Consider the following 57,671-nt stretch of genomic DNA (forward strand, 5'->3'; position numbering starts at 1 on the left):
GCCGGCGGCGTCGAGGCACGCCGCGAAGTGCAACCGCCGCCTGCAGGACAGGCGCGACGCCATGTCGCAGGCGGGAAAGAGGCCCTGCGTGGCGAACTGCGCGACGGCCCGCGAGATGGCCTGCTGGGTCTGGGCGATAGCGCTCATGGTCCGGTAGCGCCCGCGGCGAGATAGGAGTCCGACCCCGGGGCGCGCCGCGCTCGAGGCCGTTGGGAGGCCATTCCAGTTCCTTTTTCTGGGCAGCGGGGGACCGCCACGCCCGCCACGAGACTGCGATGAAGCCGGAGGCCCCCAGCCGTAGCAACGAAATGCGGTTCCGACCCGCGGATATTAGAGTGCCGAACGTGCGTCGAGCAGACACGCCCTCAAGCGGCGCGTCCCCCGGGTGAAGATAGGTCGTCCCCGCCCCCCGCGGTAGCTCCCCGGGGGGCGGGGACGTTTTGCCACTTGACAATGTTCAACTCATATTAAAAAGCCGCGCCGCGACCAGATTCTCACCCATGTCGCGGCGCGCTTGATAGTCAACAGATTATTGTACCGCACGCTCGTGCTTTTTTATGCAGTTTGAATCCGGTGCGGCGGCTTGGGCGACCTTGGACAGCCGAGCTATTCCGAAGCGCGCCCCAAAACAAGGCTGGAATCGGGCGCGCTCCCTAGTCGGCCAGCTTCTCCACCTTGTCCAGTGCGGCGGAAAGCTTCTTCTTCGCCTCTTCCTTCGCCTTGAGCGCCTCCTGCCTGGCCTTCTCGGCCTCGGCGGCGCGCTTTTCCTCCTCGGGATCCGGGACGATGAGCTCGGCGGCGTCGGTCTCCACCATGGCGATAGCGTGGTCCGGGCACACCTCCGCGCACAGGCCGCAGCCCACGCAGTAGGTGGATTCCAGCGTAAACCGGCCGGCGCCCTTGAGGTCGCACGCAAAGGTGGGGCACATCGCCACGCACTCCCCGCACATGGTGCACTTGGAGAAATCGCACTCGGGACGCGTCACGCGAACGTTCTCGGCGAGCTCCGGATGCGCCTGCAGCGTGGAGAGCAGCAGCTGGTTCCTCTGCATAAGGATGCGGCGGCGCTTCTGCGTGTTGGTGCCGCACGCCTTGTTGAGAGTGCGCTCCAGATTGGTGATCTGCTGCGAATGCGCCTTTAGGCGCTGGCTTACCGACGCCAGGGCTGCCGTGGCGGGGTTGAGCTTGGAGACGGCCAGGCCCGTGGTGCGCATGATGTTGTCCATGAACTCCTTGCGCTCGTACTCGCGGCGCTTAGCGCACTTGAGGTCCTTGGCCTCGACCTCAAGGCCCATGCCGACGCCGCTCCATTCCTCTGCCGTGGCGATAGCCTCTCCCAGCATCTCCTCGCCGGTGGTGTTGCGGCAGTTGGTGCAGATATCCAGCGGCAGGTACACGCTCACGTTGGGGTAGTCCGCCAGCACGGAGAACCACACCTCGGGCGTAACATCGCCCACGCACGCCAACACCACCTCGTTCTCACGGGGCAGGCGGCGCAGGGCGCGCGTGCAGGTAACGTAGGCCGTCTCGTGCGCGGCTGCCGCGGCGGCGATGGCATCGTAGAGCTTCTTGGGCTGGATGCGCGGCGACACAAACGCCTCCGTGGGGCACGCCGCGGCGCACAGGCCGCATTTACGGCAGGTGTCCATGATCTCGATGCCGCCGTCCTCGATATCGATCGCCTCGACCGGGCAGGCGTCCAGGCACTTGGTGCACGAGCTCTTGTCGTACTTGCACACCATGCACGGAATGGTGTTGGCGCGCGGACGCTCCTTGTAGTCCGCCGGGTTCCAATGCGGCGCATCGGGCGAAGCGGCGCCCATCAGCGCATCGGTCACCCCGCCCAGTGGGTCTTTAAGGGCTCCAAGCCCCTTGCTGATATCGATAAGGTCGTCAAACAGGTCGTGATTCTGCGCCATGGCGCTTTCCCTCCCCTGAGCACATGCTAGTAGCGTATCCGCCCCGCGCAAGGCGTTCGCGCAGAGCAAGGTATTAGTGTAGAGCACTCTTGCCCAACGCGATGCCGGCATGGCGTGAAGGCATGGATTCTCTGGACGATGATGGGCCGCGTCGACGTCACCGGTTGCGCAGACGCTACCCAAACGAAAAAGGCCCCGGAGGGCCTCCTTGAAGCACGCTTCGCCGCGCTGGCGCCGGGCGTACTTGGAAGCCCTTCCGGGGCCTTGGGTTCGACTTGCATCGATAGCGGTCGCTAGCCCTCGACAAGGTAGGTGCGCAGAGCGTCGAGTCCCATGCCGTCGATGCCGAGCTCCGCCATGGAGCGACCGCCCTCCCAGCAATCGCTCTCGAGCAGCACGCCGCCCAAGCTCACCAGGGAGTCCATCACGGGCGTGGGCACGCCGATGAGGCGGGCGAGCTTTGCCCATGTCGCGATGCCGTAGGGGATGTCCTCGGAGTAGTAGCGGTTCTGAAGGTTCGCGGGGCCGGTGATCTTGGCGAAGTTGGGGTCTCCGGCGATCGCCTCCTTGATTGAATCGGTCTCGACCGCGCCGCCGATGCCGTGCGCCGCGATGTCGGAGGAGTAGCCCATGGCGTCGAGCAGCGCGATGCGCTCGGCGTCGATCGCCTCGGTGAGACGGGCGACGCAATCGGTGAATCCCTCGGTGTAGAAGTGGAAATCGCCCTTAGCATATTCGATGCGACCGGCGTTTAGGATGCAGCCCGGAACATGGATGATGGGATTCAGGCTGGACAGGCCGCATGCGACGACGCTCTCCACGGCCTCGATGCCGGGGAAGACGCCATCGAGCGCCGCGATAACCTCATCGGTGCGGGAGGCGGGCATGACGCCGACCTTCAGCGGGTCGAAGCGGCTCATCACAAGGGATTTGCCCTGGCCGAGCAAGCGCGTGGCATACGGCAGGGTGTGGGTCTCCGCCACGCAGACGTCCTTTACGCCGTGCTCCTTGAACGCCTTCCAGAACATGAGCGAACCAAAGGTGCCCGGCAGCACGACTACGATCTGACCGGGCGCGACGACCTCTGCGAGCTTAGCGGCATATGCAGCGTGCGCGAAGGCGGGCACCGCGACCAGGATCACGTGCACGCCCTCGATGGCGGCGGCAAGGTCGCTCGTGACCATGGCGAGCTTTGCCGTACCGGTGCCCGCGGCGCCGGAGAGCTCGATTTCTTGGGTGTCGAACACCTGCTGCATGTTGGAGGCGAAGCGCTCGTCCTCATACATGTTGACCTCGAAGCCCCTCAGTGCGAGATCGGCCGCAGCCGCATGCGCGCCGTTGCCGCCGCCCAAAACCGCGATCTTCGTCATAATCCAGATGCTCCTTTCCAACAAAAGGCGCGAGGCCCCAAATGCCCCGCGCCCATGAGACACACCTCGAGTCTACTCCTCCCAGCCGACGACGGCATGCGAATACGGCGGACGGGCGTATGCCTACATCGCGATTCGCGTGGAAGCGAACAGGCACACGGCCGCCAGCGCGAGGACGACGACAGACCCGGATACATCGGCGAGCACTTCGGCGACGCCGCGCCCGCGCCTCCAGTCCCCCATCACCTGGGCGCCGCGACGCCACACGCGCCACAGCAAGATCGCCATGGCGACGACGCCCACCATGCTTTGCAGCATCATCTCGGCGCAGAGCAGGACGATGAGGTTCGCCGCAGCGTAGCCCGCATCGCCCGCCACGTAATGCCGGCGGACCAAGCGCACCAGGTACGCGATGAACGGCTGCGCGCACGCGCTCAAGAAGCTCACCGTCATGGCGGGGTTGGTGGAGAACGCCTCTTGCAAGCCGTCGGCAGAAAGGCCCGTTCCCGACATGGAAAGCGAAACCACCGTGGCGACCAGGACAAGGCACAGAACAACTTGGACCATGGTGAAGATCCGCGCGGTCAGCTGCTCGCGACGCGACAGATTTTTCTCGTCCAAGGGCGCCAGATGCCAATCGCAGCCGCCCTTGCCCATGCGGCCATCCGCTGCGACTCCCCCGGCATCCGCAACCGCGGTGCGAGTGGGATCCATCTTGGTACCTGCAGCCGCCAATTGGGACTTCGTCTTCTTTGCCACGTCTATTTCCGCCTTTCGCGCTCGATTGCACACGGGGCGCGCCGCCGTCCCCCTTCTATACGGCAGCGCGCCCCCGCTGGTGGGTGCCGCAGCGGCACATGCGTCCGCCGCGGCCGTAAGGTTTTTGATTACTTGAGCTCGGGCCAGTAATCCTTGTTGGCCTCGATAAGGTCATCCAGAATCTGCTTTGCAACCTTGGCAGACGGGATGGTGGCAGAAAGCGACAGCGCCTGCCACAGCTTCTGGTAGCTGCCCTCGACCCAGGCCTGGACAACAAGCTTCTCAACGGAGACCTGCTGCTCGAGCATGCCCTTCTGCCACTGCGGGACCTTGCCCTGGCAGATCTTCTCGTAGCCGTTGGAGCCCACGATGCAGGGGACCTCGACCATGGCGGTCTCGTCGAAGTTGGAGACGGCTCCGTCGTTGGGGACGATGAGCAGGAAGCGCTCTCCGGTGTTCTCGGCAAGCGCGCACGCCAGGTCCACGATGTAGGTGGCGTGAGCGTCCGCCTCGAAGCCGGCGCCCTCGGCGGTACCGGTCTCGATCACCTTGCGGCAAGCGCCGAAGACCTTCTTCTCGCGGCCATCCATAACCTCGTTGGCGCGGGTGTAGTCGGGGTTAGAGGTCTCGACCACGTAGTCCGGGAAGGTGTAGTACTTGAGGTAGGTGTTGGGGATGGTCTCCGGATCGATCGCGTAAACGTCCTTCGCCTTGCCGAAGGTGTGGACCCAGGACTCGTCGATGTGCTGCTCCTGGCCCTCCTCGTGGCTGATGCCGTCCAGGTAGCCGTTCTTGGCCATGTGCTCCTTGATCTGGGGCATAAGGTCGTTGCCCTGCTTGTCGAAGATCTTGGTGAACCAGCCGTAGTGGTTCAGGCCGTAGTAGCTGTACTGCAGGTCGCGGTGGTCATTGAGTCCGCACATGACGGCCATCTTGTCCATAAGGTCGATGGGCATGTCGCAGATGTTGATGATCTTGGAGTTGGGGCGCAGCACGCGGCAGGCCTCGGCCACGATCGCCGCGGGGTTGGAGTAGTTGAGCATCCAGGCGTCCGGGGAGTACTTCTCCATGTAGTCGAGGATCTCGATGACGCCGCCGATGGAGCGCATGCCGTAGGCGATGCCGCCAGCGCCGCAGGTCTCCTGGCCCACGCAGCCGTACTTCAGCGGAATCTTCTCGTCCAGCTCGCGCATGGCGTACTTACCAACGCGGATGTGGGCGAGAACGAAGTCGATGCCGGTGAAGGCCTCCTCGGGGTCGGTGGTGTAGGAGAAGTCGAGCTCGGGAGCGTTCTCCTTGAAGTAGATCTCGCAGGCCTTGGCAACGATCTCCTGGCGCTCGGCGTCGTTGTCGTAGAAGATGACCTTGTCCACAGGGAAACGGTCGTGCTCTTTGAGCAGCATGAGGGCGATGCCAGGGGTGAAGGTGGAACCGCCGCCGGCGATGGTTACTGCGTAGCTGGACTTAGCCATGGTTGATCCCTCCTGGATCCGGCCGCAAGGTTTTTTGAAGGGGCGCCGCCGCGGCCATGTGCGGCGCCCGATTGATACCAAATACCGAGCAGATGCTGGTGCGCTGTCGCAGGGTAAATCCTTAGAGCAGGGCCTCGAAACGGTCGCGGACCTTGGGTACCTTGAGGCCGATGATGACCTGCATGCCCTTGCCGTTCTTGGCGATGCCGCTGGTGCCGATGCTCTTGAAATCGGGGTCGTCGGCAACCAGGGTCTCGTCCTTTACGTTGACGCGCAGACGGGTCACGCAGTTGGTCACGTCGACAATGTTGTCGGCGCCGCCCAAAAGCTCCAGGACCTCGGCGGCCATCACGGCATAGGGGTCGGACTCGTCCACCTTGGCGCCCTCACCAGAAGCGAGCTCGCCGTTCTTGGCAGCGCGGTACTCGGCCTTGCTGCGGAACTTGACCTGCTCGTCATCGTCCTCGCGACCAGGGGTCTTGAAGTCGAACTTGACGATAAGGAAACGGAAGACAACAAACCAGATGACGGTGAACACAAGGCCGACGACCAGGGCCATGGCGTACTGCTGCCAGTGGTTGGCCATAAGCGGAATGAAGTTCAGCGAGCTGATCTCGATAATGCCGCCGGCGAACACGCCCACGCAGCCAACCATGTTGATAGCCATGGCGAGCAGAGCGGCAAGCACGCAGTGGACGATGAAGAGCGGGGGCGCGATGAACAGGAAGGTGAACTCGATGGGCTCCGTCACGCCGCAGAAGACCGCCGTCAGGGTGATGGGAATGAGCAGCGACAGCAGCTCCTTTTTCTTCTCGGGCTTAGCCGTGACGAAGAAGGCGAGAGCGATTCCCGGGCAACCAAAGATCTTGGACCAGGTAGAGCAGGTGAAGGCCGCGTAGGGAGCGAGCTCTTTGAGGGAGTCGGTGGAAGCGGCGATCTGGGGCAGCGCGGTAGCGAAGGCGGTGTAGATGCCGCCATCGACAACGGCATTGTCGTAGTAGAACGGGCTGTACATAAGGTGATGCAAGCCAAACGGAATGAGCGCGCGCTCGAGGAAGGCGAACACGCCTACGCCCAACGTGCCGGTGGTGGCGACAAAGCCCTGGAAGGCGCGGATGCCGTCCTGAACATGGGGCCATCCAAGGCAGGCGACAAACGCTACGGGCAACATGACAAAGAAGGTGATGATGTAGACAAACGTGGAGCCCGCGAACACGCCCAGCCACTCGGGAAGCTCTACCTCGTAGAACTTGTTGTGGATGGCGATGATGATGCCGGAAACCGCCAGGGCGCCGATCATGCCCATGTCGAGCGTCTTGATGGAGGCGATCATGGCCAAGCCGGACGTGCCGCCAACCTCCGCGGCGAAGTCGACGCCAAAGAAGCCGCCCCACTGCGAAAGCATGGTGCTCACAAAGTACTGGAAGGTGAGGTAGCCCACAAGCGCTTCCATGCAGCAGCGAGCGTTCTGCTTGTTCGCAAGACCAATAGGCAACGATACCGCGAACAGCAACGGCAGCTGGTTAAAGACGGTCCAACCACCCTGAAGGATGACGTTCCATACGCCGTACCACATGGTTCCCGGCGCGGCGAGAGGTCCAAAGATGACCTCGGTGGTGAAGAGCGTGCCGAATCCGATCACAACGCCCGCAAACGCGAACAGCATGACCGGGGTGAACATCGCACCTCCAAACTTCTGAATCTTCTGCATCATGGCAGGAAATTCCTTTCCCCTCTTAATTCCCCTCTTGTGCGGAGCTACCGCCCCCACCCTTCGAACACCGCCGGCGCCATGCGGTCATACTTGTTCGTACAAGTGAGTGACTACATAATCAGATACTTGTACGAACAAGTCAACGCGCATTGGACGAGTTCCCGCGAACGGTAGAAATTGTGCCGTGAGCGTTTTTTACGCTGCCGCTCATGGCAATCTGGTCTGCACAACGCGAGGGGCTAGCATATTCGTACAAGTTGGTATATACGTTGTATTAATCAAACCGCTTCATAACCATTCGATCGAGGAACCATGGCCAAGTCCGTCTACCAGGAAATCTACCAAGACCTAAAAAAACGCATCGAAGCTGGAGACATCGCCTACGGCGCGTTTCTCCCCTCCGAAAACGAGCTCACCACCTCGTATTCCTGCTCGCGCAGCTCGGTGCGCCGCGCGCTGGCACAGCTTGCCGCAGACGGCTACGTGCAATCGCAGCAGGGCAAGGGCGTGCGCGTGATCCGCGACCCCTCTCTCGATGTGTCACACGGCTACGATGGTCTTGAAACGTTCAAAGAGATGGCGGCACGCCTGGGCTTCACCGCCAGCACCCGATGCCTTGCACTGGACCGAGTAACCGCAGACGAGGACTTGGCAAGGCTTACGGGCTTTCCCGTCGGCACCAAGCTCGTGAGGGCGCTGCGCTCCCGTCGCGCGAACGATCAAGTGGTATCGACCGATGAAAGCTATATTCCAGAATCAATTGCATCCAGCCTCACGCCGGAACTTGTAGAAAGCGGCATCTACAAGTACCTAGAAGGAGAGCTTGGACTAGGCATCGCCACAAGCAGGCGCATCATCACCGTGGAAGCGGCCACCCAGGCAGATCGGGACAATATCGACCTAGACGGCTTCAACGCCGTCGCCGTCATGCGCAGCCACACCTTTGATACCGAGGGGCTTATGCTCGAATACACCGAGACCCATCAGCGCCCCGAGTTCTTCTCAAACTACACAACGGTAACCAGAACTCAGCGCCCATAGTTACCGCCGCCCCTCAGATAACGTTACATCCTGTGCCCGGTGCCCTGAACACCCAATCTAACTGCATGTTTGTCCGCCATTATAGATTTTCCGATAGTTTCGTTAATGATTTTCCGACATTCCTATTCATGATTTTCCGACTTTAGCCCGCTTGCTTCAACGCGCTTGCATCTACCAACTTGGCCTTGCGCCTTTGGACGAGGATCGCCCGCGCAACATCCACGCACCCGCTCAGCGGCACTTCGTCCAAACGCAAAAAGGCCCCGGAGGGCACTCCCAAAGCAAGCGCTTTGGGGAACCCTCCGGGGCCTTAAAAGTCAGCGTGCGCCGGCAGATTAGTACATGCCGCCACCCTGGGCGCCAGCGGTAGCAGCCGCGATAGCGTCCTCAAGCTGGGTGTTCTTGGGAACGTCGGTAACGGTGGCCTCGGTGATGAGGATCAGGGAAGCCACGGAAGCGGCGTTCTGCAGGGTGGTGCGGGTGACCTTGACGGGGTCCAGGACGCCCATCTCGATCATGTTGCCCCACTCGCCGTTAGCGGAGTTGAGGCCCTCGCCAGCGGGCAGCTCAGAGACCTTGTCGACGATGACGGCGCCCTCGTAGCCAGCGTTCTTGGCGATGGTGGCGACAGGAGCAGTCAGGGCCTTCTTGATGATGTCGATACCAATCTGCTCCTCGGGGTCGGAGACCTCGATGTTGTTCAGCGCGGGCAGAGCGTCCATGAAGGCGACGCCGCCGCCGGCGACAATGCCCTCCTCAACTGCAGCGCGGGTAGCCTGCAGGGCGTCCTCGACGCGGTGCTTGATCTCCTTGAGCTCGGTCTCGGTAGCAGCACCAACCTTGATAACGGCGACGCCGCCGGAGAGCTTGGCCAGACGCTCCTGGAGCTTCTCGCGGTCGAACTCGGAATCGGTGTGCTCCATCTCGCCCTTGATAGCGGCGACGCGAGCAGCGATGTCCTCCTTGGAGCCAGCACCGTCGACGATGGTGGTGTTGTCCTTGGTGATGGTGACGGACTTGGCGGTACCCAGCATCTCAGCGGTGATGTCGGCTACCTTGATGCCCAGCTCGTCCAGAGCGGCCTGGCCGCCGGTGAGGATAGCGATGTCCTCGAGCATGCGCTTGCGGCGATCGCCGTAGCCGGGGGCCTTGACGGCGCAGACGTTCAGAGCGCCGCGGATCTTGTTGAGGACCAGGGTGGGCAGAGCCTCGCCGTCGATGTCCTCAGCGATGATGAGCAGGCCCTTGCCAGCGCGGGAGACAGCCTCGAGAACAGGCATGATGTCCTGAACGTTGGAGATCTTCTGGTCGGTGATGAGGATGTAGGGATCCTTCATCACGGCCTCCATGCGGTCGTTATCGGTAACAAAGTACGCGGAGACATAGCCCTTGTCGAACTGCATGCCCTCGACGGTGTCGATGGTGATATCGAAGGTCTGGGAATCCTCGACGGTGATGACGCCGTCCTTGCCCACAACGTCCATAGCGTCGGCGATCTTAGCGCCAACCTCGGGGTCGCCAGCGGAGATGGTACCAACGGAAGCGATCTGCTCCTTGGTCTCGACCGGCTTGGCCAGGCTCTTCATCTCAGCGACGGCGGCGTTGACGGCCTTGTCGATACCGCGGCGGATTGCCAGCGGGTTAGCGCCGGCGGCGACGTTCTTAAGACCGTCGTTCACGATGGCCTGGGCAAGCAGGGTCGCGGTGGTGGTGCCGTCACCCACGGTGTCGTTGGTCTTGGTGGCGACCTCCTTCACCAGCTGGGCGCCCATGTTCTCGATGTTGTCCTCGAGCTCGATCTCCTTAGCGACGGAAACGCCGTCGTTGGTGATGGTGGGAGCGCCAAAGGAACGCTGCAGGGCCACATAGCGGCCCTTGGGGCCCATGGTAACGGTAACGGCGTCGGCCAGGGTGTTGACGCCCTTGGCGAGCTTAGCGCGAGCGTCGGTGTCGAACGTAATGTTCTTTGCCATCTTAGATTCCTCCAATAAGGAAAACGTTCATCAAAAATGAATGCGGGAATGCATACGGGATGCGCAGACCTTAGATCCGCGTTTTTGGACGAGAAGTAGCTGAGAAGCTACTCGACCACGGCGTAGATGTCGTCGGCGCGCATGAGCAGGTAGGTCTCACCGTCGACCTTGACCTCGTTGCCACCGAACTTGCCGTAGATCACCACGTCGCCAACCTTGACGTCCATGGGCAGGCGCTCGCCGTTCTCGCCAACCTTGCCGGCGCCCACAGCGATGATCTCGCCGCGCTGCGGCTTCTCCTGGGCGTTGCTGGCGATGTACAGACCGGAAGCGGTCTTCTGCTCTGCTGCATCGGGCTTGACAAGAACGCGGTCACCAAGAGGCTTAAGCATGAGGTGTTCCTCCTAACTCGTCGCACGGTTTTATGTGCCATGCGAACCCTTACGATTTTTCGTACGCCCTGAATAGTACCCAGCAATTGGAAGTTATACAACGCCATAGCAAAAAATCTTATTAATTGGCACTTAGATTTCTTGAGCGCCAACAGGCACACAAGTCCCCTGCACCAGTAATGGACGCAAAATGTTGAGTCAACTGGGAATCCCCATCGAAATCGAGTCGAGTATCAAGTGGACTCTATGTTTCTAAACTCGACGCATATTGAATTGATATCAAGAGTAAGGGCAGTATCCTGCACCGCGCTATTCCGCTTTGGCGATAGGGATGGACTTGGCTATATCGCCGGGAGATGCCTTTTCCAATCCCGAAAAGAACTCAATCACCGGAACTTCCAAGCCGTCGGCAAGCTTGCAGAGCCACTCAACTGAAGGATTGTATTTTCCGCTTTCGAATTTATTCAAGGCAGATCTGTCAACGCCCGCTCGATCCGCCACGAACACCTGGGACTTACCCTTCTGTTCGCGAATCCTAGCGGCATTGATACCAATGACCCTGTAAATGGATATGTACGCATTGCCTGTCTTCATGACAGCAATCGTATTGACGAACAGATTCCATAATGAGGTTTATATTCCACAGAATAGATTTCGGAGTTAGACTGGTGTGGATTATATTCCACATCGGTTTCGGAGTTTGCTTTTATGGCCCGGCAAGTCAAATCTCGCCAGCGCGTGCAGGAGCACGGAGAGGTCTTCACAAACGAGCGCGAAGTCAACGCGATGCTCGACATGGTCAAGCAGGAGACCGAGCGAATCGAGTCCCGCTTTCTGGAGCCCGCCTGCGGCAACGGCAATTTCCTAGCTGAGGTGTTGCGGCGCAAGCTCGCCACAGTTAGCCAGCAATACAAGAAGAACCCCGATGATTACATGCGCTATGCCTTCGTGGCGGTAAGCAGCCTATACGGCGTCGACATTCTTGAAGACAACGCACAGGAATGCCGTGACCGCCTGTTCGAGATTGTCGAATCGGAAGCAAGACGAGCAATCAAAAACCCAGACGAAGCGTTCCTCGACGCAGTCCGCTACCTGCTCAACAAAAACGTTCTGTGCGGAGACGCCCTCACGCTCAAAGACTCCAACGGAAACCCCATCACTTTTGCCGAGTGGTCGCTTGTAACGGGCGACAAGGTGAAGCGACGCGACTTCTTGCTAAGCGAACTGCTGGACGGCAACACCAATATGGGCGAGACCCTATCCCTCTTTTCTTTTGACGAGGCAAATGAGGGCGGCATCCGAACGCATACGGACTGGGAGTACGACTCCGAAATCGATGCCTATATCCCCTCCGCGATAAAGGAATACCCCCTCACCAATTACTGGGAGGTGCAGCGCTATGAGTAGCCTGCTTGAAAGGGCGTACAACCCGGACGTTTTGACCTGCCTGGCAAACCTGAGCAATGACGAGGTCTTCACACCACCCGAGCTGGCAAACGATGTTCTGGATATGCTGCCACCCGAAATCTGGAGCGATCCTACCATCAAGATCCTGGATCCATGCTGCAAATCAGGCGTGTTCCTACGCGAGGCGGCAAAACGGTTCATCAAGGGACTGGAGCGCGAATATCCCAACCTGCAAGAGCGTGTCGACCACATCATGCACGAACAGCTCTTTGGCATCGCGATCACCGAACTCACAAGCTTGCTATCAAGGCGGAGCCTGTACTGCAGCAAATTCCCCAACGGGCGGTTCAGCGTCGTCGAATTCGACAGCTCCGAGGGAAACGTGAGGCAGCGAACCGTTCAGCACACATGGGCAAATGGGCGATGCAAATTCTGCGGGGCATCCAATGCCGAATACGACCGCGACGAAGCACTCGAAACCTATGCCTACGAATTCATCCACACCGACGATCCGGAAAGGATTCTGAATATGAAATTCGACGTGATCGTCGGAAACCCGCCGTACCAACTAAGTGATGGCGGCAACAGCGCATCGGCAATGCCCATTTATCAAAAGTTTGTCGAGCAGGCCAAAAAGCTATCACCCAGATTCCTAGCAATGATTATTCCTGCTAGATGGTTTGTGGGAGGCAGAGGCCTCGATTCATTCAGATCAGAAATGCTGAATGACCACCACATTCGAATCCTGCACGATTATCCAAATGCCTCAGATTGCTTTCCGGGCGTAGAGATCAAAGGCGGAGTCTGCTACTTCCTCCGCGAGCGCGATTCGGAGGGCCTCTGCACCATATTCTCCCACAATGGAAACGAAACAACCTCCTGCACGCGTCCGCTTCTTGAGCCCGGGATGAGCACCTTTATCCGAAGCACGACGCAAATCTCCGTACTCAACAAGGTAAAACAGCTTAATGAACAGCCAATGTCAGCACTATTGAATGCAGGACGATATTTTGGCTTCCATACCAGGATTGTCTGGAATGGCGATACGGGAACGCTTCAAACCGCTGACGGCGCGTCGAGCTACCCTGTTAGAAAAACTCAGACCGAAGACTATTGCATAAAAGTTTATGTAGCACACGGAACGTGTTGGATTCAGCCGAAAAATATCACGCGAAACCAACAAGCAATTGAATCATATAAAGTTCTGATTCCTCGAGCTGGAAATCCCAACAGCTCGATTCTCGGCAATCCAAAAATCAGCGAGCCCGGAAGCTGCAGTTCCAACACCTACAACGTTATTGTTCTTGGTGAAGACAGAGAAACAGCTGAAAACATCGTTACCTATCTCAAAACAAGATTCGTTAGATATCTAGTTGCGACACGAACATCCACTCAAGACATGGCGCCAAAATCATTCGAATTTGTCCCCTGCCAAGACTGGTCACGCCCCTGGAAGGACGAAGACCTCTTTGAGAAATATAACCTGTCTGGCAATGAGAGACAGACGGTTCTGGGCACCATTCCAGAAATGATTTAGGAGTCTATCATGGCAGCATCCCGCACCTTCTTCCCCTCTCGCCCGGAAATCTGCCCCTCCATCTACGCGTATCGCGACAAGAACCCGAACCACGCGAACTACCTCAAGGTCGGCTATACGGAGATAGACGTGGAGAAGCGCGTGGCGCAGCAATTCCCCGTCATTCAACCTGGCAAGGGCAAGCCGTATGAGATTGTCTTTGCCGAAAGCGCCATGCGCGCGGACGGCTCATCGTTCATGGACCACGCAGTACACAAGAAACTCGCCGCCAACGGCTTTGAGAACGTCGGTGGCGAGTGGTTCCGCTGCACAGCAGACGATGTGCGCAACGCCTGGCTCGCGGTTCGCGATCGCACTAGCTACGAACGCGAACGCACCGAAGACTTCTCCATGCGTCCCGAGCAGCTCGATGCCGTCAACAAGACCGAGGCGTACTTCCGCGCATGCGAGCAGCCAGGCAACCGCAATGCGCCCAAGTTCCTCTGGAACGCCAAGATGCGCTTTGGCAAAACCTTTGCCACCTACCAGCTCGCACGCCGTATGAACATGAAGCGCGTACTCGTGCTTACCTTCAAGCCCGCCGTCGAAGACGCATGGCGCGAGGACCTCGAGAGCCATATCGACTTCGAGGGCTGGCAGTTCGTCTCGCGCGACACCCTAACTTATGAGGAGTGCGATCCCGCGCGCCCCATCGTCTGCTTCGGTTCGTTCCAGGACTTCTTAGGTGTGGACCGCGCCACCGGTGCCATCAAGCCGCACAACGAGTGGGTTCATCTAGAGCATTGGGACCTTGTCGCCTTTGACGAATACCACTTTGGAGCATGGCGCGATAGCGCGCAGAAACTCTTCGCCGCATCAACGGACGAGGACGGCGTGGTCGAGTCTACAGAGAAGGAACTCGCTGCGGCGTCAAAGGGCAACAACATCGATGAGACGTGGCTGCCCATCCAATCGGATCGCTACCTCTACCTCTCCGGCACGCCCTTCCGCGCGCTCACCTCCGGCGAGTTCATCGAGGACCAGATTTTCAACTGGACCTACTCCGACGAACAGCAGGCCAAGCAGGACTGGGCGCGGTCGCACCCGTTTAAGCCGAACCCGTACGAAGCCCTACCCCGCATGGTCCTCATGACCTACAAGGTGCCCGATTCCATTACCCGCGTGGCACGCGCAGGAGAGTTCGATGAGTTCGACCTCAACGTGTTCTTCTCCGCAACCGGCGAAGGCGCCGAGGCCCAATTCAAGTACAAGGACTACGTCCAGAAGTGGCTCGACCTCATCCGCGGCGCATTCACTGAGACCACCACCGACGAGCTCAAAATGGGCGCCCGAAAACCCGTACTGCCCTTTAGCCACGCGGCCCTGCTTGCCAACCTCAACCACACATTGTGGTTTTTGCCCAACGTGGCGTCGTGCCATGCCATGGCGAACCTGCTGGCCGAGCAGCAGAACACCTTCTACCACAACTATCAGGTACTTGTTGCCGCCGGAACAAAGGCAGGCATAGGCCTCGATGCCGTAGAGCCCGTGCGTCGCGCCATGGGCAATCCGTTGAAATCGAAAACCATCACGCTCTCGTGCGGCAAACTCACCACCGGCGTCACCATCCGCCCGTGGACCGGCGTGTTCATGCTGCGCAACCTCAAGAGCCCCGAGACGTATTTCCAAACCGCCTTCCGCGTGCAAAGCCCTTGGACCGCCAAGGACGAGAACGGAAGCACACAGGTCATCAAGCAGGAGTGCTACGTGTTCGACTTCGCCCTCGACCGCGCTCTCGCAATGGTGTCCGACTACAGCTGCCAGCTCTCCGTGGATGAACCGAATCCCGAGAAGAAGGTCGCGGACTTCATCAAGTTCCTGCCCGTACTCGCCTACGACGGCAGCGCCATGCGCGAGGTGGATGCGGCGGACATCCTGGACATTGCCATGGCGGGAACCTCGGCAACCCTGCTGGCGCGCCGTTGGGAAAGCGCCCTTTTGGTCAACGTCGACAATGACACGCTGCGCCGCTTGCTTGAGAACGCCGAAGCCATGGAGGCGCTTGCCAACATCGAGGGTTTCCGCAGCCTCAACGATGACATCGAGACCATCATCAACAAGTCCGAGCACGTCAAGAAGGTCAAGAAAGAAGGCGGCGAGCTCAGCGCTAAGGAGAGCAAGGAGCTCACGCAAGAAGAAAGGGAATTCAAAAGCAAGCGCAAACAAATCCAAGAGAAGCTGATCAAATTCGCCACGCGCATCCCCGTATTCATGTACCTTACCGACTACCGCGAGCAAAGCCTTAAAGAAGTCATCACGCAGCTGGAGCCCGGCCTGTTCAAAAAGGTCACCGGCCTCTCGGTGAAGGACTTTGAGCTGCTGGTCTCGCTCGGTGTGTTCCGAGACTCCGTGATGAACGATGCGGTGTACAAGTTCCGTCGCTACGAAGACGCGAGCCTCTCCTATACCGGCATCGAGAAGCACAGCTACGATGCACGCGTAGGCCTGTTCGACACCTCCCTGACCAAAGAGGACTTCGCGGAGATGGCCCGTCAGGATACCCTGCTTGATGAAACCGGTCGAATGATACGGACAACCGGCGCCGTCGACACCTCTGGATCCGCCACTCCCCCAACAGATCCTGGTACAGTCGAATTCTCTTCGCAGCCCAGAACGGCTGCTGAAGCTAAAAGGACGAAAGCCCCGAGCGACGATGCATCTTTCAGCCCTACCGCCGTCGTGCCTTCGAAACGCGACTGGGTTGTAGAGTTCCTGGAAGAGCAAGAGCTCAAATATACAGACCTGCGCGGCGCGAACGGCGGTGAGCTTTGGGTCATCGGCGGCGGAGAGCTCGATAGCACAATGGAAAAGCTCTCCAAGCGTGGAGCGAAGTTTGAATTAACCTTCCGCGGCAACAGAGCAACAATGGGTCGCGCGGGATGGTGGCTCACTGGATACCCCGCGGAGCGAAGACTCGACTTACACGTTCCGACCGCTATAGCTGAGGCAAACCTCAACTCGCTGAAACCCGGAGATACGGTCTTTCATAAGGCGTTTGGCTACGGCGAAGTCATTAGCATCGATCGCGAACACGGCTCTATCGAGGTGACTCTTGGAGTTGACAAACGCGGCAACCCCAAAGCCCGTACGTTCCCGTTCCCCAATGCGTTTGAACAGGGCTTTTTATCCCTGTAAATTCAGATAGTTCAGAGGCCTCGCAAGTTCCCGTTGATAAGGCAACACCGTTCCATTCGGTGATACGCCCATACGGCGCGTCACCGAATGGATATAGAAGGCCACGCTGATGTTGGGCAGTCCAAAGACAGCACGTCGAACTGTAAACCTCCAGCCGAGGTTCAGTTGCTAGCTGGAGTAGGCGCCCTCGCCCGGCTGGTACTTCTCCAAAAGCGCCGCCTCGCGCAAGTCAGCGTAGGGCTGGTTGGCAAACTCCGTGCGACGAAGAGAAGCCTTCTCAACGCCCAGCTGCTCGAGCGCCTCCCCATACAGGGCGGCGCCCCGCTTAACCGCGGCGAGCCTCTGAGCAACATGGCCATCATGCTTGGACCGCATGCCCTCAGCCCTATGGTTCCCATCCTGGGCGCCCATTTGAGCAGCCTTGTTCTTGGAGCGCTCCGTCAAATCCATCAACTTGCTCACCCGCACGATAATATCGTATATTGCCTGTAGCATTACGGTATATCGTGCGGGAGGCATTGCATGGGCGGCAGATGGAGGTCCGGGCATGAATACGCTCTCGCCCATGCGCTCTCAACCGCCCGCCCTTAACAGCACGCCGACGCCGGCAGACAGCAGGTCCGATACCGGCGTGGGGTCCACCACCCCGCAGTACAGTGGAAACAAGCAGCTCAAGAGCCTGCTGGCATTCACCTGCAACTCCCCCATCGGCACGATAGCAGACTCGGAAGGTGCTACGAGGAGTACAACGCGAGGGGAATGAGGCGCAGCAAGACACTGAAGGCGATGACCAGGAAATGGCTCAAGGTTATCTACGCCATTATACGGGACACGTCCCCATGCTCGGCCTGTGCCACGGCGCGGACAACACGGCGGACGAGAAGGCGCCCGAACGGGCTATACCGAAAAACTCAAGTTTCTATGGTTAACAAAACCATAGAAACACCCCTTTCTCGAAGTTACCCGTAAAATCCAATAACAACCTTGCGAACATTACGGGCTACAGCTCCAGTATTTCCCGCTTAAATTCGTTGCGAATCTCTGGTGAACCTTCTGAATTAACCTCCCATCCTTTTTCCGAGTCATATACCAACTCATCAACGCTTTTGCCAAACTTCACCGTAAGCATCATCCAATTGCAAGCTTGTTTATCGATGCTCATCATCTGATCTCCAAAATCAAACAGCACCGCCTGGGGATAGGCAGTTTTGAACGTCAGCTTGCCATCCTCGTAGGAATCAACCGAATCCTGCGCCACCAGAACACGCTTTACGACCTTGCCGCACTCCACACGCATCTCCTCCCCCGAAAGTTCGCTCAAAGCGGCAACGCTGCCCAAGCCCTGCTCGATGGAAAGAAAGGCATCGTCATCATCAACCTCTCCATCGCCGGAATAGTCGATATCGTGCATGCTGGAAACGATATCAACTGCTCCGCCGCCAAAATAGAGCCGCACGCGTCCGAATGCCAATCCACTCGTAATGGGCACGTAGCCAATCGCTTCGAGGGCGCTACCCTTGACCCCGCAAAGCAGTTCGATCTCCTCGTTGCTAAAACGCATATCCATATCGATCATCATCGCTTCCCCTTTCTTGAGGGAACAAAGTGTATCTTCTGATCCGCGATACCCAAGACGCCATTGCAGGATAATTCAACCACCGGTGTTCCATCGGAAGTTGACGTCCACCGATACGTCACCCTGCCGCCATCGCGCATGATCCACATGAAACCTTTGTCGGGAAGCGGCCTAACGACAGAGGGGTTCGCCGCTGCCATAGCAGCAAACTCCGCGGCAGTGCGGCCAGGCGCTTCCGCGGCGATGTTGCGAATCTGCTCCTTCCGCGAAACGCCCTTAGTCCCAAAGTATCCTCTCTCATCCACCGGGAAATGCTTAACGAGCTCTTCCAGATTCTCCTCGAGTGATCTGCCCGCCCGCAAAGCCATTGTATCCCCCCTAGCCGATCCCATTGCGCACGCCCTTCTCGCGATAGTAACGAGCCGTTTCTCCCTCATATGAAATGATTTCGATACCGTCTTGACGCGCTTCATCAAACACACCGCTACGATCAGAACCTATCACCAAAACCCGCTTCGGCCTCACAATCTCTCGCATCGGACCAAAACCGTCCTCGAACACCTTCCTCGTCTCCCTGTTGCCAAAGCAGCCAATTGTTCCAACGGCAATCGTGCCTTCAGGCTCTACAGCAGAAAATGAAAAATCGTACGTGTTCTTAAGGCCCCAACGCAAAAATGGTACGCCTACGCACCCATTACGTTGCATCCATGCTCCAATAGCGCGACTGCGGCAAACGGCTTCAAGCTGCATATAACGTGGATAGGCCCAGAACATGCTGAAATCAGGAGCAATGCACCCCTTAAAACACTGAAGTCGAGGCAATTGATTCCAAGGATTGCGCCACAAGCTCATAAAACGAGCATCATGGATACAAAAGTGAACCCATTTATCGTGATCCACTTCCCTGTTTATTCGATCATAGGGAACCAACGAGGGCGGAATAGCGTCTACACAACACATAAGTGGCATATCCCATTCTCCATACGGCGTTGCCCCCGCATTAATGTCAGCGTTGAAAACGCCTCGGTAGGTTTCATAGTTCAAAATGAAACCCCTTCCTACTCAAGAAACGGGCCTATTCCCGCCTTGATTTCATAGTATGTCTAGCTATAATAACTAACTAGTTACAGTATCTAGTTAGAGAGGAATTCGATTGTGGGCCAAAATGGAATCCAGACGAGCGAAGAGGACCTCATTCACCAACCCGTCAAAGCAGAAATCACATTCAAGTTCGCGTCTGTACCCCTACCAGAAGAGGTTCCCGTATGCACTCTTCCTATATGGACGATGGGAGCAGGGACGCTGGAGTACTTTGATGAATTTGGATCTCGATCGAAAACCGTAGTAGAACCCCAAGACCTCGATACTTGCTGTTTCACGATGAATATGCAGCTTATTCAGGAGGGAACCCAACCCACGCACGTCCTCCCCAAAGGCTTCTACTGCAACGAGTTTCTCGACTTGAACCCCCTCGATATTCAAGATCTGCTCGCCTTCCAGAGAAAGTACGGACGCATCACCGGCGCACGCAAGCACAAGCCTGATGACAAGGATATGCACGCGGTCCTGCGCCCCGAGCCGGATGGAGATGTCTTCGCGGGCGCGCGCGAGCGCCGCCATGTGGATCAACTGGCGGGAATCAAGGCATCCCAGGCACTCTACGACGCCGTTCCAAACGAAGAATTCGTGGATGCCATCCTCATCAATCAGCTGAGCGCCGTCTCGTTTCGCGAGGCAATCGCGACGGTGCTCGACGCGCAAGCGGTCGTCCGCGACCTACTGCGAGTGCAGCGGGAGGACCTTGGACCAATGACGGTCCTAGAAGCCCTCAACGCCAAGGAGGCATCGGAATACCTATCCATAATCCTCGGAAAGGTGGTGCCCTTGATTCAGCTCGTGACGGACGGGGCGGAGCACAAGCGCTCCTACGGTCTGATCGACGGCGTCTTCATCCAGCTCGCGCGCGGATTGCTCAACAACAACGCCTACCGCACCTGCGCTAATCCAGAATGCAGGCGCACCTTCACTCCGCGCGAAATGAACCGCCGTCTCGACACGCAATACTGTTGCTCCGCGTGTCAAGAACGCGCCAAGCGTCTGCGGTATATGAACAAGCATTCGAAGTAGAAGCGCCAAGCAGCATGTTGCCCCGCCACATGAGCGGTTGCCATTGGGGCGGTGGTGCGGTGCAAGGCGCTCCTTCAGCAGCAGAATTGGAGACACCCGGTGCAATGCGCAGGGCTTTACGGCGCGGCGCTCGGCACCGACTTACGTAAAGGGGCCAGATAACGTAGATGATGGGCATAATAGCGCGAACCCTGACTCCAAGATACAAAACGGAGCAAGGGTTCGCATGTTCACAAGGAAGCAAATTGTTTCAGGTAGCTCAAGCGGACGGGAAGGCGGCGGCGCGCCAAGATGCCAGAGCGTCGGCACGCTGAGCCGCTCACGCACTTGTGCCATTTTTGGCCAGAAGCCTTTTCGCAACAACAGACGAGACGGCACAAACCGAAGCCACCCCAATCAACCCCTAGACTAAAAACGAGTCACCAACGCTCTAAGCTCCCGCCCAGCGCAACCAGCCCTCTCAATTTGACACTTAGCCCTAATTTGAAGCCCCCCCTACCGCTCGAACACCTGGCGTCCGCCCACGTAGGTAGCGAGCACCCGCACGGACTGGATCTCTTGCGGGTCGCATGCGGCGATGTCGCGATCGAGGACGATGAAATCTGCCAGCATACCCGGCGCGATCTGCCCCAACTCGTCCTCACGCCCCACCGCGGCGGCGCTGCCGGCGGTGTAGATGCGCACCGCGTCCGCGGCACTGATGCGCTCGCCGGGCAGCCAGCCGCCCGCAGGCTCATGCGTAAACGGATCTTGTCGCGTAACGGCCGTATAGAGTACATTCATGCTGGTCACGGGCGTGATGGGCGAGTCGGTGCCAAACGCCTGGTCCACGCCGCGCGCAAGGTAGGTAGCAAAGGGCCACATGATGCGGCTGCGCTCCGGGCCCAGATCGCGCTCCGGGCCGCCCGGATCCAGCGTGATGTGGCAGGGCTGCGAGGACGCGAGAACGCCCAGCTCGCGCAGGCGGTCGATGTCGCCGGGCAGCAGGTTCTCCAGATGCTCCAGCGTGTTTCGACCCTGCGTGGGCGCGCCAAAGCGGCGGCGAGCCTCTTCAAAGATGTCCAGCGCCTCATGGATGGCGCCATCGCCGATGGTATGAATGCGCACGGCGTGTCCGCGCTCGGCGGCAGCGAGCACCATGGCGCGCATCTTCTCCGCCGGCACGGTAAGGCGCCCGCGGTCGCCCGGGAAATGCGGGTTGGAATACGGGTCGGTAAGGTAGGCGGTGTGCTGGCTGGACACGCCGTCGAAGAACTGCTTGAAGCCCGGGGCTCGCAGAAGGGCGCTCTCGCGGTAGCGATCCTGCATGGCTTCCAGGCGGGACTGGTCGTCTAGCAGCGTGGGGAACAGGTGCGCGCGCAGGGTCAGCTGGTCGCGGGACTCCAGCGCCTCATATATATCCTCGCGAATAAAGTCCAGGCCCGGCAGCGGCATGAGCGACATGTCGCAGATGGACGTGATGCCCTGCTGCGCCATGCGCGCCATCTGGTCGGCGTAGACGTGCTCGATGCGCTCCGGCGAGATCCACTCGAGCATACGCGGCAGCAGCTGCATGGCCGCGGCCTCGCGAACAATGCCCGTGAGTTCGCCGTTTTGATCCTTATCGTAGGCGCCACCCTGTGGGGGCACGGAGTCGCGGGTGATGCCCACAAGCTCCAGCGCGCGCGAGTTGAGCCACATGGTGTGCCCGTCGCCGGAATACATGGCGCAGGGACGGTCGGGGAACGCCTCATCGAGCGAACGCTTGGTGGGCGGCAAGGGCGGATCCCAACGGTAATCGCGCCAGCCCTGGGTGATTACCCAGGCATCGTCCGGCAACGACGCCGCAAACGCCCTTGTCTTGGCCATCAGATCGGCCTCGCTTTTGCCCATGTCCATCAGCATGTAGGGCGAGCTTCCCAGCGCGGTATGGAAGAAATGCAGGTGCGCGTCATGAAAACCGGGGCACACCAGGGCATCGCCCAAATCCACCACCGGCGTGCCCGGGCCCGCCTCCGCCTGCACGCGATCGAACTCGTCCACATACGCGATGCGATCGGCCGCGACCGCGAACGCCAACGGGCGCGCGGATGCTACGCCGGGAGCAGAGGTGAACACGCGCTGCGAGCGCACGATGTAATCAGCCTTGAGAGCCATGCCAAGCCGCCTTACCAGAAGTAGTTCCAACTACGCCACATGGTAGCGCCACGCGCGTGCGCGAAGCACAGCATTTATGTGAGCGCGCGGGCGCTGCGCGGCGATTGGGCACGGGGCTCTGTGCTAGAGTTAGGGCAGCGTAATGCATGCGAAAGCTCAGGGGAAGGACATCAGCATGGCAAAGACCAAGGCGCAGCAGATCATGGATCACGAACACGTCCATACAGAGCAGGAAGTCACCCAGGCGATCCGGGACATCGCCGCGGAATTCGAGCCCTATATCATCCGCCAGCGCCGCCACTTCCATAAATATCCGGAGGCGAGCCTGCACGAGGTACGCACCACCTCGGACATCTGCGGGCAACTTGACGCCATGAACATCCCCTACGAGCGCCCGCTGGAAACCGGCGTGGTCGCCACCCTGCGCGGCACCGCCCCGGACGCCTATCGCGCAGACGGCACCCCGCGCCGCCGCCTGCTGCTGCGCGCGGACATCGACGCCCTGCCCGTGACCGAGCGCACCGACGTTGAATACGCGAGCGCCAACGAGGGTTACATGCACGCCTGCGGACACGACTGCCACATCGCCATGATGCTGGGCACCCTGCAGATCCTTCGCCATATGACCGATGACATCCATGGCGAGATCCGCATTGTCTTCCAACCCTCCGAAGAAAACGGCAAGGGCGCCAAGATGATGTGCAACCAGGGCGTCACCGAGGGCGTGGACGGGGCATTCGCCATGCACATTTGGAGCGAGGTGGACGCCGGCAAGATCTCCGTGGAGCCCGGTCCGCGCATGGCCAACACCGACTGGTTCCGCATCGACATCCACGGCACCTCCTGCCACGGGGCCATGCCCCAGCGCGGCGCCGACGCCGTTATGGCCGCAGCCGAGATTGTCAACGCGCTGCAGACCATCGTCTCGCGCGAGATCAGCCCCTACGAGCCCGCCGTGGTGACCGTGGGTGAGATCCACGGCGGCACCGCGCGCAACGTCATCGCTGGATCCGCCTACCTCACCGGCACCGTGCGCACCTACAGCGACACCGCGCACGAGATGATGCCCGAACTGATCAAGCGCATTGTCACCCACACCGCCATGGCGCTTGGCGCCGACGCCGAGCTCACCGACTACACCGTCGCCAACGTCAAGGTTGAGAACGAAGCCGCTTCCAGCGAACGCGCCCGCGCCGCGCTGGTCAAGGTACTGGGCGAGGGTGCCGTGGGACGCTACCGCGGCACCCTGTCCGGCGAGGACTTCTCCGCCTACCTGCAGCACGTGCCCGGTATGCTCGCCTTTGTGGGTTGCCGCAACCCGCAGATTGGCGCCACGTTCGCCCAGCACTCCTGCTTCTACAAGGTGGATGAAAGCGTGCTCGCCAAGGGCAGCATGCTCGCCGCCCAATACGCCGTTGATTTTCTTGCCGAAGAATAGGTGAAGATACGGATGGACACCCTCATTGTCTACGCCCACCCCTACGAGGGAAGTTTTTGCCACGCCATGCTCGAGGCGCACGCTCGGCGCCTTGAGCGCGAAGGCCTCTCGTATGAGATCGCCAATCTGTACGCCGACGGCTTCAACCCCGCGCTGAGCCGCGAGGAACTGGCCGTCTACAACCAAGGCGGCGTTTTGGATCCGCTGGTCAAACGCTACCAGCAGCAGGTGCTTTCTGCACGCCGCCTCATTTTGATCTGCCCTATTTGGTGGAACGACATACCCGCCATGCTGCGCGGCTGGTTCGATAAGGTCATGCTTATTGGCAGCGCTTGGACCACCAACGAGAACGGCAATCTGATAGGCAAGCTGGACAATATCGAGCGCGTCGACGTCTACACCACCTCCGCCAGCCCCACATCGCATACCCGTGACGAGTTGGGCAACGCTATCGAGGGTGCGCTGATCGATGGCACGCTGTGGCAGCTGGGTATCGCCGGGCGCATCCAGCAGGGCAAGCCCGGGCTGATCGAAGCGGGTTGCGCCGCCTGGCACAACCTGGGATCGGTCGACTCCATATCCAATGAAGAACGGTCCGCCTGGCTGCATGCCATCGAGTTTCCTCAGGGATAGATGACCTGACAATAGGCCCCAAGGGAGAACCCCCGGGATGCGCGCTTCGCGATGCATCCCGGGGGTTCTCCCTTGGGGCTATTATCTTGCTGTATCCAACCGTGCCCACTTGGGATGGCAGTTGAACCGCTTCAGGCGGGTAAAAAGGAGCATGTATAACGCTTGGAGCAGTGCGGGCGGGTCCAGAGGCTCCCATTTGACTCTTATCTTCCCGCTTGGTCGCATCTAGTTGGAAACACCAACGCGTATTATGTTCGGTATATATCTTCCGTTGCCGAATCATTCCAGCCTTTTGCGGCCGGAAAAGCGGTCCGTTACCCGCCTCGTGGCACTCATTGACCATCCCGAACGGACACGATGTTCGAGTTTTCCAAAATCGCCGATTTTCATGCAATTCGTAATAACATTGCCGATTTATTTCATAGGCCATGGCGGGTTTCTTTTTGAACACCGCTCATTTCTATATATCAACCGTTTATGACGATATTACACATATCCATTATCATATGTTGACTACTTGGTCGCATACCGCTTGTCCCCTATTGGCGGCCTGTCACACATCTGCAAATAAACTACCGCCCGAATTCGATAAAATGTTATTGAAAATCATTTGTAAACTTACGATTTTTATCGCACTCACGATTAAGCGAGGCAACGCATGAACCCCACCGTCCAGAGCTATGTACCGTTTGTCGACTTTCTCGAAGCCGTTCTTGGTAAAAACAGCGAAATCGTCCTGCACGACTTCTCTGATCCCGACCATTCCGTGGTTGATATTCGCAACGGCGATGTATCTGGACGAAAAATCGGATCGCCGGCTACCGACCTTGCCCTGAAAATCCTCAACGAGTCCGCTCGCGGCAACGACCAATATGCCGACCGGCACCATATCACCGAATACGTCAGCCATAGCTCCAGCATGAAGCAGCTTCGCTCCGCTTCGTACCTTATCCGCGAGAACGGCTTGATCGTGGGGATGCTCTGCGTCAACACAGACGTCGGCCCCTTCAACCAGCTCGCCGCCGTGGCGCATCAACTCTCCGGGTTCTACACGCCCACACAGCGCCCCGCAAGCGACGACGGCGATTCTCACGCCCTTGAAGTCGAGAGCCTCACCGACTCTACCCAAGACCTTATCGTCAGCGCTATCTCGCGCATCACCACGCCGCGCGGCATCTCCCCCGACAAGCTGAGCCAGAGCGATCGCGTGGAAATCATCCGCAATCTCAACAACAACGGCATGTTCCTGCTAAAGGGAGCCGTCGCCACCGTTGCGGAAGTTATGGGCGTATCCGAGCCCAGCGTCTATCGATACCTGCAAAAGGTCAAAAAAGAACTCTAGCCCCAAAGTTCGCCGCGTTCATGAGATCCACACGGCGGGCGGCTCGGGAAACGATTGCAATAAAAGGGCGCCGTTCCGAACCATCGTGATTCGGAACGGCGCCTTTGCATGCCATGTTCGTCCACGGCAGTCACACCATGGGCGCCAAACACAAGATTCCCGAGCCCCTCGTTGATTGTCCTATAGGGCGGCAACGACCTCGATCTCGACAAGGCCGCCAGCGGGCAGGGCACCCACCTGAACGGCGCTGCGCGCGGGATACGGCTCGGTGAACTTGGAAGCGTAGACCTCGTTCACGGCAGCGAAGTCGGCGATATCCGCCAGGAATACAGTGGTCTTCACAACGTTGTCGAACGTCGCGCCGGCAGCGGCAAGCAATGCCTCGATATTCTTAAGCGACTGCTGTGCCTGGGCGACAACGCCGCCCTCCGCAAGCTTGCCGGTCTGGGGATCGAGACCGAGCTGACCGGAAAGGAACACCATTTCACCGGTCTTGATGCCGGCGGAATAGGGGCCCAGGGCCGCGGGGGCGTCAGGAGAGGAAACAACGATTTTGCTCATGCGATACTCCTTTGATTATCTGTTTGCGAAAGTCAGTGCGCACGGGCGAAGCAGGAGGCACAGTTAGCTCCTCCCCTGCGCACTGGTTTCGACTTCGATGGTATAAGAGAGGCGCCCTATTTGCAATACTTTTATTATCAGGAACAATTATTTATTACCCGTTTATTACGGTCGGAATCGGCGGATCTCTTCATCCATAAATATGGGGCCGCCGTGCCCATAGTCCTCCCCGTGCGGCCGCCAGCTCCTCTCAACGTATAATTTGGCTGGTAAACAAGTAGGAAAGGCACGTCATGACAACAAGCTCGCCCGCATCGTCCGCATCGTCCGCTTCGCCCGCTTCGCGAGCGCCTCACCACGTTCCCGCTCCGGAACTGCTCGCCCCCGCGGGTGGGCCCGCGCCCTTCGCCGCCGCGCTCGCCGCCGGCGCCGATGCCATCTATTGCGGTATGGGCTCGTTCAATGCGCGTCGCAAAGCCGACAACTTCACCGATGAGACCTTCGAGGCCGCCTGCCGCGCCGCCCATCTGGCTGGCGCTCGCGTCTACGTTACGGTTAACATCGTTATCAAGGACGAGGAAATGGTCGACGCCCTCTCACTGGTCCGCCGTTGCGCCCAGCTTGGCGCCGATGCCTTCATCATCCAGGACTGGGGCCTGTTCCGCGAAATACGCCGCCTAATGCCCCAGCTTGAAACCCATATCTCTACTCAGGCTAATATTCATGATGCACGCGCGACCGCATGGTGCAGGGATGCGGGCGCCGACCGCGTCACCCTATCGCGCGAGCTCTCCGTTCCCGAAATCGCGACCATCTCTCAGGTTGGTATCGACTTAGAGGTCTTCGCCCATGGCGCCATCTGCTTCTGCTATTCGGGCGTGTGCCTGCTCTCCAGTTTCGCCCGTGCCGGCCGCTCGGCAAACCGCGGCATGTGCGCCCAGCCCTGCCGCCTCCCCTATGAATTGGTGGACGAGAAGGGCCGCGTGCTCTCCCCTGCCAATCGCGAGCGCCCTCTATGCCCGCGCGACACCAACACTTCCGCCATGCTTGGAGAGCTGCTTGACGCCGGCGCTTCCGCCCTCAAGCTTGAAGGGCGCATGAAAGCCCCGGATTATGTCTACTCCATCGTCGATGTCTATCGACGTCAGCTGGATGACGCCCTTGCAAGCCGCACCGCCAACGAAGCCGAGCGAGAGGCGCGCGTCCGCCAGCTCAAGCGCTGCTTCAATCGCGACTTCACCACCGAATACCAGCATGGCGCATCCGGCGATGAGATGATGAGCTACGAGCGCTCGAATAACCGCGGCCAGCTTGTTGGCGAGGTCATCGCCAGCCGCCCCACGGGTCGTGATGTCCGGGGATTGCATCCAGACGATCGACGTCGACGCGCAGCCATCGCCCGCATCCATCTCTTCGAGCCAGTCGACAAGGGCGATCTGCTCGAGCTTCGCCATGATGACGAGTTCGACCAATTTCTCACCACGCTCGCGCCCGTCGACGCCGTCGCCGGCGAAACCATCGATTGCGACATCGCTCGCGCCATGCCAGCCGGCAGCCGCGTCCGCGTAATCCGCAGCCAACGCGCTATCGACACCGCCAACGCTGCCCTCAAGCGCGATATCCTCCGCCATCGCCCCGTTAACGTCCACATCACCGCTCGCTTGGGCCAACCCTTCGCCGTCTCGCTCTCATGCGTCAACGACCCCTCGCTTGCGGCGTGCGCCACAGGCTTTATCGTCGAACCCGCGCGAACCCGTCCCGTCACCCGCGAAGACCTTATCGAGCACGTGGGTCGCATGGGCGCCTCACCCTTCCAAGCCGCCTCGTTTACCGTCGACATGGACGAGGGCTGCGGCATGGGCTTCTCGTCCGTACACAAGGTACGCGCCACCGCCTGCAAGGCGCTGGAAGAGGCCATTCTCTCCCCTTACGCCGCTATTGCACGCGACCTTGACAACGTGGGCCCATTCCCCCAGGCAGCTCTCACCGCAACCTCCGTCGTAACCCCAGCTGCCGCCGAGGGCGCCCTCACCAAGCCGGAATCTTCTTCCACCCCTATCGCCGCTCAAGCCGGTTACGCTTCAACCAAGCCCTCCCTCTGCGTCGTCGTCACCACACCCCGCTTCGCCGCGCTCGCACGAGAGCTCGGCGCCGACGTCATCTACGTCACCACGGACTCGCTTGATGCTGCCAACATCTCGCCCTCCCAGGCTTCAGAGCTCGGTATCATTCCGCTTTTAGATGAAGTCTGCCGCGAAGGCGATCACAGCCGCATCGATCCATGGGTTCTCGAAGGGGCGACCGTTGCGTGCGGCAATATCTCAGAACTCGCCCTCGCCTCCCAACGAGGCGCTACGGCCCAGCTTCGCTCTTGCATCCCGGTGCACAACCTCGCCTGCGCAACCATGCTAGCGGAGGCCGGAGCCGCGCTGTTCTGGCTCTCCCCCGAACTCACCCTTACCGAGATCGAGCGCTTCTGCCCAAAGGCAGCAACCTCCCTCGCAACATCATTTGGCATTGAAGTTTTAGGAAAGCCGCGCGTTATGACCAGCGAGCACTGCATCCTTCAGGTCGCCGACGCCTGCATCCACAACTGCAGCTCCTGTCTTCTGCGCCGCAAACCGCTCTGGCTGCGCAACATCGATGGCAAGAAGCTGCCCGTAACAACCGACATCCACGGGCGCTCGCACCTGTATGATTCCTCGATGATCGATATCACGCCGCAGATTCCCCAGCTCCTCGCCGCCGGTGTCACCCACTTTATGGTTGACGCCACGCTTATGGACGAGGACGAGTTCAAACGCGCCATCTCTCACGCCCGCCGCGCGCTCGATGCCGCACTTGCAGGACGCACGCCTGGCAAACGCCTGCAAGGCACCTCTGCAGGCTGCTTGTTTGTCGGCGTAGATTAGGCTACAACTCTGTTGCGCAAATTAACGGGTTGACAAGTATGTTCCAATCTCCAAGATAGTACTGCTGATACGCATAAACCATTGGGATCAAAACGATTCATGCCCCTTGTACCTAATGGTACAAGGGGCATTACTTTTGCCAATCCAGTTCAAAACCGGCAACAATGCGCGCCGTCGCCCATAGCCGCCCATTTCCGACCCGGCACCACTTTGTAAACTCGATACCCAAACGTGCATCCCAACCGTTTTGCTCGCACGCTTGGGCACCCAGATTAGATTTGGGTGCCCAAGCGTTTCTATCAAAGTACGATTACGTTCATCGTGGCACCCGAAAAGAAGATGGATGCCCGTTTGAACATTCGCAGAGCATTCGAAATACACCCGGGCACCAAAATGAAAACTGGGCGCCAAAACGGATACAGCGAGAGAATCTTTTATTCGCATGGGAATCCAATGTCAGCTTCGAAGCCCAAACGTACAAACTGTTGAAGGCGCCAAATGACCCCTCACGTAAGTAGATGAAGTTGACTACAGGAACCATTAGCTAAACACGGGCAGCAAGACACGCGGGAAAATAAAAAGACCCCAGAGCCCTAAGGACTCCGGGGTCTATAAAGTGCTCAAAGCCTAAAACTTAGAACTTGTGGCCGCACTTCTTGCAGATGCGCAGCTTGGTCTTGTGGCCATCGAGCTCGCCGGCCTCGTGACCAACGCGAGTACGCTGACCACACTTGGGGCAAACGAGGTTTACGTTGGAGGCGTCGATCGCAGCCTCCTGCGAAACGATGCCACCCTGCTGGTTCTGCTGGTTGGGCTTGACGGCCTTCTTGACGATGGCGACGCCCTCGACAACGACCTTGCCCTCCTTGGGGAGCGCGCGCAGAACGATACCCTGCTTACCGCGATCCTTGCCGGAGAGCACCTCGACCTTGTCGCCCTTCTTAATGGACATAGACATAGTGGTCTCTCCCTAATCTTAGAGGGTCTCGGGTGCGAGCGAGACGATCTTCATGTACTTCTTGTCACGAAGCTCGCGAGCGACGGGCCCGAAGATACGGGTGCCGACCGGCGAACCATCGTTGTTGATGACGACGCAAGCGTTGTCATCAAAGCGGATGTAAGAACCGTCCTTACGACGGATCTCCTTAACGGTGCGAACGACGACGCACTTGACAACGTCCTTCTTCTTGACGTTGGCGCCAGGCGTGGCCTCCTGCACGGCTGCGACAAAAACGTCGCCGATTCCCGCATAGCGGCGCTTGGAACCGCCAAGCACCTTGATGCAGCGAACCTTGCGTGCGCCGGAGTTGTCGGCGACGTTCAGCATGGTTTGCATTTGAATCATGGTAGTTCCTCCGAACCTAAACCAGCGAGAGGTGCGCCTTCCTAAATGGCGCGAATAGCAACCGGATGGCGCACATCGCTGGGGGTATTACACGTCGTGCTTACTTGGCGCGCTCGATGATCTCGACGAGACGCCAACGCTTCATCTTCGACAGAGGACGGGTCTCCATAACCTTGACGGTATCGCCGAGACCAGCCGTGCACTCCTCGTCATGAACGTGCAGCTTCTTGGTGCTGGTCATCATCTTGCCGTACTTAGGATGACGCTTGCGCTCCGTGATCTGGACAACGATGGTCTTGTTGCCAGAGATGGAGACGACAACGCCCTGGCGGACCTTACGCGAATTGCGCGCAACAGTCGTTTCAGTCATGTTCTAGCTCCTGAAATCTACTCGGCGACAGCGGACTTCTCCGCTGCGATCTGGCGGGCGCGCTGCTCGGTAAGGATACGAGCGATATCCTTCTTCACGACGCCGACACGGGCGGTGTTGTCCAGCTGGCTCGTGGCCATCTGGAAGCGAAGGTTGAAGAGCTCGGCACGAGCCTCTTTCAGCTTCTCTGCAAGCTGCTCGTTCGAAAGCTCACGAATCTCTGCGGGCTTCATTTACTTATCCTCCCCGTTCTGCTGATCAGCGCGGGCAATGATCTTGGTCTTGATAGGCAGCTTGTGCTGGGCAAGACGAAGAGCCTCGCGAGCAATCTCCTCAGACACGCCGGCGATCTCGAACATAACGCGACCCGGCTTGACGACGGCCACCCACTCCTCGGGGTTACCCTTACCAGAACCCATGCGGGTCTCCGCAGGCTTCTTTGTGATGGGCTTATCCGGGAAGATGGTGATGTAGACCTTACCGCCACGCTTCATATAGCGGGTCATGGCGATACGAGCGGCCTCGATCTGACGGTTGGTGATCCAATGACGCTCGAGAGCCTGAATACCGAAATCACCAAAATGGAGCTGGGTGTTGCCCTTGGCCTGGCCCTTCATGGAGCCACGCTGCACCTTACGGTGAAGAATACGCTTAGGAGCAAGCACTACTGACCCCTCCTCTCGTTATTGCGACGACGAGGACGGGAAGAGCCCTCGAGAGCCGGGTTGGGAACAGGCTGGCCGGGAAGCTTCTCGCCCAGGTAGATCCAGACCTTGACACCGCAGGAACCCATGGTGGTGTGAGCGGTGGAGGTGCCATAGTCGATCTTGGCGCGCAGGGTGTGCAGAGGCACGCGACCCTCGCGGTACCACTCGCGACGACCCATCTCAGCACCGCCCAGACGACCGGAGCACTGGATACGGATGCCCTTGGCGCCAGCCTTCATAGCGGACTGAACGGCCTTGCGCATGGCACGACGGAAGGCAACGCGGCCCTCGAGCTGCTCGGCAATGGACTGGGCGACCAGGTTGGCGTCCAGCTCGGGACGCTTGATCTCGATAACGTCGACGGACAGCTGGCCCTTGGCCACGCCGGCGACCTTCTCGAGCTCGGTACGAAGGCCGTCGATCTCGGCGCCCTTCTTACCGATGACGATGCCCGGACGGGCGGTAAGGATGATGACCTTCACCTTGTCACCAGCGCGCTCGATCTCGACGCGGGAGACGGCGGCACGGGAGAGACGCTTGTTCAGGAACTTGCGGATCTCGAGGTCGTTACCGAGGGTCTCAGCGTAGTTCTTCTCAGCGAACCAGCGGGAGCGCCAGTTCTCGGTGATGCCAAGACGGAAACCAGTGGGGTAAACTTTCTGACCCATGACGCTTATGCCTCCTTTCGGGGAGCGACGATGATGGTGATGTGGCTGGTGCGCTTGAGGATGCGGGAAGCGGAGCCCTTAGCGCGGGGACGAATGCGCTTCAGGGTCGGACCCTCGTCGACATAAGCGGCCTTGATGACCAGGTTGTCGGCGCGCATGCCGTTGTTGTTCTCAGCGTTGGCGACAGCGGAACGCAGAACCTTCTCCACGTCGACAGCAACGTGACGATCGCAGAAATGCAGGATGTCGAAAGCCGCAGCGACGTTCTTGCCGCGGATCAAATCGACCACAAGACGAGCCTTGCCGGGGGAAACGCGCACGTACTTGGCGGTAGCGCGAACCTCGCGAGTCTCGGTATCGGTAGACTTAGTTGCCATTTACGTAGAACCCCCTACTTGGCCTTGTGACCACGGAACGTACGAGTCGGTGCGAACTCGCCCAGCTTATGACCAACCATGGACTCGGTGACGTACACCGGAACATGCTTGCGACCGTCATGGACGGCGATGGTGTGACCAACCATCTCGGGGAAGATGGTGGAGGCGCGGGACCAGGTCTTGACGACGTCCTTCTTGCCTGCCTCGTTCATCGCGGTGATACGCGAGAGGAGGCGAGTCTCCACGAACGGGCCCTTTTTGAGACTTCTGCTCATAAGTGCTTTCTCCTAAAACTCGGTATCTAACTACTTCTTGCGACGACGGATGATCAGGTCGTTGGAGACCTTCTTCTTCTTGCGGGTACGATAGCCCTTCGTCGGCTTACCCCAAGGAGTAACAGAGGGACGACCAGAGGTGTGGTTCTTGCCCTCGCCACCGCCGTGCGGGTGGTCAACCGGGTTCATGACAGTACCGCGGACGGTCGGACGAACGCCCATGTTGCGCTTACGACCGGCCTTGCCGATGACGATGTTGGAGTGCTCGGCGTTGCCGACCTCGCCAACGGTCGCGCGGCAGGTCACGAGGATGCGGCGCATCTCGGAGGAAGGCATACGGACGATGGCGTACTTGCCCTCCTTACCCATGAGCTGGCAAGCGGTACCAGCGGAACGGGCGATAGCAGCGCCCTTGCCAGGCTGGAACTCGATCGCGTGGATCAGGGTACCAACGGGGATCTCGGAAAGCGGCATGGCGTTGCCGGGCTTGATGTCGGCGCCAGCGCCGGACACGACGGTATCGCCAACCTTGAGGCCCTTGGGAGCCAGGATGTAGCGCTTCTCGCCGTCCACGTAGTGGAGCAGAGCGATGCGAGCAGAGCGGTTAGGATCGTACTCGATCGTGGCAACCTTGGCGGGCACGCCGTCCTTGTTGCGCTTGAAGTCGATGCGACGATACTGACGCTTGTGGCCGCCGCCCTGGTGACGGACGGTGATGTGACCATGATTGTTACGGCCAGCCTTCTTGGACAGGGGCTCGAGAAGAGACTTCTCGGGAGTGGTGCAGGTGATCTCGGCAAAGTCCGAAATCGTCTGCCAGCGCCTGCCTGCGCTGGTCGGCTTAAGATGCTTTACAGCCATTAATCTATCCCTTTCATATCAATCCGCTCGCCACCGCAAGCTGGGATCGCGGGTGCGGTGACACCGGATTTACCACGGTATCGGGCGTATCTACTTTTAAGACCCGATACACCATTCTCACGCCTCCCTTTCGGGAGGCCTGAGCATTAAAGAACCTGAGCTTAGGCCTGGTTGCCGAAGACCTCGATGGAGTCGCCCTCAGCCAGGGTGACGATGGCCTTTTTCCAGGAGCGGGTCTTGCCGGTGACATAGCGAACGCGCTTGTTCTTCGGCTTGACGGTCAGGGTGTTGACGCGGGTGACCTTGACGTTGAAGATCTCCTCAACAGCGTCCTTGATCTGATACTTGTTGGCGTCCTTAGCAACCTCGAACGTGTACTTGTTCTGCTCCATGTTGGAGAAAGCACGCTCGGAGACGACCGGACGGATGATCACGGAATGTGCGTCCATTAGGCGAGTACCTCCCCGAAGTGGGTCGCGACGTCAGCGGGCATCAGCAGGGCGCCGTTGTTAACGAGGTCATAGGTGTTGGCCTCGTTGGGCGTGATGATGAACGTCTTGGGAATGTTGCGGAAAGACAGGTAGGCATTGATGTCGTCCTCGCGCACGATGATCGTGAGGCGCTTGCCCTCAAGGCCGAGAGCCTTGAGCATTGCCACAGCAGCCTTGGTGGACGGCTTCTCAAAGCCATAGTCGTCGACGAGAACGAGCTCGTTGTCGCGAACCTTAGCGGAAAGCGCGGAACGCATAGCGAGCTTGACCTCTTTGTTGTTCATACGCTTAGCGTAGGAGCGGGGCTTCGGAGCGAAGACCACGCCGCCGTGACGCCACTGCGGGGAACGGGTCGAACCCTGACGGGCACGGCCGGTACCCTTCTGACGCCAAGGCTTCTTGCCGCCGCCGGAGACCTCGGAACGGGTCTTAGCGGACTGGGTGCCCTGACGCCAGCAGGCCTGCTGGCAGGTAACGATGTGGTGCATAACGTGGAGGTTCGGCTCGATGCCGTAAACCTCAGCAGCGAGCTCGGCCTCGGCGACCTTGGTGCCCTCGCTGTTCTTTACATCAAACTTAGACATGTGGGTGTTCTCCTTGGTATGACTCTGGGCTTAAAAAGGGTTTTGGGCCCTTAAGCCATACGGATGGCGACCAGACCATTCTTGGCACCGGGCACAGCGCCCTTGACCAGAATGAGGTTCTGCTCGGCATCGATGCGGACAACGGAAAGGTTCTTGACAGTCACGCGCTCATTGCCCATGTGGCCAGCCATCTTGACGCCCTTGAGAACGCGGGCGGGATAGGCGCACTGGCCGATGGAACCGGAGTGACGGTGGAAGTGAGAACCATGGGTCATCGGACCACGACGCTGACCCCAGCGCTTGATGCGGCCCTGGAAGCCCTTACCCTTGGACGTACCGATGACGTCGACCTTGGCGGTGTTCTCGAAATCAGCAACGGTAACGACGTCGCCCACCTTGTGCTCCTCGCCGTTCTCGACGCGGACCTCACGAAGGTAACGGACGGGCTCGACGCCAGCCTTAGCAAAGTGACCAGCCATGGGCTTGGTAACGTGCTTGGACTTGATGTCGCCAAAGCCGATCTGAACGGCGTTGTAGCCGTCGGTCGCCTCAGTTTTAACCTGCGAGACGGTGCAGGGGCCAGCCTGGATGACCGTGACGGGAACGATGTTGTCGTTCTCGTCCCAAACCTGGGTCATGCCAATCTTGCGGCCGAGAATCATGTTGATCATGCAAGATCTCCAACTCTCGGTGGTCTTGGGACACTGCGAACACCCCTTGTGTTCGCCCCTAGAGGACCACTACCAACTACAGTGCACGCCGGTTTGCATTCGCCTACCTGCTCTTTACCACGCAACCCTGATGTGGCTCAAACTTGCAGACAGAATCCTCCCTCAACGGGCACAGCTTGATTAGTATACACGTGCCCGCGCGTTTCCATAGCAGTTCATAAAGTCTTCACCTTGTCTGAACTGCAGCTTTACTGCGTCAAAGCGCTCCTCGCCTCTCGACAGAAGCAGGGAGCGCTCTTTTTTCTTGACAATGTTGGCCTGCCTATGCTTTGACCTCATAGACTTCACCTTTATGGCGCCATATTGCAGAGTCGATAAACGGATAACAGCCCGTATTTTTCGCCTAAAGCTTTTGGTTCACAATCGCAGTGTTGCTGAACGTCTCCGCTCGCGGATCGAACGCAAACTTGAGTACGCAACAATTGCCCAACGGCTGATCTTGGTCGCATTGGGCAAGATGCTCCCATGCCAGCTTGAACTGCAGGGTTGCAGACCCGTGCGAAACAGCCAACACATTGCATTGGTCTTCGCCACTTGCCTTTGCCGTAGCAACGGCATCACGCATCAACTGCATAAGCGCCCCGACCATGCGCGCTCTCAATTCGACGCTGCCCTCGCCCCCGTATGGCACGACTTCTTCGCGCGGATCCCACACGTTCAATGGAACATCGTCCACAGAGCCTTCTTCTAGCGAACCGTAGCTACGCTCAATAATGCCCGGACATTCCTGGACAAGCGGAACTTTGTGCCGGCCGTCACGGTACAGGCAGTCGCGGACCACATGCGCGGTGTCCATCGCGCGCTTGAGCGGCGAGCTGTAGATGGCACTAAATGCGATGTCTTGCGAAGCCATCCAGGCGCCCGCGCTCTTAGCCTGCAAGATACCCGCTGAGGTAAGCGGTGAATCGCAGCGGCCCTGCACCAATCTCTGAAGGTTGTAAAGCGTTTGCCCGTGACGGAGCAGGTATAGCGTATACAAGTGCGTTCTCCTTAGAACTTGGCGGCCTTTTCTAGATTGAGACGCGATCTTTCATGAAGCGCGCTACTGGCACGCGCTCACGTAATCATCGTCCACAGTAATCTTGGCAACAGCCTGCGGATATTCCTTAACCACACGGCGCGCGAGCTCAGACCTTAGCTCGTCTGAGGAGAGCTGCATGTCTTCCGGGCGCAGGCAATCGAAAATAACGTTGGTATGCGTTGGACCGGGCACCGTGCGCAAGTCATGGATCGAGAGGCGCGGGTCGATTTCTTTTGCGATCGCATCGATACGGTTGCGCATATCTGTCACCGCGGGGTCATCGGTCACGATGGGATCGTAATGCAGGGTTACGATAAGACCGTCGTCGTCCTTAAATGCTTGCTCGATGTTATCGAGGACGTCATGGCTGTCCATGGGGTTGGTCTCGGCGGCCATCTCCACGTGCGCGCTAGCGAATTGACGACCGGGACCATAGTCATGGACCATGAGATCATGGGTGCCCAGCACGCCGGGATAGCTCATGATTTTCGACCTGATGTGCGCCACAAGCTTGGGGTCCGGCGCCGAGCCAAGCAGCGGATCAACCGTGTCGCGAAGAAGCTCTACGCCGCTCCATGCGATATATGCCCCAACAGCGAGGCCCGCCCATGCATCGAGCTGGAGCGAGGTAACGCGTGCAACCACTGCTGAAAGAAGGACCGCACCGGTAGCGATGCAGTCGTTTGTTGAGTCTTGAGCGGTAGCGATAAGGGTTTCCGAGTCGATTTTGTTACCCAAAGAGCGGTTGAACGCAGCCATCCAGCACTTAACGAGGATAGACAGGGTTAGAACCGCCACCAACGCCAATGAGAATTCAACCTGCGTAGGATTGACGATCTTATCGATAGACGACTTGATAAGCTCAACTGCCACCAGCAGCACCAAGACGGCGACCGCAAGGCCCGACAAGTACTCATAACGACCATGGCCGTAGGGATGCTCGGGGTCCGCCGGGCGACTTGCAAGCTTGAAGCCCAGCACGCTCACGATGTTCGAAGAGGCGTCGGACAGGTTGTTGAGGGCATCGGCGACGATTGAAACTGACCCGCTCATTACGCCCACGGCGGCTTTTGCCGCGCACAGCAGAACATTTGCCACGATACACACCATGCCCGCCAGCGCGCCCACCCGTGCTCGGTCTCCACCTGCGCGCTTAATAATCCATTCGCCCATATGCATCCCCCCCCGCTCTTGCTTAGACATGACTTTCGATTGTATTCCTCTTTATACTCCGCAGTGCAACGCATCGACCATCTGTTGCGGATTCACACGGTGGCGTCGCGGCGCTTTACCGGATGCCCGGCAATGCAGCTATGCAATGGAACCGGCGGCCTTGGATGTGCGAGCGCAAAGGCAGGCACGCTTGTACGTTGCGGCTCCCAGCTTGCACCCGGAAGCCAGCGCGTGCGATAGGACATCATTCCTGCGCCCGCCTGGGACCCCAGCGGGGTTTTGGGTGCCGCGGCGTGCATGCATACGCTCCTGGCTATACGAACGGGCACCAATTCCTGATTTGGGGACCCTTGCGTACATGGCGACAAAACGGTTTTGTCCGTTGGGCCACCCGGCTTCAAGCTAGGCGCCCCAACGGACTTTACCCCAGGACTGAACATACGCAAGGGCACCTATACCGTCGATGGGTTCCCACCCGTAGCTATTAAGCCACCGCAAAGATACAAGTGGGCACCAAACATGAAATTAGATTCCCATCCGTAACTATGGAGCTGGCTCCATTGGTCCGTACGGCACCCAATTAGAAACTGGGGACCCAAACGGACAGCATCATTGCGCTCATGAAAAACCGATCTTCACATACCTAAGCCAAGCCCCTTCGAACGGCGCTGGAACATGAAGACTTTGATTCATTGAGAATCACGCGATGCGCACCGGATACCGATAACCAGGCAATCTAATCCGTTTACCGAATGATTAAACAGAACGTTGAAAACGGGAGAGCCGCCTACCAGCAGAAGAAAGATTACGTCGATATCAACCGATTATCCAGGCAATACGCATGTGCAAGCATAGTAGCCCACACTAACGCAAGGCAGCTTTGATGGGAGGGCGATATGCCGCGTTCGCTTGAGACCACACTTATAAAAAAGATTGCTGACGCATTCTCGAGCGGAAAGCTCTACACCCCCAAAACAGACTCCGAGCGCCAAGGGTTGAAGCGGCGCGTTCTCAAAGGGACGGTAGCGACACCCTATAAGGGCCTCTACGCACTTACGGAGCAATGGCTGGACATGGAGAAGCCGCAGCAATACAAGATGATTATCAAAACGCTCGCAGAGCTTTATCCCAACTGGGTTTTCTGCTCATTTTCAGCCGCCGTGCTGCACGGTCTCGAAGTTCCCTTTACAGAGATGAATCTGATTCACATCGCCGCGACTTGCAGCCGACGTACCAACGATTTGGTCTATCACCACATGAAGATCGATAGCCCTGAGAACGTGGACGGAGTGAAATGCGACTCCATAGACGGCACCGTATTAGAATGCGTCCGAAAAAGCGACTTTAGATACGCCCTGGCGGTGGCAGATTCATCGCTGCGCTTATTGAGGCGCAATGCAAAGGAAATGATTGAGAGGATAGAGACCAAATGTAAGGGCAGACACGGCATAGCCTACGTCAAAGAGGTCTTTGGCCATGCCAATAGCAGGGCTGAAAACGGCGGGGAATCATATGCGCGAGCAGTGATGATAGAGAACGGCGTTATGTTACCAAAGTTGCAGGTTGAACATTATGATCCAGTCACCAGGACAAAATACAGGGACGATTTTGAGTGGGAGCTCAAGACTGGAAACGTGGCTGGCGAGCTCGATGGTAGCAAAAAATATACCCTGATAGCCAAGAATCGAGGCGCAACAATCGAGCAGGTGCTTCTCGAAGAACGTCAACGCGAATCCAGGCTGAGAAACCAGGGGCTCAAGTTCGCGCGATTTACCTTTGACCAGATCCGGCAAGTCTCTTCTTTCATAGATATTCTCGATTCTTGCGGCATTCCAAGGATTGGAATAAATCCTCGTGCACCAAAGCCGCCGGCCAAGCGAAGAGAGATCGCATCTCGAACGTACAAACGAAAAAGCCAGAGACAAAGATAAGGACTGGGTCAAGGCGGATAAAACCCACCAAAAAAGCCCCCTGGCTTATAACCAGAGGGCTTAATGCAAGCTAGTCGTGTCTAAGGCAAGCTTAGAGCTTGATCTCGATGTCGACACCCGCGGGGAGGTCGAGACGCATCAGCGAATCGACGGTGCCGCTGGTGGGATCGAGAATGTCGATGAGGCGCTTGTGGGTGCGCATCTCGAACTGCTCACGAGAATCCTTGTCCTTGTGCGGGGAGCGGATAACCGTGTAAAGGTTGCGCTCGGTGGGCAGGGGAATGGGGCCGGAAACGCGAGCACCGGTCTTCTGGGCGGTCTCGACGATGAGCTTCGCGGACTGATCAACAACCTCGTGATCGTAGCCCTTGAGGCGGATCCTGATCTTCTGGCTAGACAACTTGAACCTCCAAATGGAATGCGAGGGCATCCTCGCTGGAATGTACTAACGGTGCGGATGAGCTTAGGCGTTGGTGCCGTTCTTGCTCATGACCTCGTCCATGATGGACTTGGGCGCCGGCTCGTAGGAGTCGAACTGCATCGTGTAGGATGCACGGCCCTGGGTCTGGGAGCGAAGGTCGGTAGCATAGCCGAACATCTCGCCCAGGGGCACCTTAGCGCGGATGACCTTGCTGCCAGCACGATCGTCCATGCCCTCGATCTTGCCACGGCGGCCGGACAGGTTGCCCATAACGTCGCCCATGTACTGCTCGGGGGTCTCGACCTCGACGAACATGTAAGGCTCGAGGAGGATGGGGTCGGACTTCTTGAGAGCATCCTTGATGGCCATGGAGCCAGCGATCTTGAATGCGGCCTCGGAGGAGTCGACCTCGTGGTAAGAGCCGTCGAATAGGGTGACCTTCACGTCGACAACCGGGTAGCCAGCGATGACACCGGTGTTCAGCGCCTCCTGGATGCCCTTGTCGATGGACGGGATGTAATCCTTGGGGACGACGCCGCCGACGATGGCGTTGACGAACTCGTAACCAAAGCCCTCTTCCATCTTCTCGAGCTTGATGACGGCGTGGCCGTACTGGCCGCGACCACCGGACTGACGGACAAACTTACCCTCAGCCTTCTCGACGTCATGACCGGGAGCCTCACGGTAGGCAACCTGGGGCTTACCAACGTTAGCCTCAACCTTGAACTCGCGGAGCAGGCGGTCGACGATGATCTCGAGGTGCAGCTCGCCCATGCCGGCGATGATGGTCTGGCCGGTCTCGTGGTTGGTGGACACCTGGAACGTGGGGTCCTCCTCGGCGAGCTTGGTCAGAGCGATGGACATCTTGTCCTGCTCGGCCTTGGTCTTGGGCTCGATAGCAATGTCGATAACGGGCTTAGCGAACTCGATCTGCTCGAGGATGAGCTCCTTGCCCTCCTCGCACAGGGTGTCACCGGTGGTGGTGTTCTTGAGGCCCACGGCAGCGAGGATGTCGCCAGCGGAAGCGCCATCGACGTCGACGCGGTCGTTAGCGTTCATCTCGAGGATGCGGCCAAAACGCTCGCGGCTGCCGGAAGTGGCGTTGGCGACGTAAGAACCGGCGTCCACGTGACCGGAGTACACGCGGAAGAAGGTGAGCTTACCAACAAAGGGATCGGTAGCGATCTTGAAGGCGAGCGCCGCGAACGGAGCGTCAGCGGAAGCCTCGCGGGTCTCGGTCTCACCGGTCTTGGGGTTGGTGCCCTCAACAGCAGGAACATCCAGCGGGCTGGGCAGGTAGTCGACAACAGCGTCGAGAAGCTCCTGAACGCCCTTGTTCTTGTAGGCGGAACCAACCAGAACGGGGTTGAGCTCGTTAGCAAGGGTGCCCTTGCGGATGGCGGACTTGAGCATGTCGACGGGGATCTCCTCGTCCTCAAGAACCATCATCATGAGCTCGTCATCGTAGTTCGCAGCGGCGTCGAGCAGCTCAGCGCGCTTCTCGGCGGCAACGTCGGCGAACTCAGCGGGGATCTCGTCCATGGGCTCGGGATAGGTCATGCCCTTATCGTCGGGCTTGAAGTCCCAAGCGGTCATGGTGACCAGATCGATAACGCCCCAGAACTGATCCTCTGCACCCATGGGAACCTGGATGGCCACGGCGTTAGCGTTGAGGCGATCCTTCATGGTCTGGATGGCGTTGAAGAAGTCTGCGCCCACGCGGTCATACTTGTTGATGAAGGCGATGCGGGGGACGTTGAAGTTGCGGGCCTGGCGCCAGACGGTCTCGGACTGCGGCTGAACGCCGGCGACGGCGTCGAACACGGCGACGGCACCGTCGAGAACGCGAAGGGAGCGCTCGACCTCAGCGGTGAAGTCAACGTGGCCCGGGGTGTCGATGATCTGGATGCGGTAGGACTTATCATCCTTGTGCCAGAAGCAAGTGGTAGCAGCGGACTGAATGGTAACGCCGCGCTCCTGCTCCTGAACCATCCAGTCCATGGTGGCAGCGCCCTCATGGGTCTCACCGATCTTGTGCTTCTTACCGGTGTAGTAAAGAATGCGCTCGGTAGTGGTGGTCTTGCCAGCATCGATGTGAGCCATGATGCCGATGTTGCGGGTCTCGGAAAGCTTGTACTTGGGCTTAGCCATGAGTCAGTTCCTTCCTTGGAATTACCAGCGGTAGTGAGAGAACGCGCGGTTGGCCTCGGCCATCTTGAAGACGTCCTCGCGCTTCTTCACGGAAGCACCAACGCCGTTGGAGGCATCGAGGATCTCGTTAGCGAGACGCTCGGCCATGGTCTTCTCCTTGCGAGCACGCGAGAAGTTGACGATCCAGCGGATGGCGAGCTGGGTGGAGCGACGGGAGTTGACCTCCATCGGCACCTGGTAGGTAGCGCCACCAACGCGCTTGGGCTTGACCTCGAGCGTGGGGCGGACGTTGTCCATGGCCTTCTTGAAGGTGGCAAGAGCGTCACCCTCGGACTTCTCGGCAACGATGTCGAATGCACCGTAGACGACGCGCTCGGCGGTAGCCTTCTTGCCGTCGAGAAGAACCTTGTTGATAAGCTGGGTCACGAGGCGGTTGTTGTACACGGAATCAGGCATGACCTCGCGGCGATTATTCTTTGCTGCACGACGCGGCATATGAAATCTCCTCTATTCGTTGGATCAGGTGTAGTAGCTACTTTGAGACTACTTCGGGCGCTTAGCGCCGTACTTGGAGCGGGACTGCTTACGGTTGTTCACCGGAGCGGAGTCGTAGGCGCCACGGATGACGTGATAACGAACACCGGGGAGGTCGCGAACACGGCCGCCGCGGATGAGGACGATGGAGTGCTCCTGGAGGTTGTGGCCCTCACCAGGAATGTATGCGGTGACCTCGATGCCGTTAACAAGACGGACACGGGCAACCTTACGAAGAGCCGAGTTCGGCTTCTTGGGGGAGGTGGTGAACACGCGGGTGCACACGCCGCGCTTCTGGGAGTTGTGCTGCAGAGCTGCGTTCTTGGACTTCTTGGGAACGGACTTACGGCCCTGGCGAACCAGCTGGTTGATAGTAGGCAAAACGTACTCCTTCTTCGTGATGATTCCAGCTTTATACTTAGTGCAACGGCTTGAATCGAGGCGTCAGCATCCGCCTACGAAACACGCGGTTCGCTACGTTACGCCTGTTGTGCTGCGGTGTCAACAGACCACGCCACCGGGCGTTTCCCTATTTGGCACATTTCACGCAGAATCTTCATAGATGGTCAAAGGAATGCGTTTTTCGTTAACCAACGAAGCCGTTAACGCTTCTTAGGGCCCTTCTTTGTTGGGCGCTTCTTTGCTTTTTTGGACGAGGAGGGGGCGCTCGTGTTCCCATCACGGTGCTTTACGCGGTAGAACCCCGCGCCCATCACCACCGCGACAACCAAGATGAGCATCCACATGAGTTGGCTTCCAAGAGAGGGAGCGACGGTTTCCATACCAAGCCTTTCCTTGCGCAGCCGGAAGACCACTCCCCCGGACGTATCAACGTGGAGCATTCTACCCAAGCGCCCGGCGCTGCCGCGCTCAGCGGGGCAGCGTATCCGCGAGCGGCCGCGCGTCATTCTGGGGAAGGCTCCGGTATGCGACGATTAACACCGCAATCTCTGTCACAAGCGTCAACCACTGATATTGGTCCGGCACCGCGCGGCGATCATGGCACCCGTTGTAACAACAAACGTGGCTGCAAGGTAAGTGACCACAATAACCAGTATAAGGACGAGGAAACCTTTGAGCGCCATTTGGACGTCGACCCCTTGCCTTGCCTTGCCTTGCCTTGATCTTGCAACTGCACGCCTCCCCCCCCACGCTCCCTATGCTGCATCTATGGACGAAAACGGGCGAGACAGATTATCTGCCTCGCCCGTATATAGCATTTTGAATGCAGGCGGCTAAGCCCGCTTCAAGTTATGCGAACCGGTCATCAAAGCCGGTGCGTAACGACTACTCCTCAAAGGAGTTGTGGCCGTTGGGGTCCTCGGGGCTATCGCCATCGTCCTGATCGACCAGCTGGTTGAGCAGCTCGTCGATAGAGGCCATATCCTCGTTGATGATGCCGCCGGATGCCTTGGACTTGTCCTCAGCGGGGGCGCCCAGCAGCTCCTCGTCCGAATCATAGTGATGACGCGGAGCAGAGGTGCCCAGCAGGATGTCGTCCGGGCCGTCCGGGCTGAAGACCATCTGCAGCAGCTGGGAGAGGTCCTCTTCATCAGCCATATCCTCGGTGTTATCAAGGATGTGAAGCAGGTTGTGGGCCTCCAGGCCGTCGCGCAGCTCCTCGATCGCCTTGGCGCCGATGCCATCGATGCGGAGCAGATCCTCCTCGGACTTGCCGACCAGGTCGCCAACGGTCTCGATGCCGACCTCGCTGAACTTGTTGGTCCAGCGCTGGGACACGCCAAGGTCGTCGAATAGGTACAGGCGGGCGTCCTCGGCGGAGATGGTGCGGCCATTGCGCGTGAAGGAACCGTCCCCCGGGTAATCGTCATAACCAACCCAGTCGAGCTGCTGCGGAAGCTGCTCGTCCAGCTCCTTGAGCTCGGCGGGCGCCCACTCGGGCAGCGCCTTGGAGCCGGGAGCGGTCGCGCCGCCAACGGTTGCGTAGCCGTCGGAGGTGCGATAGGTAAGGCTCGCCTCGGAATACGGCTTGAGGCCGGTGCCGACCGGGATCTTCTTGCCCACGATAACGTTGGACTTGAGGTCCAGCAGGTGGTCGACCTTGCCCTCGATAGCGGCCTCTGTGAGCACGCCCGCGGTACGGATGAACGACGCGGAGGACAGCCAGGAGTCGATGGACGCGGCAACCTTGAGGGTACCCAGGATCGCAGCCTCAGAGGTGGGCGGGGTGCCGCCGCGACGGGCGACGCGCTCGACCTCGTCCGCGAACTCATAGCGGTCGACGTACTGGCCCAGCAGGTAGCTGGAATCACCGGGGTTGGTGATCTGAACGCGACGCAGCATCTGACGTGCGATGACCTCGATGTGCTTGTCGTTCAAATCAACGCCCTGGCTGGTATAGACGTCCTTGACGTTCTCGACGAACGTGTGCATGGTGCTCTCGATATCGGTCAGCTTGCGCAGGTTGCGGAAGTTGACGAAGCCCTTGGTGATCTGGTCACCGGCGCGGACGGTGCAGCCGTCCTCGATACCGGGCATGAAGCGGACGGACGCGGGAACGCGCTTCTCCTCGAGCACACGGGTGTGATCGTCGGAGTCGGTCAAGGTCAGGACGTACTCGGACTTCTCCGGCTTGATGGAGAGGTGACCGGAGAACGGAGCCAGGTCGGCCTCGCGGCCCAGGATCTTCTCGTTGACGTTGCCGACGACGTCGAACATACGGCCAACGGTAGGCAGACCCTGCGTAATGTCGTCGACGCCTGCAACGCCACCGGAGTGAATGGTACGCATCGTAAGCTGCGTACCGGGCTCGCCGATGGACTGAGCCGCGATGATGCCGACGGCGGTGCCGATGGCGACGGGACGACGGGTAGAGAGGTCCCAGCCGTAGCACTTCTGGCATACGCCGTACTTGGAACGGCAGGTCAGCAGCGCACGCAGGGTGACCTTCTTGAGGCCGGCGTCAACCAGCTTCTGGATGTCGGAAACGCTCTCGATGTACTGGTCGCGCTCGAACAGGACGGTACCGTCGGCAGAAACGGCGTCCTCGGAGAAGCAGCGGCCAACCAGGTCGGCGTTCAGCGAGTCGGTGCCGGGGATGATGAGGTTGTAGGAGCAGCCCTCCTGCGTACCGCAGTCCTCCTCGCGGACGATAACGTCCTGAGCGACGTCGACCAGACGGCGGGTAAGGTAACCGGAGTCAGACGTGTGGGACGCGGTGTCGACCAGGCCCTTACGAGCGCCGTACGTGGAGATGAAGTACTCCAGGGGCAGCAGGCCCTCGCGGAAGTTCGCCTTAATGGGAAGGTCGATGGTCTCACCGGACATGTCCGCCATAAGGCCGCGCATGCCGCCGAGCTGACGCAGCTGGGTCTTGGAACCACGGGCGCCGGAGTCGGCCATCATGTAGATCGGGTTCTCCTCGTCGAACATGTCGAGCATGAGAGCGGCGACCTTGTCGGTAGCGGCGGTCCACTCATTAACTACCTCGGTGTGGCGCTCCATCTCGTTGATGAAGCCCTCCTCGAAGTACTCGTTAATGGAGTCGACGCGGTCCTGGGCCTCTGCCAGAATCTGGGGCTTCTCATCAGGGATGAGAGCGTCCCACAGAGAGATGGTGAGGCCGGCGCGGGTAGCGAAGTGGAAACCGGCGAACTTGATGGCGTCCAGGATGGGGCCGACCTCGGCCTGCGGATAGCGATCGCAGCAGGCGGCGACCAGCTTGCCCACATCGCCCTTGACCATCTTGTAGTTGATGAACTCGTAGTCCGCGGGCAGGCACTGGCGGTTGAAGATGATGCGGCCGATGGTGGTCTCGAAACGGCAGGTCTTGTTGCCCGTCACATCGTAGTCCACAAACTCGTTGCGATCGTTCTTCACACGGAAGTAGCTGTGCTCCTCGTCGAAGTAATTAGCCTCGGCCTCGGAGACGCGAACCTGGATCTTGGCCTGAAGGTCAACCTCGGTACGAGCATCATAGGCGTTGAGCGCATCGTCGAAGCTGGCGAACACGTGGCCCTCGCCAGGCAGGCCGTCGCGAGCCTGGGTGAGGTAGTACACGCCAATGATCATGTCCTGGGAAGGAACGTTGACCGGCTTGCCGGATGCGGGCGAGCGCAGGTTGTTCGCAGAGAGCATGAGCACGCGCGCCTCGGCCTGAGCCTGAAGCGACAGCGGCACGTGCACGGACATCTGGTCGCCGTCGAAGTCGGCGTTGAAGGGGGCGCAGACCAGCGGGTGCAGGTGGATTGCCTTGCCCTCGACCAGAACGGGCTCGAAAGCCTGAATGGAGAGGCGGTGCAGCGTAGGTGCACGGTTGAGCAGGACCAGACGGCCGTCGATGACCTCTTCCAGGATGTCCCAGACAAAGCTGGCACCGCGCTCGATCGCGCGCTTGGCGCCCTTGATGTTCTCGACCTTGCCAAGCTCGACCAGGCGCTTCATGACGAAGGGCTTGAAGAGCTCCAGCGCCATGGTCTTGGGCAGACCGCACTGGTGCAGCTTGAGCTTGGGGTCCGTAACGATTACGGAACGTCCGGAGTAGTCGACGCGCTTACCCAGCAGGTTCTGACGGAAGCGGCCCTGCTTGCCCTTGAGGGCCTCGGCAAGGGACTTGAGCGGACGACCGCCACGTCCGGAAACCGGACGGCCGCGACGGCCGTTGTCGAACAGTGCGTCGACGGCCTCCTGCAGCATACGCTTCTCGTTGTTCACGATGATCGCGGGAGCATCGAGGTCGAGCAGGCGCTTAAGACGATTGTTACGGTTGATAACGCGACGATACAGATCGTTCAGGTCGGACGCAGCGAAGCGACCGCCGTCGAGCTGGACCATAGGACGAAGATCGGGCGGAATGACCGGAATGACGTCGAGGATCATGTTGGCGGGGTCGTTGTGGCCCTTCAGGAAGGCATCGACGACCTCAAGGCGCTTGACGGCTTTCTCGCGCTTCTGCTTCTGGCCATCGACGTCGGCGATGATGGCCTTCAGGCGCTCGGACTCGGACTCCAGGTCGATGGCGGCCAGCAGGTCGCGAACAGCCTCGGCGCCCATGTCGCCGCTGAAGTACATGGAGTAGTAGCGCTTCATCTCGCGGAACAGAGGCTCGTCGGAGATCAGGTCGCGCTCGGAGAGCTTCATGAATGCCTGGAACGCGTCGGAGCGCAGCTGCTTCTCGTCCTTGCACTCTTCCTCGATGTCGATGATGCCGGCGGCGATCTCCTCCTGGGTCAGAGGCTCCTCATCGGAGAACTCATCGAAGTTCTCGGGGTTGCCCTGCTCCTTCAGAGACTCGATCTGACGTGCGCACTCGGCGTCGATCTCCTCGAGGTCGGCGGCGAGCTCCTCGCGCAGATCCTCTGCATCGGCCTCGCGCGCCTCGTAGTCGACGTGCGTGATGATATAGCTGGCGAAGTAGAGCACCTTCTCCAGGTCCTTGCTCTTGATGTCGAGCAGGCGGCTCATGGGGAAGCTGGTGGGGCTCTTGAAATACCAGATGTGGCTTACCGGGGCGGCAAGCTCGATGTGGCCCATGCGTTCGCGACGCACCTTGGCCGAGGTGACCTCGACGCCGCAGCGCTCGCAGACGATGCCCTTGAAGCGAATGCCCTTGTACTTGCCGCAAGAGCACTCCCAGTCCTTGGCGGGACCGAAGATCTTCTCGCAGAACAGGCCGTCCTTCTCGGGCTTGAGGGTACGGTAGTTGATGGTCTCGGGCTTCTTGACCTCGCCGTAAGACCAGGAGCGGATCTTGTCGGCGCTGGCAAGGGAGATCTTTACCGCGTCAAAATCAGTAGCTTCGAAATCTGCCACAGTTTCTACTCCTTATCAGTGGTGGAAGCGGCCAGCTCGCCGATGAGGGCTTCGGCTGCATCCGCAGAGGTGTCGGCCTCGTCGATGGAGGGAAGGGTGTCCAGGTCGGCCAGGACGTCGTCCACGTCCGCGGTCTCGGCTACGGTCTCGGGCTCCGGCTCGTGGTCGCGGATGGGCTCGATGTCGAGCGCGAGCGAGCGGATCTCCTTGACCAGAACCTTGAAGGACTCGGGAATACCGGCCATGGGGACGTTGTCGCCCTTGACGATCGCCTCGTAGGTCTTGACGCGACCGACGGTGTCGTCGGACTTGACCGTGAGGATCTCCTGCAGGACGTTGGAAGCACCGTACGCGTACAGTGCCCAAACTTCCATCTCACCGAAGCGCTGGCCGCCGAACTGGGCCTTACCGCCCAGGGGCTGCTGGGTAACCAGGCTGTAGGGGCCGGTCGAACGCGCGTGGATCTTGTCGTCGACCATGTGGCCGAGCTTCAGGATGTAGGAGGTGCCGACGGTGATGGGCTCGCGGAACTCCTCACCCGAACGGCCGTCGAACAGGCGGGTCTTGCCGCGCTCGTCCAGCTGGGTGACAAAGTCGGTGCGCATGTGGTCGCCCAGGCGCTCGGTGGCCAAGTTGACCATGTTCTTGTTGGCGCGACGGATGACCTCGGCGATCTCGTCCTCATGGGCGCCGTCGAAGACGGGGGTCGCCGTAAAGAACGGACCGGGAACGTACCTGTCGGAATCAGCGTTGTCCTGATCCCAACCACAGGCGGCGGCCCAGCCAAGGTGGCACTCGAGCAGCTGGCCGACGTTCATACGGGAGGGAACGCCCAGGGGGTTCAGGATGACGTCGACAGGGGTGCCGTCGGCCATGTAGGGCATATCCTCGACCGGCAGGATCTTGGAGATAACACCCTTGTTGCCGTGGCGGCCGGCGATCTTGTCGCCTTCCTGGATCTTACGACGCTGGGCGACGTAGACGCGGACCATCTCGTTAACGCCCGGAGCCAGGTCGTCACCGGCCTCGCGGCTGAAGCGGGCGACGTCGATGACTCGACCGTAGGAACCGTGAGGCATCTTAAGAGAGGTGTCGCGAACGTCATGGGCCTTGGCGCCAAAGATAGCGCGGAGCAGGCGCTCCTCGGCGGTCAGAGCGCTCTCGCCCTTGGGCGTGACCTTACCGACCAGGATGTCGCCGGGGCCGACCTCGGCGCCGATGCGGATGACGCCGTCCTCGTCCAGATTGGCGAGCATATCCTCGGAGAGGTTGGGGATCTCGCGGGTGATCTCCTCGGGACCCAGCTTGGTGTCGCGAGCGTCGATCTCGTGGCGAGAGATATTGATGGTGGTCAGCAGGTCCTCGGCCACCACGCGCTCGGACACGACGATAGCGTCCTCGTAGTTGTAACCTTCCCAGCTCATGTAGGCGACCGTGAGGTTCTGGCCCAAAGCGAGCTCGCCGTGATCGGTGGACGGACCGTCTGCCAGGGGCTGGCCCTTGACGACCTCATCGCCCACGCGAACCAGCGGACGGTGGTTGATGCAGGTGGACTGGTTGGAACGCTGGTATTTGGGCAGGTGATACTCGTCCATACCGCCAGCGTGCTTAACGGTGATCTTGCGCGCGTCAGCGAAGATGACCTCGCCGGCGTGCTTGGCCAGGGTGACCTCGCCGGAGTCCAGCGCAGCGCGACGCTCCATGCCGGTGCCGACGTACGGGGCGGCAGGGTGAACCAGGGGCACGGCCTGACGCTGCATGTTAGCGCCCATGAGGGTACGCTTGGCGTCGTCGTGCTCCAGGAACGGAATGAGGGTGGCGGCGACGGAGATCATCTGACGCGGAGAGACGTCCATGTAGTCGACCATCTCGACGGGCACGTCTGCGGGAGCGCCGAAGGAGCCGTCGAAGTCGCGAGTACGGGCGACGATGGTGTGGGGACGAACCAGGTTGCCGTCGGCGTCGGCGACCACGAACTCATTGGTCTCGGGGTCGAGCGGGGTGTTCGCCGGGGCGATGATGTGGTTCTCTTCCTCGTCAGCGGTCATCCAGTCGATCTGGTCGGTGGCGACGCCGTTCTCAACGCGGCGATACGGGGCCTCGATGAAGCCGTACTCGTTCACTCGAGCGTAGAGGGAGAGAGAGCCGATCAGGCCGATGTTGGGGCCTTCGGGGGTCTCGATGGGGCACATACGGGAGTAGTGCGAGTTGTGGACGTCGCGGACGGCGGTAGGCACGTTGGTGCGGCGGCTGGAACCGGACTTGTGACCAGCAAGGCCACCGGGGCCCAGAGCGGACAGGCGGCGCTTGTGGGTAAGACCGGTCAGCGGGTTGGCCTGGTCCATGAACTGGGACAGCTGGGAGGAGCCGAAGAACTCCTTGATGGCAGCCACGATGGGACGGATGTTGATGAGACTCTGCGGGGTGATCTCGTCGATATCCTGGGAGCTCATGCGCTCGCGGACCACGCGCTCCATACGGCTCATACCGATACGGAACTGGTTGGCCACCAGCTCGCCGACGGTGCGGATGCGGCGGTTACCGAAGTGGTCGATGTCGTCGGTCTTGTAACCGGGGGTGCCGGCGGCAAGCTCGAGCAGGTAGCGCAGGGTGGCGACGATGTCCTCGTCGGTAAGCACCGCAACGTCCTCAGTGGTGTCGAGGCCGAGCTTCTTATTCACCTTGTAGCGGCCGACGCGAGCCAGGTCGTAGCGCTGCGCATTGAAGAGCAGGCCCTCGAGCAAGCTGCGGGAGGCGTCGACGGTGGGCGGCTCGCCCGGACGCAGGCGACGGTAGATCTCGATGAGGGCGTCCTCGCGGGTGAGGGCGGTATCGCGCTCGATGGTGCGCTTCACGACATCGGAGTCACCGAGCATCTCGATGATCTCGTCGTTGGTGGTAGCGATACCCAGTGCGCGCAGGAACATGGTAGCGGACTGCTTGCGCTTGCGGTCGATGGAGACCACCAGCTGATCGCGCTTGTCGACCTCGAACTCCAGCCAAGCGCCGCGAGCGGGGATGATCTGCGCCTTGTAGACCTGCTTGCCGCCGTCCATCTCGGAGCTGTAGTACACGCCCGGGGAGCGGACCAGCTGGGAGACGACGATGCGCTCGGTACCGTTGATGATGAAGGTGCCCTGATCGGTCATCATGGGGAAATCGCCCATGAAGACCAGCTGCTCCTTGATCTCGCCGGTCTCCTTGTTGGTAAGGCGGACATCGGTGAGAAGCGGAGCCTGGTAGGTCATATCCTTCTCGCGGCACTCCTCCACGGTGTGCGCGGGGTCGCCGAACTGGTGCTCACCAAAGGTGACCTCCAGGATATGGTTCTGGCTCTGAATGGGGCTGGACTCCTTGAAAGCCTCGCGGAGCCCATCGGTCATGAAGCGGTCGAAGCTCTCCTTCTGAACGGAGATAAGGTTCGGAAGCTCCATCACCTCGGGGATCTTTCCAAAGTTGACGCGCGTGCGCTCTGTTGCCGTTACCGGCTGGGTGGCTTTTGCATCACTCACCAGGCGTTCCCTCCTTCTTGGGAAAATGCGGTTTGCTTGGCGTTCGGTCGCATGTCGTATACACTGTTCCGCGATCGCTGACGCACATCGAAAACGTGCTCTTGACATCTCGACAGAAATCGCCATATATCGCAACCTACTAGTTTAGCAACTACGAACCGTTTGGCAATAAAAGTCTTGACTATAGGTAACTTTTGGACTAGGCAAAAAAGTTACAACTAAACCCGCAGGTAATTGACCTGAACAGAACATGTGTTCATGTTGTTCTAATGGAGACGTTGTATTACGTGCGCATGTCACAAGGCAGGCTGGATTTTAGGAACCGCCGCAAACCAATAGATGGTTAAAAGAAAATGCCCCAACCGCAACGGTTGAGGCATTCCATTCAAGCAAGCTGTCATTATGACCACGCTGGGCCTGTTCTAGCTGGCGTATATGGACGAGCGTTTGGACGAGGCCGCCTAGCGACGGACCAATCCCCCGCGCTCGTCGACGGCCTCCCAGAACTCCTCGGCGAAGCGGGGGTCGGCCGCGGCCATGAGGGCGTTGGTCGCGATCCAGCCCGACGGGGTGCCGGTGTCGTAGCCGGACAGCGGGTCGATGACGACGGCGTACATGGCCTCGCGCTCGAGCGAGCGGGCCATGGCGTCGGTCAGCTGGATCTCCCCTCCCTTGCCGGGCTCCTGGTCGGCCAGGAGGTCCATGACCAGCGGCGAGAGCAGGTAGCGGCCCACGATGTAGAGGTTGGAGGGGGCCTCCTCGGCGGCGGGCTTCTCCACCAGGCCGGAGACGCGCCATACCGCGCCGGGCTCGTCGTCGGCGACCCCGCCGAGGCCCTCCAGGGTGTCGACGCGCTCGCCTGCGATGACGCCGTAGCGGGAGACGTCCGCCGGCGAGCAGGGCGCCACCGCGATCACGGACGCGCCGGCGTGGGCGCGGGAGACCTCGAGCATGCGGGTGCAGATGTCGCGCGAGGGGACCACGTAGTCGCCGAGCAGCACCAGGAAGCTCTCGCCGGCCACGGCGTCGGCCACCGAGCGGATGGCGTGGCCCAGCCCCTTGGGCTCGTACTGGTAGCGGAAGTCCACGGGCATGTTGCCGGCCTGGGCCACGGCGTCGGCGTAGCCGTCCTTGCCGCGCTCGCGCAGCAGCGCCTCCAGCGAGCGGTCGGGCTGGAAATAGCTGAGCAGCTCGGGCTTGCCGGGCGAGGTCACGATGACGGCGCCGTCGACCTCCTCGGGCTCCAGCGCCTCCTCGACCACGTACTGGATGACCGGCTTGTCGAGCACCGGGAGCATCTCCTTGGGGGTGCACTTGGTCGCCGGCAGGAAGCGGGTGCCGAGGCCGGCTGCGGGGATGATAGCCTTCATGGCCTTCCTTTCGTCCACGCCTTTATGACGCGGATCAATAACGGGCTTTTCGCCCATAAACAATTGAGTCACAGTCCTACAGGATACCGTCCGAATGCTTGCGCGCTACCCCCTTTTGAGAAAATGCAGCTTAAATACGCACCTTCCGATTATTTAACACGTCCGAATCAACGTATCGAGGAGGCGGGGCACCAAAAAAGGAGGCCCGGCGAACCAGACCTCCTTTAAGACATTGAATGTCAGACCGCGGCACGGGGCCGTACGGTCGTAGCCGGCAGGCGAATCGCCTGCAGGAAACTACTTGATGGTGACAGCAGCGCCGGCAGCCTCGAGCTTCTCCTTGGCAGCCTCGGCGTCCTCCTTCTTGGCACCCTCGAGAACAGCCTTGGGAGCGCCCTCGACGACCTCCTTGGCCTCCTTCAGGCCGAGGTTGGTCAGCTCGCGAACGACCTTGATGACCTGGATCTTGTTGTCGCCGAAGCCCTCGAGAACAACGTCAAACTCGGTCTTCTCCTCGGCCTCCTCAGCGGCAGCAGCGGGGCCAGCAACGACGGCAGCGGGAGCAGCGGCGGAAACGCCGAAGGTCTCCTCGATGGCGGAAACGAGCTCGGAAGCCTCGAGCAGGGTCATCTCTTTCAGGGCCTCGATGATCTCATCGGTGGTAAGCTTAGCCATTTCTAAGTCCTTTCGATTTCCCTGCGCTTTTCGCAGGGAGATTAATTAAGTAGCGCGGCGCATGTGCGCCAGGGGTGCGGCCTTGCGACCGCGAGCATGGTGGCGACTAGGCCGCCTTCTGCTCGGAGATCTGCTGGACGCAACGGGCGAGACCGCTGGAAACGCCGTTGACGCAAACAGCGATGTCGCGAGCGAAGCCGTTGATAAGACCGGCGATCTGACCCAGGAGCTGATCCTTGGTGGGAAGGTCTGCGATAGCGTTGACCTCCTCGGCAGTAACTGCCTTACCCTCGGAAATGCCACCCTTGATCTCCAGAACGCCCTTGGACTTCTTAGCGAACTCCTTAAGCGCCTTCGCGGCCTCGACGGGCTCGTTCTCGTAGAAGACATAGGCCAGGGGACCAACGAGGATGTCATCAACGTTGGGCTGCTCCTTGTTCTCCAGAGCGATGCGGACGAGGTTGTTCTTGTACACCTTCATCTCAGCGCCGAGCTCACGAAGCTGATGACGCAGCTCCTGGGCCTGCTTAACGGTCAGACCGTTGTAGGACACCACGAACACACCAGCGTTGGCCTCGATGCTAGACTCGATCTCAGCAACCTTGTCGATTTTGTACTGCTTGGGCATTAGTACACCTCCTTCTCGTTTTTTCCGGGCACGTCCGCGCCTGACATGGCGGGGGTTGTGTCTCGAAAAAAAGAAACCCCCGTGCTGCAAGAGCAACGGGGGCGAGAAGACATATCTGCTCGACCACCTCGGCTGGCGGGAACTCCCATTAAGCCGCGGTCGGCGCTTGCCTCCCTTGGCACCTGCTGTCTCTGGCAGCGGAATCGTGCGTGAACTTCTGTAGTATGCCGAGCCGCCATGCCAGAGTCAAGGTTTGAGATACAAGGAGGCGCGGCTCAACACGTCCTCCACATTTTATAGACCAGCGACAAAAGAACCCAGGCGGCGCAGGCCCTCGTCCAGATCATCGTCCGCGATGCAATAGGAAAGCCTCACGTAGCCCGGAGCGTTAAAGCATGTTCCCGGCACCAGCGCCACGCCCGCTTCGCGAATGGCCCGCTCGCAGAATTCATTGGACGATAATCCGGTTTGCTCGACGCGCGGAAATGCGTAGAACGCGCCGGCGGGCTCGACCACCGGCAGCCCCATGTACGCCAGCTGCGCCAGCACGCGGTCGCGCCGGGCGCGGTACGTATCAAGTTGATGCGAGGGGTCGAACTCGAGGGCGCGGGCGGCCGCGGGCATGCAGAACGATACCGCGGAAGACACCGTGAACTGGTGGGCCTTGGCGATCTGGTCGATCACGGGATGGGCGGCGGCGACCCAGCCCATGCGCCATCCGGTCATCGCCCAGGGCTTGGAGAAACTCTCGACCACCACCACCTGCTCCCGAAGATCCTTGTCCACACGGGCGGCAAGGCGCTCGTAGCCGGGCTCATAGACCAAACGGTTGTATACGTCGTCGCACACCACGTAGATGCCGTGGGCGCGGGCAACGTTTACGACCGCGTCGAGCGAAGCGGGCGCGAGCACGCAGCCGGTGGGGTTGTTGGGCGAAGTGATGACCAACGCCTTGGTGCGCGGTGTCACGCATGCGGAAAGCGCCTCCTCGTCCAGCTGAAACGCAAAGGGCGCGGTGTCGAGATACACCGGCGTGGCATGGTTCATGACCACCAGGGATTGGTAGAGGCCAAACGCCGGCGTGGGGATGACGACCTCATCACCCGGGTTGAGAAGCGCGGCGAATGCGGCGGCAAGGGCCTCGGTCGCGCCCACGGTCGCTATCACCTCATCCGGCGCATAGGACACGCCCTGCCGGGCCATGTATACGCTCAGGGCGCGGCGCAGCTCGTCCGTTCCGTTGTTGGGAGGGTAATGGGTCTGCCCCAAATCCAGCGCAGACTTGGCGCCCTCGCGCACGGATGTGGGCGAATCGAACTCGGGCTCGCCCAGGGCAAGGGCGATACAGCCCGGCGTCTGGGCAGCCAGGGCGCTAAAGCGGCGAATCCCGCTGGGCTCAAGCGTTGCCAGGGCTTCGTTGGTCGATTTGCGCATAACGGCCCCTTCCATCGCGACTTTTGCATAAGGATACTTCAGCCATGCCGCGATTTCTATATTATGGAGGTATTGAAACATTCTCAGCCGCCTACAAACCCGCAGCGCAGGGCCGCGGGGAACCCGGGCGCCAGAAGGGACGCATCCACCCCATGAGATTGCTGATCTGCGACCGGCCGCGCGCCGAGTTTGAGAGCCCGGGCGTTGCCGCCTTGTTTGACGCGGCGTTTTGTCTTGAGGATGTGGACGATGCCCCCTGCCCCGGCGTCGCAGGAGACCTCGGGGAGACCGCGGACCGACTTGCCGCCTCCCTTGACGGCGCCGACGAGCTTTGGATTGCCTCGCGCTCTTTTTGCGGCCAGGTGTCCGCCCCCGTCATGCGCGCACTGGAGCTGGCGCGCGACGGTAGGCATGGCGGCGGCCGTGTCGACAAGAGGGCGCTGCCGGAGCGCAGCCTTCACACTTGGCTATACGGCGTGGACCAAAACGCTTACGAGGAACAGGGCCTGGCCCGAATGCTTGCGGCGCGCCTTGCCTCGGAGCTTGGGGCCAACCTTGCCGAGTGCCGCGTTGTCGATACATTTGACCTGCGATTATTCAAACGGCTTGGCTCGCTTCCGCACGGAGGCGCGACGAGCGCGGCGCACATCCCCCTACCCCCCGCGCCTTCTGCCCCCGCCGGGACCGCACGATCGATCGCGCTGCTTGACGCCGGCGCTCCCAACGACGCCGCGCGCGCCCTTTTGGACGATTTCGAAGATGCGCTCTTGGCATACGACCGACTCTCAAGCAGGGCGTTGGACGCTGCAAATATAACCGAGCCCCCGCGCTTCGAGCGCCTTTGCTGCCACGGCGCGAAGGGTGCGGCAAACGAAGCGCCCGACGCCGGCCCCGTTCTCGATGCGCTCGCCACCTGCGACACGTTGGTGATTGGCTGCCCCGTCCAACTTGGCGCCCTACCGTCCCGCCTTGTTCGCACGCTCCAAGATTGGATGTCGGCCACGCGCCTTCGCGACGGAATGCGCATCTACGCCATCTGCACCACGAACGAATGCGACCCCGGCCAGGCCCACCTCTCGCTTGAGGTGCTCCGCCTGTTTTGCCATGACAACAACCTTGTTTGGGGCGGCGGGCTCTGCGTCGCCGGCGCCGCTGCC

At 59.7% G+C, this 57,671-nt stretch carries 51 protein-coding genes (1 of these 51 only partly in view); 12 read left to right on the forward strand and 39 right to left on the reverse strand.

The features are described from left to right. Nucleotides 1-653 precede the first annotated feature (653 nt). The 5 genes from HMPREF9452_RS09340 to HMPREF9452_RS09360 form a co-directional block, all read right to left on the reverse strand. Nucleotides 654-1,919 carry a 4Fe-4S binding protein gene (locus HMPREF9452_RS09340; protein WP_009141889.1) on the reverse strand — a complete coding sequence of 422 codons (1,266 nt, stop codon included), beginning with the start codon at nt 1,917-1,919 and terminating at the stop codon, nt 654-656. Between the two features lie 293 nt (nt 1,920-2,212). Then, nucleotides 2,213-3,289, reverse strand: a complete 1,077-nt coding sequence (locus HMPREF9452_RS09345; RefSeq protein ID WP_009141891.1) for an NAD/NADP octopine/nopaline dehydrogenase family protein — start codon at nt 3,287-3,289, stop codon at nt 2,213-2,215. Nucleotides 3,290-3,412: 123 nt separating this feature from the next. Further along, nucleotides 3,413-4,048 (reverse strand): hypothetical protein, encoded by a 636-nt coding sequence (locus HMPREF9452_RS09350; RefSeq protein ID WP_009141892.1) that lies wholly within the window; start codon nt 4,046-4,048, stop codon nt 3,413-3,415. Between the two features lie 128 nt (nt 4,049-4,176). Next, on the reverse strand, nt 4,177-5,520 hold the full coding sequence (locus HMPREF9452_RS09355) for a 6-phospho-alpha-glucosidase (protein ID WP_009141893.1): 1,344 nt from the start codon (nt 5,518-5,520) through the stop codon (nt 4,177-4,179). A 121-nt stretch (nt 5,521-5,641) separates the two neighbouring features. Beyond that, the gene (locus tag HMPREF9452_RS09360) at nt 5,642-7,234 is read right to left on the reverse strand and encodes an alpha-glucoside-specific PTS transporter subunit IIBC (protein WP_009141894.1); all 1,593 of its coding nucleotides are present in this window, start codon (nt 7,232-7,234) and stop codon (nt 5,642-5,644) included. Between the two features lie 312 nt (nt 7,235-7,546). On the opposite strand from HMPREF9452_RS09360, the gene HMPREF9452_RS09365 reads away from it, so the two are divergent. Continuing rightward, entirely contained in the window at nt 7,547-8,275 is a 729-nt protein-coding gene (locus HMPREF9452_RS09365; RefSeq protein ID WP_009141895.1) for a GntR family transcriptional regulator, read from the forward strand. A gap of 335 nt (nt 8,276-8,610) precedes the next feature. On the opposite strand, the gene groL is transcribed toward HMPREF9452_RS09365, so the two are convergent. The 3 genes from groL to HMPREF9452_RS09380 form a co-directional block, all read right to left on the reverse strand. Then, nucleotides 8,611-10,248 carry a chaperonin GroEL gene (groL, locus tag HMPREF9452_RS09370; RefSeq protein WP_009141896.1) on the reverse strand — a complete coding sequence of 546 codons (1,638 nt, stop codon included), beginning with the start codon at nt 10,246-10,248 and terminating at the stop codon, nt 8,611-8,613. A gap of 107 nt (nt 10,249-10,355) precedes the next feature. After that, nucleotides 10,356-10,640: a co-chaperone GroES gene (groES, locus tag HMPREF9452_RS09375; protein ID WP_009141897.1), complete on the reverse strand. Its 285-nt coding sequence runs from the start codon at nt 10,638-10,640 to the stop codon at nt 10,356-10,358. A 309-nt stretch (nt 10,641-10,949) separates the two neighbouring features. Further along, nucleotides 10,950-11,234, reverse strand: coding sequence for a helix-turn-helix domain-containing protein (locus HMPREF9452_RS09380; RefSeq protein WP_009141898.1), 285 nt, complete (start codon nt 11,232-11,234; stop codon nt 10,950-10,952). Between the two features lie 114 nt (nt 11,235-11,348). Between HMPREF9452_RS09380 and HMPREF9452_RS09385 the strand changes: the two genes are divergently transcribed. Genes HMPREF9452_RS09385 through HMPREF9452_RS09395 form a run of 3 tightly spaced genes read left to right on the forward strand, consistent with a single transcriptional unit; the run spans nt 11,349 to nt 16,758 of the window. After that, nucleotides 11,349-12,047 carry a type III restriction endonuclease subunit M gene (locus tag HMPREF9452_RS09385; RefSeq protein ID WP_009141899.1) on the forward strand — a complete coding sequence of 233 codons (699 nt, stop codon included), beginning with the start codon at nt 11,349-11,351 and terminating at the stop codon, nt 12,045-12,047. Next, nucleotides 12,040-13,584, forward strand: coding sequence for an Eco57I restriction-modification methylase domain-containing protein (locus tag HMPREF9452_RS09390; RefSeq protein ID WP_009141900.1), 1,545 nt, complete (start codon nt 12,040-12,042; stop codon nt 13,582-13,584). Before HMPREF9452_RS09385 ends, HMPREF9452_RS09390 begins: the two co-directional genes overlap by 8 nt. Nucleotides 13,585-13,593: 9 nt before the next feature. After that, nucleotides 13,594-16,758, forward strand: coding sequence for a GIY-YIG nuclease family protein (locus HMPREF9452_RS09395; protein ID WP_009141901.1), 3,165 nt, complete (start codon nt 13,594-13,596; stop codon nt 16,756-16,758). Nucleotides 16,759-16,926: 168 nt separating this feature from the next. Here the strand turns inward: HMPREF9452_RS09395 and HMPREF9452_RS09400 are convergent, their stop codons facing one another. Next, nucleotides 16,927-17,253 carry a hypothetical protein gene (locus HMPREF9452_RS09400; RefSeq protein WP_040362935.1) on the reverse strand — a complete coding sequence of 109 codons (327 nt, stop codon included), beginning with the start codon at nt 17,251-17,253 and terminating at the stop codon, nt 16,927-16,929. Nucleotides 17,254-17,305: 52 nt separating this feature from the next. Between HMPREF9452_RS09400 and HMPREF9452_RS09405 the strand changes: the two genes are divergently transcribed. Next, nucleotides 17,306-17,521, forward strand: coding sequence for a hypothetical protein (locus tag HMPREF9452_RS09405; RefSeq protein WP_009141903.1), 216 nt, complete (start codon nt 17,306-17,308; stop codon nt 17,519-17,521). 237 nt (nt 17,522-17,758) lie between these two features. Here the strand turns inward: HMPREF9452_RS09405 and HMPREF9452_RS09410 are convergent, their stop codons facing one another. Together HMPREF9452_RS09410 and HMPREF9452_RS11640 are read right to left on the reverse strand one after the other, a co-directional pair. Continuing rightward, nucleotides 17,759-18,337 (reverse strand): hypothetical protein, encoded by a 579-nt coding sequence (locus HMPREF9452_RS09410; RefSeq protein ID WP_040362936.1) that lies wholly within the window; start codon nt 18,335-18,337, stop codon nt 17,759-17,761. 375 nt (nt 18,338-18,712) lie between these two features. Further along, nucleotides 18,713-19,378, reverse strand: coding sequence for a DUF4417 domain-containing protein (locus tag HMPREF9452_RS11640; RefSeq protein WP_147568274.1), 666 nt, complete (start codon nt 19,376-19,378; stop codon nt 18,713-18,715). 342 nt (nt 19,379-19,720) lie between these two features. On the opposite strand from HMPREF9452_RS11640, the gene HMPREF9452_RS09425 reads away from it, so the two are divergent. Continuing rightward, on the forward strand, nt 19,721-20,461 hold the full coding sequence (locus HMPREF9452_RS09425; protein ID WP_147568275.1) for a hypothetical protein: 741 nt from the start codon (nt 19,721-19,723) through the stop codon (nt 20,459-20,461). Nucleotides 20,462-20,956: 495 nt separating this feature from the next. On the opposite strand, the gene HMPREF9452_RS09430 is transcribed toward HMPREF9452_RS09425, so the two are convergent. Beyond that, nucleotides 20,957-22,597, reverse strand: a complete 1,641-nt coding sequence (locus HMPREF9452_RS09430) for an amidohydrolase (RefSeq protein WP_009141909.1) — start codon at nt 22,595-22,597, stop codon at nt 20,957-20,959. Nucleotides 22,598-22,772: 175 nt separating this feature from the next. Between HMPREF9452_RS09430 and HMPREF9452_RS09435 the strand changes: the two genes are divergently transcribed. The 3 genes from HMPREF9452_RS09435 to HMPREF9452_RS09445 all read left to right on the forward strand — a co-directional run bounded on the left by HMPREF9452_RS09435 (nt 22,773) and on the right by HMPREF9452_RS09445 (nt 26,010). Continuing rightward, complete coding sequence (locus HMPREF9452_RS09435; RefSeq protein ID WP_009141910.1) at nt 22,773-24,035, forward strand: amidohydrolase; 1,263 nt, start codon at nt 22,773-22,775, stop codon at nt 24,033-24,035. Nucleotides 24,036-24,047: 12 nt separating this feature from the next. Further along, nucleotides 24,048-24,668 (forward strand): NAD(P)H-dependent oxidoreductase, encoded by a 621-nt coding sequence (locus tag HMPREF9452_RS09440; protein WP_009141911.1) that lies wholly within the window; start codon nt 24,048-24,050, stop codon nt 24,666-24,668. 658 nt (nt 24,669-25,326) lie between these two features. Further along, nucleotides 25,327-26,010, forward strand: coding sequence for a helix-turn-helix transcriptional regulator (locus HMPREF9452_RS09445; protein WP_009141912.1), 684 nt, complete (start codon nt 25,327-25,329; stop codon nt 26,008-26,010). 180 nt (nt 26,011-26,190) lie between these two features. On the opposite strand, the gene HMPREF9452_RS09450 is transcribed toward HMPREF9452_RS09445, so the two are convergent. Next, a complete protein-coding gene (locus HMPREF9452_RS09450) occupies nt 26,191-26,571 on the reverse strand; it encodes a RidA family protein (protein WP_009141913.1) in 381 nt (126 codons plus the stop codon). A 293-nt stretch (nt 26,572-26,864) separates the two neighbouring features. Between HMPREF9452_RS09450 and HMPREF9452_RS09455 the strand changes: the two genes are divergently transcribed. After that, nucleotides 26,865-29,483: a U32 family peptidase gene (locus HMPREF9452_RS09455; RefSeq protein WP_009141914.1), complete on the forward strand. Its 2,619-nt coding sequence runs from the start codon at nt 26,865-26,867 to the stop codon at nt 29,481-29,483. Between the two features lie 634 nt (nt 29,484-30,117). Here HMPREF9452_RS09455 and rplX read toward each other — a convergent pair. The 15 genes from rplX to HMPREF9452_RS09525 form a co-directional block, all read right to left on the reverse strand. Beyond that, complete coding sequence (gene rplX, locus HMPREF9452_RS09460) at nt 30,118-30,441, reverse strand: 50S ribosomal protein L24 (RefSeq protein WP_009141915.1); 324 nt, start codon at nt 30,439-30,441, stop codon at nt 30,118-30,120. 18 nt (nt 30,442-30,459) lie between these two features. Then, on the reverse strand, nt 30,460-30,828 hold the full coding sequence (rplN, locus tag HMPREF9452_RS09465) for a 50S ribosomal protein L14 (RefSeq protein WP_009141916.1): 369 nt from the start codon (nt 30,826-30,828) through the stop codon (nt 30,460-30,462). Between the two features lie 100 nt (nt 30,829-30,928). Then, on the reverse strand, nt 30,929-31,198 hold the full coding sequence (gene rpsQ / locus HMPREF9452_RS09470; RefSeq protein WP_009141917.1) for a 30S ribosomal protein S17: 270 nt from the start codon (nt 31,196-31,198) through the stop codon (nt 30,929-30,931). Between the two features lie 17 nt (nt 31,199-31,215). Next, nucleotides 31,216-31,431, reverse strand: coding sequence for a 50S ribosomal protein L29 (gene rpmC / locus HMPREF9452_RS09475; RefSeq protein ID WP_009141918.1), 216 nt, complete (start codon nt 31,429-31,431; stop codon nt 31,216-31,218). After that, nucleotides 31,432-31,863, reverse strand: coding sequence for a 50S ribosomal protein L16 (gene rplP, locus HMPREF9452_RS09480; RefSeq protein WP_009141919.1), 432 nt, complete (start codon nt 31,861-31,863; stop codon nt 31,432-31,434). It abuts the gene before it with no gap. Beyond that, nucleotides 31,863-32,573: a 30S ribosomal protein S3 gene (gene rpsC / locus HMPREF9452_RS09485; protein ID WP_009141920.1), complete on the reverse strand. Its 711-nt coding sequence runs from the start codon at nt 32,571-32,573 to the stop codon at nt 31,863-31,865. The genes rplP and rpsC overlap by 1 nt, the downstream gene beginning before the upstream one ends. Nucleotides 32,574-32,578: 5 nt before the next feature. Beyond that, nucleotides 32,579-32,950 carry a 50S ribosomal protein L22 gene (gene rplV / locus HMPREF9452_RS09490; RefSeq protein WP_009141921.1) on the reverse strand — a complete coding sequence of 124 codons (372 nt, stop codon included), beginning with the start codon at nt 32,948-32,950 and terminating at the stop codon, nt 32,579-32,581. 14 nt (nt 32,951-32,964) lie between these two features. Continuing rightward, complete coding sequence (gene rpsS / locus HMPREF9452_RS09495) at nt 32,965-33,225, reverse strand: 30S ribosomal protein S19 (RefSeq protein WP_006235035.1); 261 nt, start codon at nt 33,223-33,225, stop codon at nt 32,965-32,967. A 30-nt stretch (nt 33,226-33,255) separates the two neighbouring features. Next, entirely contained in the window at nt 33,256-34,086 is an 831-nt protein-coding gene (rplB, locus tag HMPREF9452_RS09500; protein ID WP_009141922.1) for a 50S ribosomal protein L2, read from the reverse strand. Between the two features lie 161 nt (nt 34,087-34,247). Next, complete coding sequence (rplW, locus tag HMPREF9452_RS09505; protein WP_009141923.1) at nt 34,248-34,535, reverse strand: 50S ribosomal protein L23; 288 nt, start codon at nt 34,533-34,535, stop codon at nt 34,248-34,250. Beyond that, on the reverse strand, nt 34,535-35,161 hold the full coding sequence (gene rplD / locus HMPREF9452_RS09510) for a 50S ribosomal protein L4 (RefSeq protein WP_009141924.1): 627 nt from the start codon (nt 35,159-35,161) through the stop codon (nt 34,535-34,537). The genes rplW and rplD overlap by 1 nt, the downstream gene beginning before the upstream one ends. Before the next feature lie 50 nt (nt 35,162-35,211). After that, complete coding sequence (rplC, locus tag HMPREF9452_RS09515) at nt 35,212-35,832, reverse strand: 50S ribosomal protein L3 (RefSeq protein ID WP_009141925.1); 621 nt, start codon at nt 35,830-35,832, stop codon at nt 35,212-35,214. Between the two features lie 180 nt (nt 35,833-36,012). After that, nucleotides 36,013-36,171, reverse strand: coding sequence for a hypothetical protein (locus tag HMPREF9452_RS11855; protein ID WP_009141926.1), 159 nt, complete (start codon nt 36,169-36,171; stop codon nt 36,013-36,015). Between the two features lie 64 nt (nt 36,172-36,235). Next, nucleotides 36,236-36,871 (reverse strand): histidine phosphatase family protein, encoded by a 636-nt coding sequence (locus HMPREF9452_RS09520; protein WP_009141927.1) that lies wholly within the window; start codon nt 36,869-36,871, stop codon nt 36,236-36,238. 63 nt (nt 36,872-36,934) lie between these two features. Further along, entirely contained in the window at nt 36,935-38,086 is a 1,152-nt protein-coding gene (locus HMPREF9452_RS09525; protein WP_009141928.1) for a cation diffusion facilitator family transporter, read from the reverse strand. A gap of 896 nt (nt 38,087-38,982) precedes the next feature. Here HMPREF9452_RS09525 and HMPREF9452_RS11435 point away from each other — a divergent pair. After that, nucleotides 38,983-40,017, forward strand: coding sequence for a hypothetical protein (locus tag HMPREF9452_RS11435; protein ID WP_009141930.1), 1,035 nt, complete (start codon nt 38,983-38,985; stop codon nt 40,015-40,017). Nucleotides 40,018-40,108: 91 nt separating this feature from the next. On the opposite strand, the gene rpsJ is transcribed toward HMPREF9452_RS11435, so the two are convergent. The 11 genes from rpsJ to HMPREF9452_RS09585 form a co-directional block, all read right to left on the reverse strand. Further along, nucleotides 40,109-40,417, reverse strand: coding sequence for a 30S ribosomal protein S10 (rpsJ, locus tag HMPREF9452_RS09535; protein ID WP_009141931.1), 309 nt, complete (start codon nt 40,415-40,417; stop codon nt 40,109-40,111). A 63-nt stretch (nt 40,418-40,480) separates the two neighbouring features. Continuing rightward, nucleotides 40,481-42,589 (reverse strand): elongation factor G, encoded by a 2,109-nt coding sequence (fusA, locus tag HMPREF9452_RS09540; protein WP_009141932.1) that lies wholly within the window; start codon nt 42,587-42,589, stop codon nt 40,481-40,483. 21 nt (nt 42,590-42,610) lie between these two features. After that, complete coding sequence (gene rpsG, locus HMPREF9452_RS09545; protein WP_009141933.1) at nt 42,611-43,084, reverse strand: 30S ribosomal protein S7; 474 nt, start codon at nt 43,082-43,084, stop codon at nt 42,611-42,613. A 48-nt stretch (nt 43,085-43,132) separates the two neighbouring features. Then, entirely contained in the window at nt 43,133-43,504 is a 372-nt protein-coding gene (rpsL, locus tag HMPREF9452_RS09550) for a 30S ribosomal protein S12 (protein ID WP_009141934.1), read from the reverse strand. 221 nt (nt 43,505-43,725) lie between these two features. Then, nucleotides 43,726-43,905, reverse strand: coding sequence for a hypothetical protein (locus HMPREF9452_RS09555; protein WP_009141935.1), 180 nt, complete (start codon nt 43,903-43,905; stop codon nt 43,726-43,728). A gap of 505 nt (nt 43,906-44,410) precedes the next feature. After that, nucleotides 44,411-48,895 carry a DNA-directed RNA polymerase subunit beta' gene (locus HMPREF9452_RS09560; protein WP_009141936.1) on the reverse strand — a complete coding sequence of 1,495 codons (4,485 nt, stop codon included), beginning with the start codon at nt 48,893-48,895 and terminating at the stop codon, nt 44,411-44,413. A 5-nt stretch (nt 48,896-48,900) separates the two neighbouring features. Then, nucleotides 48,901-52,407, reverse strand: a complete 3,507-nt coding sequence (rpoB, locus tag HMPREF9452_RS09565; protein WP_009141937.1) for a DNA-directed RNA polymerase subunit beta — start codon at nt 52,405-52,407, stop codon at nt 48,901-48,903. A gap of 461 nt (nt 52,408-52,868) precedes the next feature. Beyond that, nucleotides 52,869-53,777 (reverse strand): UTP--glucose-1-phosphate uridylyltransferase, encoded by a 909-nt coding sequence (locus HMPREF9452_RS09570; protein WP_009141938.1) that lies wholly within the window; start codon nt 53,775-53,777, stop codon nt 52,869-52,871. Nucleotides 53,778-54,074: 297 nt separating this feature from the next. Beyond that, entirely contained in the window at nt 54,075-54,452 is a 378-nt protein-coding gene (gene rplL, locus HMPREF9452_RS09575; protein ID WP_009141939.1) for a 50S ribosomal protein L7/L12, read from the reverse strand. Nucleotides 54,453-54,558: 106 nt separating this feature from the next. Next, a complete protein-coding gene (gene rplJ, locus HMPREF9452_RS09580; RefSeq protein WP_009141940.1) occupies nt 54,559-55,080 on the reverse strand; it encodes a 50S ribosomal protein L10 in 522 nt (173 codons plus the stop codon). A 294-nt stretch (nt 55,081-55,374) separates the two neighbouring features. Beyond that, the gene (locus HMPREF9452_RS09585) at nt 55,375-56,514 is read right to left on the reverse strand and encodes a pyridoxal phosphate-dependent aminotransferase (RefSeq protein ID WP_009141941.1); all 1,140 of its coding nucleotides are present in this window, start codon (nt 56,512-56,514) and stop codon (nt 55,375-55,377) included. Nucleotides 56,515-56,666: 152 nt separating this feature from the next. On the opposite strand from HMPREF9452_RS09585, the gene HMPREF9452_RS09590 reads away from it, so the two are divergent. Continuing rightward, nucleotides 56,667-57,671 carry the 5' portion of a hypothetical protein gene (locus tag HMPREF9452_RS09590; protein WP_040362939.1) on the forward strand. Its footprint extends 225 nt past the window's final position, so 1,005 of the gene's 1,230 nt are visible here — the first part of the coding sequence; its start codon is at nt 56,667-56,669; the stop codon falls past the right edge of the window.

The organism is Collinsella tanakaei YIT 12063 (assembly GCF_000225705.1).
GTDB classification, from domain to species: domain Bacteria; phylum Actinomycetota; class Coriobacteriia; order Coriobacteriales; family Coriobacteriaceae; genus Collinsella; species Collinsella tanakaei.

Coding starts and splice junctions, on each gene's coding strand:
- HMPREF9452_RS09340 (WP_009141889.1), bottom strand. CDS start 1,919: ATGGCGCAGAATCACGACCTGTTTGACGACCTTATCGATATCAGCAAG.
- HMPREF9452_RS09345 (WP_009141891.1), bottom strand. CDS start 3,289: ATGACGAAGATCGCGGTTTTGGGCGGCGGCAACGGCGCGCATGCGGCT.
- HMPREF9452_RS09355 (WP_009141893.1), bottom strand. CDS start 5,520: ATGGCTAAGTCCAGCTACGCAGTAACCATCGCCGGCGGCGGTTCCACC.
- HMPREF9452_RS09360 (WP_009141894.1), bottom strand. CDS start 7,234: ATGATGCAGAAGATTCAGAAGTTTGGAGGTGCGATGTTCACCCCGGTC.
- HMPREF9452_RS09365 (WP_009141895.1), top strand. CDS start 7,547: ATGGCCAAGTCCGTCTACCAGGAAATCTACCAAGACCTAAAAAAACGC.
- groL (WP_009141896.1), bottom strand. CDS start 10,248: ATGGCAAAGAACATTACGTTCGACACCGACGCTCGCGCTAAGCTCGCC.
- groES (WP_009141897.1), bottom strand. CDS start 10,640: ATGCTTAAGCCTCTTGGTGACCGCGTTCTTGTCAAGCCCGATGCAGCA.
- HMPREF9452_RS09380 (WP_009141898.1), bottom strand. CDS start 11,234: ATGAAGACAGGCAATGCGTACATATCCATTTACAGGGTCATTGGTATC.
- HMPREF9452_RS09385 (WP_009141899.1), top strand. CDS start 11,349: ATGGCCCGGCAAGTCAAATCTCGCCAGCGCGTGCAGGAGCACGGAGAG.
- HMPREF9452_RS09390 (WP_009141900.1), top strand. CDS start 12,040: ATGAGTAGCCTGCTTGAAAGGGCGTACAACCCGGACGTTTTGACCTGC.
- HMPREF9452_RS09395 (WP_009141901.1), top strand. CDS start 13,594: ATGGCAGCATCCCGCACCTTCTTCCCCTCTCGCCCGGAAATCTGCCCC.
- HMPREF9452_RS09400 (WP_040362935.1), bottom strand. CDS start 17,253: ATGCTACAGGCAATATACGATATTATCGTGCGGGTGAGCAAGTTGATG.
- HMPREF9452_RS09405 (WP_009141903.1), top strand. CDS start 17,306: ATGAATACGCTCTCGCCCATGCGCTCTCAACCGCCCGCCCTTAACAGC.
- HMPREF9452_RS09410 (WP_040362936.1), bottom strand. CDS start 18,337: ATGATGATCGATATGGATATGCGTTTTAGCAACGAGGAGATCGAACTG.
- HMPREF9452_RS09425 (WP_147568275.1), top strand. CDS start 19,721: ATGCAGCTTATTCAGGAGGGAACCCAACCCACGCACGTCCTCCCCAAA.
- HMPREF9452_RS09430 (WP_009141909.1), bottom strand. CDS start 22,597: ATGGCTCTCAAGGCTGATTACATCGTGCGCTCGCAGCGCGTGTTCACC.
- HMPREF9452_RS09435 (WP_009141910.1), top strand. CDS start 22,773: ATGGCAAAGACCAAGGCGCAGCAGATCATGGATCACGAACACGTCCAT.
- HMPREF9452_RS09440 (WP_009141911.1), top strand. CDS start 24,048: ATGGACACCCTCATTGTCTACGCCCACCCCTACGAGGGAAGTTTTTGC.
- HMPREF9452_RS09445 (WP_009141912.1), top strand. CDS start 25,327: ATGAACCCCACCGTCCAGAGCTATGTACCGTTTGTCGACTTTCTCGAA.
- HMPREF9452_RS09450 (WP_009141913.1), bottom strand. CDS start 26,571: ATGAGCAAAATCGTTGTTTCCTCTCCTGACGCCCCCGCGGCCCTGGGC.
- HMPREF9452_RS09455 (WP_009141914.1), top strand. CDS start 26,865: ATGACAACAAGCTCGCCCGCATCGTCCGCATCGTCCGCTTCGCCCGCT.
- rplX (WP_009141915.1), bottom strand. CDS start 30,441: ATGTCTATGTCCATTAAGAAGGGCGACAAGGTCGAGGTGCTCTCCGGC.
- rplN (WP_009141916.1), bottom strand. CDS start 30,828: ATGATTCAAATGCAAACCATGCTGAACGTCGCCGACAACTCCGGCGCA.
- rpsQ (WP_009141917.1), bottom strand. CDS start 31,198: ATGACTGAAACGACTGTTGCGCGCAATTCGCGTAAGGTCCGCCAGGGC.
- rpmC (WP_009141918.1), bottom strand. CDS start 31,431: ATGAAGCCCGCAGAGATTCGTGAGCTTTCGAACGAGCAGCTTGCAGAG.
- rpsC (WP_009141920.1), bottom strand. CDS start 32,573: ATGGGTCAGAAAGTTTACCCCACTGGTTTCCGTCTTGGCATCACCGAG.
- rplV (WP_009141921.1), bottom strand. CDS start 32,950: ATGGCAACTAAGTCTACCGATACCGAGACTCGCGAGGTTCGCGCTACC.
- rpsS (WP_006235035.1), bottom strand. CDS start 33,225: ATGAGCAGAAGTCTCAAAAAGGGCCCGTTCGTGGAGACTCGCCTCCTC.
- rplB (WP_009141922.1), bottom strand. CDS start 34,086: ATGGCTGTAAAGCATCTTAAGCCGACCAGCGCAGGCAGGCGCTGGCAG.
- rplW (WP_009141923.1), bottom strand. CDS start 34,535: ATGGACGCACATTCCGTGATCATCCGTCCGGTCGTCTCCGAGCGTGCT.
- rplD (WP_009141924.1), bottom strand. CDS start 35,161: ATGTCTAAGTTTGATGTAAAGAACAGCGAGGGCACCAAGGTCGCCGAG.
- rplC (WP_009141925.1), bottom strand. CDS start 35,832: ATGATCAACATGATTCTCGGCCGCAAGATTGGCATGACCCAGGTTTGG.
- HMPREF9452_RS11855 (WP_009141926.1), bottom strand. CDS start 36,171: ATGAGGTCAAAGCATAGGCAGGCCAACATTGTCAAGAAAAAAGAGCGC.
- HMPREF9452_RS09525 (WP_009141928.1), bottom strand. CDS start 38,086: ATGGGCGAATGGATTATTAAGCGCGCAGGTGGAGACCGAGCACGGGTG.
- HMPREF9452_RS11435 (WP_009141930.1), top strand. CDS start 38,983: ATGCCGCGTTCGCTTGAGACCACACTTATAAAAAAGATTGCTGACGCA.
- fusA (WP_009141932.1), bottom strand. CDS start 42,589: ATGGCTAAGCCCAAGTACAAGCTTTCCGAGACCCGCAACATCGGCATC.
- rpsG (WP_009141933.1), bottom strand. CDS start 43,084: ATGCCGCGTCGTGCAGCAAAGAATAATCGCCGCGAGGTCATGCCTGAT.
- HMPREF9452_RS09555 (WP_009141935.1), bottom strand. CDS start 43,905: ATGGAAACCGTCGCTCCCTCTCTTGGAAGCCAACTCATGTGGATGCTC.
- HMPREF9452_RS09570 (WP_009141938.1), bottom strand. CDS start 53,777: ATGAAGGCTATCATCCCCGCAGCCGGCCTCGGCACCCGCTTCCTGCCG.
- rplL (WP_009141939.1), bottom strand. CDS start 54,452: ATGGCTAAGCTTACCACCGATGAGATCATCGAGGCCCTGAAAGAGATG.
- rplJ (WP_009141940.1), bottom strand. CDS start 55,080: ATGCCCAAGCAGTACAAAATCGACAAGGTTGCTGAGATCGAGTCTAGC.
- HMPREF9452_RS09585 (WP_009141941.1), bottom strand. CDS start 56,514: ATGCGCAAATCGACCAACGAAGCCCTGGCAACGCTTGAGCCCAGCGGG.